Here is a 57671-nt window from a genome sequence, read left to right as displayed (position 1 = left end):
TCCGCTGAGGCCGCCACGTCCCAGACCTTGAAGACGGAAAAGATCGACAGATCGCTGTCCAGCCGCGCGCCCGTGTCGGGTGCCGAATAGCGCGCGACGGCAGTGCGGTCGGCGGGATCATCGGCGTTGGCGTTCCATGTCAGGAATTTGGTTTCGATCGGGTTGTCGGCAAAGCTGCCGTCGGGCTGGCGCATCTCTTCGCACAGCGCTTCAAAGCTGCCCAGTTCCTCTTTGCGGGCGCAATAGTCAGAGACGCTCATCGGATCCAGCGACGGGCAGGCGCGCCCCCGGTTCAGCGGCGTGATCGGACCGGTATCGCCCTGTGCCCCGCCCAGCAGGGCGGTGCGCGGCACCCAGCCGCAAAAGTTCTGACCCTCTTCGGCAAGGATCAGCACAAGGTCGTCCGTGCGGGCAAAGCATTTGACCGGCGTAAACGGCGGGATCACCGAGTCTGTCATCGGTTGCGGCGCAAGGCGTCCGGATTTGATCTGCTGGGCACGGACCGTGACGCTGTTGCCGCTGCGCGGATAGGCAGAGATCTTTTCGTATAGATCGGTCTGGCAAGTGCCAGAGGGGCTGACGAAACTGTCGGCTTGTTGGGCGGTCGCGGCCAGGGGGAGCGCAATCAGCGCCGAGACGGCAGAAACAAGGGGGAACAGGCGGATCATTGCAGGTCTCCGAAGAGATAAGGGGCGAGAGTTTCGAGGGCGTGAAACAGTTCCAACTGGTTCGCGACATCGGGGGTCAGAACCCAGTGGGCCAGACCGCTGCCATCGTCGGGACAGCGCGTGGCCAGCCGTTCGGCGGCTGCGGCAAATGTTTCGGTCCCCGTTGGGTTGATCAGCGCCGCCTGTACCGGCTTTGACAGATTGAAAGTGGCCTGCTGGCTGAGGAAATCGATCACCAGAGATCCGCGCCGACTGCGGTCCGGCAAGGCGGGGGGCGTGGCACAGTAGTCGGTGCCTGCGTCCAGTCCGCTGCGCCCGAGAATGACAAAACGGGGCGGGGCGGCGGTGGACCCAGCGAGCGCCTTCAGTTCGTTCTCCAGGTTCAGCGGACCAACCTCACCTGGGTTCAAGGTCTTTGCGGCGCGCAGCGCACTGTCGGCGGTCAGGGGTTCGGGCGGCAGAAATCCCTTGTCCACACCTCCAGCCGCCTGCAACAGGAACAGATCCTCGACCCGCCGGGCAAAGACGGCCTGTGCGGAACTGGCAAGGATGCTCAGCGCCGACATCATGTCGCGCCCGCCACGGTCATGGGTCCAACCCGGATACAGGTCCGGACGCAGCGGCATGCCGTTTGTGTCCTCCAGTCCGGTGGCGTTGTAGAGCAGGACAAAGACCGGCCGCGCGGTGCTGGTCAGCGCCGCATCGGCAAAAATCACGCGACCGTCCTCGGTCACGGAGACAGGCAGGTCAGACGTGTCGGACACGTCCGCCAGTGGCAGGTCGGTTTCGGGGAAACGTCCGCCCCAGGACAGGCTGCAACTGGAGGGTTGCGGCCGGGCGTCGGCGTAGGGCCTGACCTCTGCCGGGGCGAACAGGCGCAGACTCAACTCTCGCAGCGGCATCGTCATGACGGGGGCCGTGCTGTCGCTGGACAGGGTGAACCGGCCATAGACCTCTTCGCCGTCGGGGCCGACGATCGCGCTTTTCAGGTCGATCTCCAGTGGCAGGCGGAGCGAGGGGTGATCAGGATGGGAAATCTCGACCTCGGGGACGCAGTTGGCGACGATGGCGCTGCCAGGCGGGTCCGCCAGCAGCAGGTCGACCCCGGCCAGCAGGCGGGGCGGCGGAGGGGGCGGCGCACGCAGGACAAGGCGATAGCCGCGCTCTGCCACCTCGATGGCATAGGCCTGCAATCCTGCGTCCAGCACGCCGAAGCCGATCAGTTGTGCAACCGCAGCCTCGCGGCCCTCTGCTCCGCTGTGCAGGGCCTCCAGCGCGGCGTGAATGGCGCGCTTGTCCTCCGGGCTGTGGCCTTCGGCGCGCTCTGCGAGTCGGACGCTGTCCAGTAGGATCACCTCACCCTCGGGGCCGATCAACGTGACTGAAAGCCTTTCATCCACAAAGACAGCGGGATCGTCGTTCGGTTTTGGCACGGTTGTGCCGGTTGCGATCACCGGGTCAGGGGCAGGATCAGGATCACGGACAAGGTCGGGCACCGGAGGCGCAATCGGCTGCACCGGGCCGCTGGCGGCCAGAAGCCGGGCCTTGAAGTCGCTCAGATAGGCCTCGCACCCGGTGTCGCAGGTCACGGCAACCAGTTGCCGCCCCTTGCCCTGCCGCAGGTCAAGCGCCATCCACGCCCACTCGCCCTTGGTGAGCGTCTCTTCCTTTTGGCTGGCGATGTAGGGCGCAACGCTGAAATCGGCAAAGGCATCGGCTTGGGGTGTCAACGTGCCGGCGCCGCCGCGCAGATCCGGGTGGATCAGCAGGGGGCCGACGCTCATCCGGGCATTTGTTTCGGTGATTGAGGGGCCTTCGAGAAAGGCCAGGCCGAACACTCCCGTGTTGAAGGCAAAGACCGACACCGGCATCGGTTTGCCGTCGCGGCGCGGCAGTTCCTCCAGGCTCTTGTCGGTCCGCAGGATGCCGGTGACCTCTATGCAGCCTTCGTGCCGGAACGCGCCGGTGGTGTTGAAATCCACCGGGTCACGCTGGCGTTCTGCCTGATGCCCGAAAAAGCCGGAAAATGCCGGAGCCGCTTCGGGGGACGGCGGCGCGAGGGGATCGAACAGCGGGGTCTCGTCCCGCAACAGGCGCATGGCGGACAGACCGCCTGTCAGACGGCTTTCGGCATAGGCGACCAGCACCGCGTCACAGACCGGCGGTTCCTGGGCGTGCAGCGCGCCCCCGGACAGACCCAGCCAAAAGAGGATCGCAAACCTCGGATGTTTCATGACCTCTGTTTCTCCTCGCGGTGCAGTGCGCCCGTCCCAGCGTCACACGCCTTGCAGTTTCTGTCCAATGTCACGGTGGCTGCGCCACCAGTGTACCACCACCAGCAGACCGATCGTCAGCACCAGCCCATAGGCCAACCCAACGGCCTGTGCGGTCTGGACAACCGACCAGTCCAGCCAGTCGGGGGCCAGATCCCAGACCCGCGCAATGCGTGCCGCCAGCAGTTGATGGCTGACCACCAGAACGAAACCGGCCGCGATGGTGGCGACCAGAGTGATCACCAGCAGTTCCAGCAGCATCAGGAACACGATGTGGCCCAGCCGATAGCCCACGGCGCGCATGATGCTGAGAAAGCGTTCATTCGAGACGATGAAGGCCTGCACCGACAGGGCAACCGCAATGGCGATGGAGATGGACATGGCCGTCATGACGGCAAACAGCAGGTTGCGGCTGCCCAGCGCAATGCTCAGCAACCGCCGCACCTGCGCCAGCGCGTCATCGTTCAGTTTGTACCCAGGGCCGTGGATCTGGTCATATAGCTCGGGCCGGTCGGCACATGCGTCGATGGTGCAGAACAGCTTTTCCGCATAATCCGCATCGAAATACAGCGCCGCGCTGTCAAAAGGCGGCCAGCTGTTGCCCCAGTGATTGGGGCGGACGTCGGGGGATTTCATCAGCCGTAGATAGGCGTCGTTGGTCATCGCGATTTCGGCGCTCAGCACGGATGATCCGGGAATTTCGGCGATCAGCCCGGCAATGCGCACCGGCTTGAGCAACCTTTCGGTGCCGAAACAGAACTGGTCCGGCACAGGATCGCCCGGGTCTATGCCGAAGCGACGCTTTAGGAAATCCGGGGTGACAAAGGCGGCATCGCGCAGGTCGGGCTTGTCGACGGACCCGATGGCTTTGGGCGGCCCGTCTGCGGACCTGACCGGCAGGCCGCGGAACAGCGGCTCTGCGTGGTCAAAGACCACAAGCACCGCATTGCCCGCGCGGTTGCGCGCCCCGTCACAGTCCACTTGCAGGTCCGCCGCGCGCACGCTCAGCTCCAGCCGCCTGCCAAAGACCTGCGGCGGTCGCGCGCCGTCCGCGATTTCTGGCGCAAACCGGGCGGCAAGATCGCTTTCGATCTGTCGCACCGCGCGCAGCGACAGCAGGTCCTCGGCCGTGCTGTCCACGTCTCCGAACCGTTCCAACGTGTAGTGTGACACCTCTGGTCGCGACAGATCGCGGGCGAATTTCGCATCCAGAACCGCGGTCCCGAACAGCGTGGCATAGGCCGCAAGGATACCCAGCAGGATGATCAGCGCAAAGGTCGGGCGGGTGAACTGGAACGGTCCGCCCCAGACCCGCCGCGACATGCGCCGCAGCCAGCCCGGCGGGTTCAGGTCTGCGGGCTGGCGCGGGAATAGCTCTGCCAAGACAAAGCGCCAGATAAACCGCACAGTTCCGAACAGGTTGAACCGCGCAGGTGTGGGCGTTTCCCTTGGAGCGCCGTTGGCGTTGCGCCGCTCTGCGCGCGCAGGGTTCAGAACAAGACCGTTCCGGTCGAACAAGCGGTCGTCAAGCGCGGGCAGATCCGCCCCCTGCGCCTTGAGTCCATCCAGCGCCGCGCGTCGTGCCGCGATGTCGTGGACCGGGGGCAACGTCAGCGGCGCGCCGTCCCGCGACAGCACGCGGCCCTTGTCGACGCACAGCACGGCATCGGCAATCTCTAGCGCCAGGGGTTCGTCATGTGTGACCCAGATCACCGTCGCGCCGCTGTCCAGCGCCCAGCCGCGCAAGTGCTCCATGATCCGTCGCGCGGTTGCGGCGTCCAGGCTGCTGGTCGGTTCATCGCAAAAGATCACGCGCGGGTCGGCGGCCAGGGCGCGGGCCACGGCGATACGCTGCTGCTGGCCACCGGACAGGTCTGACACGCGCATGTCGCGCAGGCCACGGGCCTTGTCGTCCGGGCCAAGCAGTCCGAATTCTGTCATCAGCCCTGCAAAGCGCGCGGCGTCCAGCCGAGGCCGGGTCAGGGCGCGCGCCATATCGACATTCAGCCCGACCGACAGGCTCTTCATCAGGTAGGATTCCTGAAAGACAAAACTGACCGTGCCCGGTTTTGGTCGCGCCCCAGCCAGCAGATCGGCGCTGTCCTCGCCGCCCGGCAACAGGCGCAATTGTGACCCGTCGGCCCCGGCGGACACCAGGTTGGGGGCCTTGAGACCGCTCAGCACACTCAAAAGCGTCGATTTGCCAGAGCCTGACCGCCCTATGACGGCCACGATGCCGGGGCCGGTGATGTCCAGTGAGTCGATGTAGATGCCGCTGAAACCGGGCTGATCCCGGCCCTGCGCCGTGCGATAGACCATGCCGGTCTGTCTGCAAATCGCTACGCGGTTTGGCACCTGAAACCTGTTTGTTTGAAATGACCTGCACATGACTAAACCGTGTTCAGGTCGGGCGTGCAAGGGCGCAGGCCCGGCGGAGCGACCCCAGAGGGCAGGGCGGCACAGCCGACCGCCTCGCGGGTGCATGGCGCACAGGCGCAGCGACAACGGCAAATCCGCGATGGTTTCGAACCCGGCGCACTGGGCGCTGGACGGCGTCCGAAATCGGTGCATAGTGTTGCCAGACGGATCGCCGCTCAGGTCCGGTCAACGCCCCTTGCGGGCCACTTGTCGGCGCTCTTGCTTGGGCGCGGCAAGAAAAGCGCGTGTATTCCCCGTTCAGCCATGTACTTCTTTGCAGGTTTGGCCTATAGGTGCGGGTCTTGTGCCGTCGCGGCGCTGTCTCCGGCACATGCTGCCGCTTTTCCATGGAATTTCCCTACTATGATCTCTTCCCTGTCCGAGGCGCTCGCTGAGCGTGGTTTCGACAAATTGACCCCTGTTCAAGAGGCCGTGATTGCGCCGGAACTGGCGGCGTCGGACCTGCTGGTCTCGGCGCAGACCGGATCGGGCAAGACCGTGGGCTTTGGCCTTGCCATCGCACCCACCCTGCTGGGCGATGCGACATCGTTTGACCGCGCGGCAGAGCCGCTGGCGCTGGTCATCGCGCCAACCCGTGAACTGGCCTTTCAGGTCAAACAGGAACTGGCGTGGCTGTATGCCCGCACCGGCGCGGTGGTCACCTCCTGCGTTGGCGGCATGGACATGCGCGACGAACGGCGCGCCCTGTCGCGCGGCGCGCATATCGTTGTCGGCACCCCCGGCCGCCTCAAGGACCACATCCTGCGCGGATCGCTGGATCTCAGCGGGCTGAAGGCGGCGGTGCTGGACGAAGCGGATGAGATGCTGGATCTCGGGTTTCATGAGGATCTGGAATATATTCTGGGGGAATCCCCGGAAGAGCGGCGCACGCTGCTGTTCTCGGCCACCGTGCCGCCGACCATCGTCAAGCTGGCCGAGCAGTATCAGCGTGACGCGCAGCGGATCAGCACGCTCACCGGCACCACGCAGCACGCGGATATTGCCTATCAGGCGATCCGTGTCGCGGCGTCGGACAGCGAACATGCGATTTTCAACTTGCTGCGCTTTCACCATGATCAAAGCGCCATCGTCTTTGCCAACACCCGCGCGGCGGTGAACCATCTGTCGGCGCGGCTGGGCAACCGGGGGCTGGCCACGGTCAGCCTGTCGGGGGAACTCAGCCAGACGGAACGCACCCATGCGTTGCAGGCGATGCGCGACGGGCGCGCGCGGGTTTGCGTGGCCACCGATGTGGCCGCGCGCGGCATCGACCTGCCGAACCTGAACCTTGTGATCCACGCCGACCTGCCCAGCAACACCGAAAGCCTGCTGCACCGCTCTGGCCGCACGGGCCGCGCCGGGCGCAAGGGGATCTCGGCGCTGATCGTGCCGGTACGGGCCGCCAAAAAGGCAGAGCGCCTGCTGAAATGGGCCAAGATCAACGCCGAATGGGTCGAGGCGCCTTCGCCCGAGGACATCCAGCGTCAGGACGAAGACCGGTTATTGAACGATCCCGCGTGGGATGAGCCGGTGACAGAGCACCAGAGCGCCTTTGCGGCCAAGCTGCTGGACCGTCACAGCCCCGAAGTGATCGCCGCCGCCTATCTGCGCCTGTACCAGTCGCGCCATGCCGCCGCTGAGGAACTGTTGCCGGCGGATGCGAAACCGGCACGCTCTGCCGAGCGCAGCTTTGGCCCCAGCCGCTGGATTTCATTGTCGGTTGGTCGCGGCGACCGGGCAGAGGCGCGCTGGCTGTTGCCCTTGCTGTGCCGGGCCGGTGATCTGGACAAGAACGACATCGGCGCGATCCGCGTGCAGGACAGTGAGACCTACGTGGAATTGCTGGCCGCCAAGGTCGACGGCTTTCTGTCGGGACTGGGCGCGGATGCCACGCTGGAAGACGGGATTACCGTGCGCGCCATGGACAAGGCCCCGGATCTGACGCCGCAGCGTCGCGGACCCAAACCCGATGGTGCGGGGCCGCGTCCCAAGCGCGATTTCGGCAGCGATGACAAGCCGCGCAAGCCCCGTCCGCCGCGCGACGGGGATGCCGCACCGGCGCCGCGCAGGGAACGGGCTGAGGCCCCGGACCGTCCCAGACCGGCAGCCCGGCCCAGCCAAGGTGACAAGCCGACGTATGGTGACAAGCCGAAATATGGCGAAAAACCCAGGTACGGGGACAAGCCGAAATCCGGAGACAAGCCCAAGTATGAGGGCAAACCGAGATCTGAGGGTAAGCCCAAGTACGAAGGCAAACCCAAATACGAGGGCAAGCCCCGGCAAGAGGCAGGCTCATCCGCACCGGGGCAATCGCGCTCTCGGGATCAGGACGCGAGCGGACCGGCCAAGTTCAAGGCCAGACCCAGCCCCGCCGGAAAGCCTGGCCATAAATCCACTGGCCCCAAGCCCTTTGGCGCCAAGCCAAAGGGACCGGGCAAGGGCAAACCAGCCGGCGCCGGGGATGCAAGCAACACCTCCAAGCGGTTCACGCCAAAGAAACCGGGCAAACCGGCGGGCAAACCGCGCGAGGGTGGCTTTGACACGCCGCGGCGCGGCAAACGCTGAACCAGTCCGCCATCGACCCGCCGCGTCGGGGCGATGGCGCGCCCTGACGGGCTAAAAGGTGCCGCCTGCCATTGGGTGAGGCGGCGCAAATCCGCGTTTCGGCTCTTGCAAGCGGCGTGGCATCGCGCGATGCCGTTGCACCAGAGACGACTTTCAGATGACGGATACCAACCCCATGACCGATCACAGCAACCGCAAACACTCTCTTGTCACCCGTGTCGCGCAGGCCCTGCACGTCATCGAACCTGAGACAGGGGCGGTTGTGCCATCGATCCAGCCCGCGGCCACCTATGCGCGGGACGAAAACTATGCGGTGCGCAAACCGTATTGGTATCGCCGCGACGGCAACCAGACGACCAGTCAGGCAGAAGCGATCATTGCCGAGCTGGAAAACGCCAAGGAGTGTTTCCTGTTCGCCTCCGGCATGTCGGCCTGCACCGCCGTGATCGAACAGCTGCCGACCGGCGCGCATGTGGTTGTGCCGCGTGTGATGTACCACGGCGTGCTGTACCAGATTCAGACCTATGCGGCGAAGGGACGGATCAGCGTCAGCTACTACACCGCCGGAAACCTTGATGAACTGGCGGCCGCGGTCAAACCGGGCGAAACTCGGCTGGTCTGGGTCGAGACGCCCAACAACCCCAATTGGGAAGTCACCGACATTGCCGCCGCCGCCGAGATCGCCCATGCCGCCGGGGCCAAGCTGTTGACCGACTGCACCGCGACACCGCCCAACATGACTCGCGCGCTGGATCTGGGGGCGGATTATTCGTTCCATTCGGCGACCAAGTTCCTGAACGGTCATTCGGATTGCACCGCCGGGGCACTGTCGGTCAAGGAGGTCGATCAGGACTGGGAAGACATCTACATGGTGCGCAAACTGCAAGGCACGGTGTTGCAGTCGCATGATGCCTGGCTGCTGATCCGGGGGATGCGCACGCTGTATCTGCGGGTCGAAAAATCCTGCAAGAACGCCATGGCGATTGCCAAACATTTCGAAGGGCACAAGCACATCAGTGCGGTGCTGTATCCGGGCCTGCCCTCTGATCCGGGCCATGAAGTGGCCAAGCGCCAGACCGACGGGCAATTTGGCGGCATGTTGTCGATCCTGATCGACGGGACAGAGCAGAATGCCATCGACGTGGCCCGGTTCTGCGAATTGTTCTACCCCGCGACCTCGCTGGGCGGGGTCGAAAGCCTGATCGAACACCGCAAGACCGTGTCCGGTGAGGGGTTTCCCGTCGACGCGCGCCTGTTGCGCCTGTCCGCCGGGATCGAAGACCCCGACGACCTGATCTATGATCTGGAACAGGCGATTGCTCGGGCGTTTGGCTAGGGACAGAGCGCTGCGCGCGGGATCACCCCTTCATCCGGGTGCCGTCCGGGTCGAACAGCGGTCCCTCAACCACGGTTGCGTCAAACATCTGGCGTGCGATATCGACCTGAACCTTTGTGCCACCGGCAATCCGGTGATGCCCGTGGCCCAGCGCGACGGGCCTGCCAACCCGGTAGCCAAAGGCGCAGGTCGAAGTCTGACCGACAATCTTGCCATCCAGATAGACCGGCTCATGGCCCAGCGGCACTGCCGTTGCATCGTCTAGGATCAATGAAAAGACGCGCGTCCGCGCGCCCTTGGCGCGGGCCTCTGACAGCGCCTCGGCCCCGATGAACCCGCCGGATTTGCGGGTGGCAAAGTCCAGCCCCGCGCTGATCGGCGTGACATCGCTGTCCAGTTCATGCCCCATGGCGCAGAACCCTTTTTCGACCCGCATGGAGGTCTGCGCAAACAACCCCGCAGGCACCGCACCCGCAGCGGTCAACGCCGCGTAGAGGGCGGGTGCGTTTTCGGACAGGCAGGTGATTTCCCAACCCGCCTCTCCGACATAGGACAGGCGTGCGGCGCGCACATGTTTGCCCGCGATATGGGCCGGACCAACCTTGAAATAGCCCAGATCGTTCAACTCTGGCGCGCCGCAGTCGGCCACGATGCGCGCCGCCTCCGGCCCCATCAGGCCCAGAACAGCGTATTTTTCCGTGCTGTCCTCCAGCGTCACGTCAAAGCCGTCCGCATGGCGGCGGAACCATGCCAGATCGCGCTTGATCGCGTTGGTGCCGACAAACAGCCGGTAATGATCCTGCGCGATGCGATGCGCGGTGATATCGCTTTCAAAGGTGCCGCGTGCGTTCAGAACGGCGGTGTAGATCACCGATCCCGGCGCGCGCTGTACCTGACCGGCGCAGGTGTGGCGCAAGAAGGCCTCGGCGTCGGGGCCTGTCACCTCGATCTTGCCAAAGGGCGAGGCATCAAAGATCGCTGCCTTTTCATGCGCGGCCATGACCTCGGCCCGGACGTTTTCGAACCAGTCGGGCCGGTCAAACCGCAATACCGGTTCTGCAGTCTTGCCAAAGTACAGCGGTCGTTCCCAGCCATAGACCTGTCCCATATGCGCGCCAGCGGCACGGTATTCCGCATCCAGCGGCAGGCGGCGCAGGTCGCGCGCGGTCCTTAGCTGTTTGCCGGGGTAGGAAATGTCGTAATGCGTGCCCAGGATCTCTGGCGCGCGGGCCATCAGATGTTCGACCGAATTGAACACGGGGGCAAAGCGTTTGGCATCCGCCTCTGACAGGTCATAGGCGGTGTGACCATGCACGATGGCATGGGCAAGGTTCATGCCCGCGCCGCCCCCGGAGGCCATCCCGACAGAGTTCATGCCGCAGCCCAGAAACAGCCCGCGCGTCTCTGCGGTTTCGCCCAGCATGAAGGTGCCGTCGGGGGTAAAGCTTTCGGGGCCGTTCAGCAGCATCTTGACCTCTGCGGTTTCCAGCGCGGGCAGGCGGTGCAGAGCGTTCATCATCATTGGTTCAAAGTGGTCCCAGTCTTCTGGCAGCAGGCCAAATTCAAAGCTCTCGTTCAGCACGCCCGGCGCGATGGGCTTGCCCATCGGTTCAAAACAGCCGACCAGCAGGCCGCCGCTGTCATCGCGTATGTAGAGATGGTTATCGTGGTCCGACAGGGTCGGAGTATTGCCGACAATGCCGTCAATCGGTTTGGTCAGCAGGTAGAAATGTTCGCAGGCCAGCGCCGGAACCTCGGCCCCCGCCAATGCGCCCATCTCACGCGACCATAGCCCGGTGCACAGCGCCACCGCGTCGCAGGTGATCACGCCCTGTGTCGTCTCAACCCCGGTGATGCGGCCCTGATCGGTCAGGATGCCGGTGACGCCGGTGCGTTCGAACAGCTTGGCACCCCGCGATTTTGCCCCTTTGACCAGTGCGGCGCAGACATCTGAGGGCGACACCCGTCCATCCGACGGGGACCAGACCGCGCCCAGCACGTCCTCGGCATTCATCAGCGGCCAGCGTTCCTTGGCCTCTCCGGGAGAGATCGACCAGGCGTCGATGCCATAGGCATGGGCCAGCGCCTCTTGCCGTTTCACATGGGTCAGGCGGTCCGGGTTGGTGGCGATCGACAGCGATCCCTTTTGGATCCAGCCGGCCGACTGCCCGGTTTCCTGTTCCAGCCCGGAATACAGATCGACCGAATACTGGATCATCCGTGTCAGGTTGCGTGAATTGCGCAGTGCCCGCACCTGTGCGGCGGAATGCCAAGTGGTGCCAGAGGTCAGCGCATTACGTTCCAGCAGGACGGCATCGCTGACCCCCATCTTGGCGAGGTGGTACAGGGTGGAACACCCCATGATGCCACCACCGATGACGACAACCGATGCGTTAGAGGGAAGGTGCTGTGCCATGGAGATGTCCGTTCGGGCTGTCTGCGGGCGCGTTAGGTCGCACTGGGATCTTGCTGGAAAAACGAAATTGGACAATAGGTCAAAATTATAACGAATGTTTTGTCACGCGGAGACCCCGGCACATGGACCCGACCCTGAGAAACCGAACCCTTGCAACGCTGAAGGGGGGTATTCCCGATCTGCCGCGCGGGCTGCGCATGGCGGCGAAATATGTGGTGGACCATCCGTCTGATTTTGGCCTGGACCCGATCCGGGACACCGCGCGCAAGGCCGGTGTCAGCACCTATACGCTGGTTCGACTGGCCGAACGGCTAGGCTTTGCCAGTTTTGACGCCCTGCGCGACCCCTTCCGGCAGGCGCTGGTGTCATCCGCCACGGGGGACAGGCCCGGCTGGGTCGCGAGGGTGCGCGACGCGGGGGGGCTGGGCCGGGTGCAGGCCGAGGCAGCGTTGAACGGCATGGCGATTGTGCAAAGGTCGCTGGAACAGGCAGATCCCGTCCGCATGGCGCGGGTGGTCGACCTGCTGACCGAGGCGCCCAATGTCTTTCTCACCGCCACGCGCGCCAGCTATGGGTTGGCCTATTACCTGCATTATGTGGGCCGGATGGCGTTGCCGTCGCTGCGGCTGATCCCGCGCCACATGGGCAGTCCGGTGGACGAACTGCATTCAGCCCAACCGGGGGATGTGATGATCGCGCTGACCTTTACGCCTTATTCGCGTGAGACCATCGACGCCTGCAAATTCGCCCGCCGCAAGGGTGTCAGGCTGGTCATGATCACCGACAGCGAAATTGTCTCACCCGAGTTTCAGGCAGATGAAACGCTGTTGGCTTCTGTCCTGTCGACGCATCACTTCTGTTGCTACGCCGGTGCAATGGCCCTGATTGAAACGCTGATCGCGATGTTGGTGGCGCGGGGCGGGACCGAGGCAAAAGAGCGAATCACGTCCTATGAAGCGTTGCGGCAAGAGACACAGGCCTATTGGGCAGTACATAAAAAACAATAGTTTTTCAGCGCGCAGCCGGGTTGCGTGGTGGGTGCCGGGTGGGCAGGGTTGACCGTGTAGGGGTTGCCTGTGTTCGCAAGCCGGTCAACGGGCTTGATTTGCACACCCATAGCTTGCATTCTTTTCGCACCCTTCTCCAATAAGGCTTTATCCCATGCTCCGTTCCTGCGTCGCCGCCGCCCTTGTCACCTTGTGGTCCGGTGGGGGCGCGCTTGCGCAGACCGAACCTACGACGCTGCCGCTGCCTTCGGCCTTGCCGCTGCTGGACTACGAGGCGCAACTGTATCCGTTTATCGCCGACCGCACCTTTGCCAAAGAGGGGTGGATTCGCGACAAAAGCTGGCGCGACACCGGGCCCTTTGTGCTGGATACATCGTATGGCGTGCATCCGGCTGTGCGGATCTACTATTCGCCGGAGGTGCTGACATGGCTTGAGGGCGGGCGCACCGGCTCCATTCCGGACGGTGCGATTGTGGTCAAGGAAATGGCCTCACCGCCCGCCGCGCGGTACGTTGAGTATCGTGAGATGCTGGCATTCATGCACCCCGACGATCCCGCCAAGGTAGAGGCAGAGATGCTGGAGTTCCTGCGCACCACCGGCGGGCTGAACTGGACCGTGATGGTCAAGGACAGCGCCCTGTCGCATGGCGGCTGGTTCTTTGCCTCTGTCGGGCAGTCGGCGACGGTGGACAGCTTTGATCCGCCGTTTACGCCGCCCTCGGGGCAGGCGGGCGACGGGATGTGCATGCGTTGCCATGCCTCTGCCGCCGAAGAACTGATCTATTCCAGCCTCGACAACGTCGAAGGCTATCCCGGTGAGCCGCTGATTTTTCGCGTCGACGAAAGCTGGCGCGATATGGAGGGGTTCCCGCCGGGTCCGTTCAACCTGCCCGCCGTCCAGCGCCCCGCCATGGGCGCCAGCGAGGCGAGGTTGATCGAGGATTTCTTTCACAATGAGACGGTACTGGCGAAATCCAACGCCAAGGTCGCGCCGTCCCCGGTAGAGATCAATCCGATCTTTGCGGCCATGTTCCCGCCCACGGGTGGCATCGACGTGCCGCCGGGCAAGGTGCAGACCCTGCCGAGCGAATGGCTGGATCATGTGCCCGCGCGGCCCAATGACACCCAGCATTTCCTGACCTCGGACAATTGCATCGGCTGTCATGGCGGCCTTGGTGGACCGCCTTCCGGCACCACGATGTTCCTGCAAACCGGACCGGACTACGGCGACGGTTTCAACATTTCCGAATACGGGGAATGGCGCTGGTCGCCGATGGGGCTGGCCGGACGCGACCCGATCTTTTTTGCCCAGCTCGAAAGCGAATTTGCCCTGTTGCAGGCGGCGGGCGAGGGCGATCTGACGTCCAATCTGGGAACCACCTGCCTGTCCTGTCATGGCGCGATGGGGCAACGCCAACTGGAGATCGACGCCCATGCCAACCCCGACAAGGGACTGGACCCGAATGATTTCAAGGTCGCCTATACGCTGTTGCACCCCCCCCTGACAGAGGCCGAGGAAAAGGCGCAGAAGGCGGATGGCACCTTTGATTACCACGCCTACGGCAATCTTGCGCGTGAGGGGATTTCCTGCACCGTTTGCCATCACATCGCGCCTCCCGAACAGGCCAAGGGCCAGCCGGCATACAACAAGCTGGACACCTACCTGATGAACGGCACCACCGGCGTCTTTCGCCTGAATGACGCGGACCAGCTGATCGGACCGTTTGACGACGTGCGCGAGAAACCGATGCAGAACGCCATGGGCATCACCCCGGTCAAGGACGACTATATCAAGGACAGTGAGCTGTGCGGCGCGTGCCATACCATCAACCTGCCCAATGTGGACGCGCCCAAGGACAAGCCACTGGAGGGTTACACAGAGGCCGATCAAAAGGTGTTCAACGAGGCGGCCAAAAATGGTGCTGCCTTTTTGAACACGGAATACGGCGTGACCTTTCCGCAGGGGCTGACCGACTTTCAGCACTCGGTAGAGCAGGCGACTTATATCGAGTGGGTCAACAGCATCTACAGTGACAAGGGCACCGCGCAATCCTGTCAGGATTGCCACATGAAGTCAGATTTCCAAAGCGTCGATGGCAGCCTGTCGGTGCCCGCCATCACCACCCAGATTGCCACCATTCAGGACACCAAACTGCCCGATGTGGCCAACCTGTTGCCGCAGGAGGACGTCGATGTGCCCTTCCGCGAAGGGTATCGTCGGCACAGCTTTGTCGGGCTGAACGTGTTCATGGTTGAAATGCTGCGCCAGTTCAGCGCCGAGATGGGGATGAGCCGCACAGACCCGATGACCTATGCCACCAACGGCGCGCAGCTGGCCATCGACACGATGGTCCTGCAGGCCCGCGAAGAGACGGCGGATGTCACGCTGGACCTGACCGAAGGCTATGGCGGGCTGGTGGCCAATGTCGCCGTGACCAACAAGACCGGCCATCGGCTGCCCTCTGGTGTCGGGTTTCGCCGTGCCTTTCTGGAGGTGCGCGCCGTGGGCGCGGATGGCGCGACGCTGTGGTGTTCGGGCTGCACAAACGGCGCGGGTGTGATTGTCGACCCGACCGGAACGCCGCTGAAGACAGAGTTTCTGGACGTTGTGCCAGAGGGGGCGGATATGGCGCTGTTCCAACCGCATTACAGCGTGATCACCGACCAGACCCAGGTGCAGATCTATGAGGAACTGACCCAGAACGCCGAACGCGCCTTTACCACCAGCTTTGTCCACCGGGTCTATCACCCCAAGGACAATCGCTTGACGCCGCATGGCACGCTGACCCCCGGCACGCCCAAGTTCATCGCCAAGTTCGGCGACAGCGAGGTCACGGCCGCCTTTATGAAGGCGACAATGCCAGAGGGGCGCGCGGCCGCCGATCCCGATTTCCAGCCCGGCTCTGACGCATTGGAATACCGGATCACGCTGCCAGCGGCGATCGACCCGGCCAAGGTGACGGTGACTGCGACGCTCTATTCGCAGGCCATTCCGCCCTATTTCCTCAAGCAACGGTTCGAGACGGCCCCGGACGGCCCCGCGACCCAGCGGCTGTATTACCTTGCCAGCAGGCTCAAGACCGAAGGCACGGCCATCGAGAACTGGAAACTGGCAACGGCCGCCGCCTCGGCGACGCTGCAATAAGAGGGGAGAGGCGCTAGGCAGGTGTCCACGTCTGGCCCAGTGCGTCCAGCAGCGCGCGCAGGGCCGGGCGGTCCAGGTGCCGTTCCAACGTCAGAAAACCCAGGCGCGCCGGGACAAAAGCCACGTCGCTGACTGCCAACCCGGTGGTCTGGCGTTCATGCAGGGCAATGGAGTCCCGGCACAGGCTGAGACCGACCCCGGCGCGGACCATTTCCAGCATCGAAGCCTCTTGATCGACCTTGGCGACGACGGTTTGTGTGCAGCCATGACGGGCGAACACCTCTGCCAGCAACCCGTGATGCGATGAGGTGGACGGGGTGCCGATCCATGGCAGCGCGGCCAGCGTTGGCCAGTCGGCATATCCCACGCGTGCCTGCCACCCCGGCGGCGCGATGACCCGGTAGGTAAACTCCGCCAGCGGGATCATATGAACGGCGTCGTCACCAGATTGCAGCAGCACAGCATCCGGCGCGGCAAGAAAGAAGCCCGCGTCGATCTGGCCACGGGTCAGACGCGTCAGCACATCGCCGCTGACCGCATGGCTGAGGTCGGTGATGATGTCGGGATGAGCCGCCCGCAAGCGCCGCAACAGCGGACCCAGCCGGATGAAATCCGGATCCACGATGGTGCCAATCCGCAGCGTGCCGCTGATCTTGCCGCGACACTGTCGGGCGCTGTGGTGAAAGTCGTCCATGGCATTCAGGACATCCTCGGCCTTGGAAAGCAGGGACGCGCCGACGTCGGTCAATTCCAATCCGCTGCTGGTGCGGTTGAACAGGGCCGTGCCAGTATCTTGCGCCAGACGCTTGAGTTGTTGACTGACCGCGGGTTGCGTCAGGTTCAGCACCTCGGCCGCGCGTGACACACTGCCCTCGCGCGCAACGGTAATGAAAGCGAGCAGGACATTGATGTTGGTGTACCGCGTCATATAAAATATTCTTATATGCTTATGTGGAAATTGTCATTGGATATGTCAATTCTCTCTCTATAGCACGGTCGGAAGGCGATGGGAGAGAAATGAATGTCGGATGACATGACGTATCATTATGTCGTGGTGGGGGCCGGGACCGCCGGGTGCCTTCTTGCCAACCGTCTGAGTGCCGATCCCGGGACCAATGTCCTGCTGCTGGAGGCCGGAAAGCGGGACAATTACCCCTGGATTCACATCCCCGTTGGCTATCTCTATTGCATCGGCAATCCGCGCGCCGACTGGATGTACAACACCGAACCGGACAAGGGTCTGAACGGGCGCGCCCTGCGGTATCCGCGGGGCAAGACGCTGGGCGGCTGTTCGTCGATCAACGGCATGATCTACATGCGCGGGCAGGCGCGCGACTACGACAATTGGGCGCGACTGACAGGAGAGGACGCGTGGTCGTGGGACAACAGTCTGACGGATTTCAAACGGCACGAGGATCATTACCGGCTGGATGGCGGTGCCGATCCGCAGACCGGCGACAACAGCCGCTTTTCCGATCTGCATGGAACGGGCGGCGAATGGCGGGTGGAAAAGCAACGCCTGCGCTGGGATGTGCTGGACAGTTTTGCCGATGCCGCCGAACAGATCGGCATTGAGAAGACCACGGATTTCAACACCGGCGACAATGCCGGTGTGGGCTATTTCGACGTCAACCAGCGGTCCGGCTGGCGCTGGAACACCTCCAAGGCGTTCTTGCGCCCGGCCAAGGACCGCCCCAACCTGACCATCTGGACAGAGGCACAGGCCGAACGCCTGACCTTTGCCCGCGACGGAAGTGGCGCGCTGCGCTGCGACGGCGTGGTGGTAAACCGGGCAGGGCGCTCGGTGACGGTCAAGGCGCGCACTGAGGTGGTCTTGTCGGCGGGGGCGGTGAACACCCCGGCCATCCTGCAACTGTCCGGTGTCGGGCCTGCGGACCTGCTGCGCAGTCACGGGATCGAGGTGATCAAAGACACCCCTCAGGTCGGTGAGAACCTGCAAGACCACCTGCAAATCCGCGCCGTGTTCAAGGTGAAGGGGACAAAGACGCTGAACGCGTTGGCCGCAACCCTGTTCGGCAAGGCGATGATCGGGCTGGAATACGCGGTCAAACGCACCGGCCCCATGTCCATGTCGCCCAGCCAGTTGGGGGCCTTTACCCGGTCCGACCCGTCGCGGCCCCATGCCAACCTTGAATACCATGTGCAGCCCCTCAGTCTGGATGCCTTTGGCGAGCCGCTGCACGGCTTTCCGGCGATTACGGTGTCGGTCTGCAACCTGAACCCGACATCGCGGGGGCATATCCGGATCGGATCGAACGATTTCCGCGATGCGCCGAAAATCGCGCCGAATTATCTGGCCACGGATGAGGACCGCCAAGTCGCCGCTGACAGCCTGCGGCAGGTGCGCCAGATCATGGCGCAACCAGCGATGGCGGGCTATCAGCCGGAGGAATTCAAACCCGGCGTGATGTACCAATCGGACGCCGACCTGACAAAGCTGGCGGGCGATATCGCCAGTACGATCTTTCATCCTGTCGGGACAGTACGCATGGGGCGCGCCGACGATGCCGACGCCCCGCTGGACCCGCATCTGAGGATGAAAGGCATTCAGGGTCTGCGCGTTGTCGATGCCGCGGTCATGCCGGAGATCACCAGCGGCAACACCAATGCACCCACCCTGATGATCGCCGAAAAGGCCGCCGCATGGATGTTGGCCGGTCAGTAGCGTCAGGCCGTCATCAACAGCCTGGCCTCATGGCGTTTGAGTGTCGGCGCCACGGTGGGCACGACGTGGTTGTGGCTTTGCATTTCGGGAAAGACCGCCAGCAGTTCGGCGCGCGCATCAGGCGCGAGGTTGTTCAGCGCGCAAGGGCCGGGGTACAGGCTTTCGGTTGGGACATCCTCTGACAGGATGATCTCATGCCGGTCAAAAAGCAGATGCACATAGGTGATGAAATCGACATCTTCGTGGACCACGTTTGTCCCGTTCACGAAATCCTGTGCCGCGATCAAAGCACCGCCAAGCCCGAACAACAGCATCACACGCCAGTCGCTGACCAATATGCGATGTTGCGGCGATACGATCAGGTCGCGGGTGTTCCCGATGGCCCCGGCGTGAAACCGGATTGGCCTGTTGTGGTCATGTATCCGGTAACGCCGTTGACCGACCCAGCGCACAGTGGCCTTGCGTCCGTTGATTGTTGTGACCCGGTGTCCCGGCCTGATCTGTTCCGCTGGTCGTGGGCCGTCCGGCGTCTGGATCAGGGTGCCTGCCGCAAAACAGACAGGCTCCACATAGTCGTCAGCCGCATAGCTGGGGCCTTCCTGGGCCGAGACGACGGTCAGCGGCACGCCAACCGGCGGCCAATCGCCCGGATCACCGATAAAGGCGATCCCTTCGACCGTGGCGTAGGAGGGAGAGCTGTCGCGAACGTTGAAGGCGATCAGTGTGTATGTGTTTGTGCCGTCGGACACGTCAAAGGAATACTCTGCCTCGACGATGCTGCCATTGCCGTAAGAGACGCCATTGACCGTCTGGGCGCCGTTCAACTGTTGCCCGGTGTCGTTGTCTGCGAAGCTCGTGTCACCATCGTTGACCGAAATCGGCGACCAGTTGGTCGAGTCAAGCGTCAGCGTGCGCCCCACCAGATGCGAGCCATCACCCTGCGTGACACCATCAAGCTGACCGCCGCCGCTGAGGGTGACGTCGTTCTCGCCCAAAACCCAGATGTTGTAGGTCGGCATGAGCCCCTGAATGCCCCATTAACAATTTAGACCAGACTAAAGCGAAATTTGGGCGAAATTTGGGCCAAATTTCAGACTTCCGAAATTGAGACAAAAATCCCTTCGGAAATTTGCCAGATGCCGCGATGCCGGGCCTATGAATTGTCGGCGTTTGTCACCAAAAGGTTGAGTCCGCCTCTATCGTTCCCGGTAAGCGGACAAAGGGGGCGTGATGCGGGGCCTGCTGTGGCTCCTGTGCATAACATCCCCGCGAGCTTTGCCTCGAGGGTTGCTTTCCCGCGCGCAACTTTGTCATGTGTTCCTTTGACTGCCCGCGCCTGTCCATGCCTGCCAGGTTCCGTTGTATACCTTGGGCGCGTGCGACTCTGTTTTATTCCTTTGAGAGCGTATTGGCGCTTTCCGGGACAACGCGAGAGGAAAATCGTGCGACCCAAGACCCTTGTCCGGATGACCGCCATTGCGGCCCTGTCCACCGCTACTTTTCAAAGCGCCCCGGCTCTGGCCGATGCGGGCAGCCTGCTTGATCCCCAAACCCGTGCGCTGCAAATGCTCCAGTATGAAGAGGACCGCACCAAGACGATTCTCGAATTGCAGCCTTTCCGCACGACGCAGACCGCGCGCGGCGCCGACGACACCAGTTTTGAACTTGTCACCCTGAACCCGGGGATCAATTCCTGGTTTCTTTTGACGGTAAGCTCCGAGGGGTTTTGGTCGACGACGCGCAAGTTCCATCTGGAACTGGCCGATCCCGAGCACAGCACATTGACGTTGGTCGCCGGGGCCGAGCCTGAACTGGTCATCGCCGGCGAGGCAACGGAATTCCGCTGCACCCCGTGGTCCGGCAGCAGCCCGGAACTGGACGATGCGCAGTATCGCGGATTGCCGTTTGCGCCGATCTGCGATGAGCGGATCTTTTTGCGCAACCGCGTCAAAGGCAATTCGACCAACCGTGAGGCGGTGGCCGATTTCCTGCGCGACAACGTCGTCTTTGGCGAAAGCCTGGTCAACATGATCAAGGGCTCCTTCTACGAAGATGCCTTCATGAATTCCGGTCCCGTGATCGAAGGCGCGGATGCCGGTGAAACTGTCAAGGCGCTTGGCAAGGCGCAACTGGACAATGCGCCGGTATTCCGCACCAGTTTCAACTTTGATCTCGACGGCGCCGAAGGCGGCCGCGTCGAGGCGGGCAGCTGGTACGCGATCAGCGATATTCCCGGTGTCTACGCCAGCGCCATGCAGCCCGGCATGATCTCACGCGATATCCTCAACCGTCCGGGGGAAACCAACGGTCTGGACGGCGTGGAACGCGGCGCAGATGTCTATCTGATTGCCTACGATCTGGAACAATTCGAATTGGGCTATGAGCTTGGCACCGATCACCCGCGCGTCGACTGGTCGCCGCGGCCTTCGGGGGCGGGACGCAACTACCGGATTCCCGGCCCTGACGGGATCGACGACTCTGATCCGCTTGTGCGGTCGGGGATGCTCAGCCCGGCCAAGACCGAGCGCGTTGTCGGCACCTTTGCATCCGGGTTCAAGCGCAGCCATGGCGCGTGGCGACTGACGGACAAGGCCTATACCAACTATGGCCACCACTACGGCTTTATCAGCGAAGGCGTGATCTTTTCCAAGCTTCAGCCCGATCTGGCCACCATCCTTGTGCTGGATGATGGCACCATCGACATGCGCACCTGGACCGAGGCCGACAACAAGCTGTTGCCGCGCATCCGCTATGCCCGTCAGAACGGTGTTGCGGTGATCGAACCGGATCCCGCAACCGGGATCGGTGTGCCCGGCAGCCAGATCCGCAGCTGGATGGGTGGCAACTGGTCCGGCGATGCCGACGCCAAGCTGCGCACCCTGCGCGGCGGCGCCTGTATGAAAACCGCCGGGGGACGTCAGTTCCTGATGTACGGCTATTTCTCGACGGCGACACCCTCGGGGATGGCGCGGACCTTTCAGGCCTATGGCTGCGACTATGCCATGTTGCTGGACATGAACTCGCAGGAACACACCTATGCGGCAGTTTACACGCATGAAAATGGCGACGTGGTGCCGCATCACCTGGTGCGCGGCATGGCCGCGATCGACTCCAAGCGCCGCGATGGCACGCCGATCCCGCGTTTTGTGGGCTTTCCGGACAACCGCGATTTCATCTATCTGCTGAGGAAATGAGGCATCCCATGGTGACGTTTCGCAAACTTCTGGGCACGGCGTTGGCAGTTGCGCTGGCGGGGGGCTTTGGCCCGTCCGAAGGTGTGGCGCAGACGCTGCAACAGAACAACGATCTGATGTTCCGACAGATGCAGGAGGCGCGCGGTGTCACGGACGCCGAACTGGGGCGCATCCGTGAGATCTTTGCCGGATCGCGCTGGATCGGGCAGGGCAATCCGTCGATCACACGCCACCCGCTGACGCCGCAACAGGCGCAGGCCCGGCTGCCTGCCCCGGCGCTGGAGTTCTATCGCGACAAGAGCTTTGAAAAGATCTGCGGTGAGAAATACATGGCGCCGCTCTATGATCCGGCGACGCAGAAACCGTCGGATGCCAAGGTCTGCGCCGACATGTTCGAATACCCCAACGTGCCGCTGGCCTACCCGGTGACATGGGTCCGCGCGCGCGAAGCGGCACTTTTGTGCGCGGCAGAGGGCAAACGGATCGGGGACGCCCATGAATGGGAGGGCGCCTCACACGGAGCGCTGACCCCGCCGGACTATTTCTTTGGCATGAGCGTACAGGCCGCGCGCGCGGCGCATAACCGCAAGTATGAGCCAAGTGCCCGCTACAGCATCGGCCCGACATGGAAACGGGGCGTCTGCGCCACCAACAGCACCAAATCCGCCAGCTGCAACGGCGGCAGCTTTACCGGCTGCGGATCAAACACCTATCCGGTGGGCAGCTTTCCCGCCTGCAAGAGCCCGCTGGGGGTCTATGACCTGGACGGCAACGCGGCGGAACACATGAACCTGCCGCTGGCTGCCGATCAGATGGCCAGCCGGGGCAGCACCAAACTGGGTGTCACGGAAATGAAGGGCAGCTGGTTCATCTGGGACAAGGTTCGCGCCCATACCCACTGGAGCCGCTGGAGGGCGCCCTATTGGCACGGCACCCGAGTCATGGCGGGGAACAGCCATCACAACTATCATCTCGGGTTCCGCTGCTTCAAAGACGTCAACTGACGGCAGGCAAAGAGACACCAAAGAAAAACGCCGCCCGGTAGCTGGCCGGGCGGCGTTTTTTTGTGTGCTGGCTCTGGGGTCGCCGACCGCCGCACCCCGCAGAGGGATCGGTGAATGCCACAGCCGGAGGCGGTCAGGCGACGTCAGGTTTCACGCGCGCAGCCGTTCAGACAGGATGAACCCGCAGCACAAGATGATCAGTTGGCGCTGGCGACGCGCAGTTGCGCGGCCCGGATCGGACCCTCGTCGCTGACCAGATCGGCATAGTCCGGGTCGGCCATCAGATCGGTCAGCCGCACCGGACGTCCGTTCAGATAGGCGGTCTGGCTGATAAGACGAACCCCATGGCTATAATCCGCATAGGTCGCGCCGTGCACGGTGCTGAGTGGCTGGATCGCCTTGCCGTTGGTGCGATGCCAGCCATAGATGGCCACGCGTCCACGGTTCTTGTTCAGGCGGTTGCTCAGCACAAGATCCTTCTTGTGGCCCGCGATAAGCTGACCGGCGACCGATGCACCGCGCACCTGGGTTTCGACAGTTGTGTTGTGGCGCATCAGGTAGTCGGTCGAGGACATCTGCGGTCCCGGCGTCATCGGGCTGGGGGCCACACGCTTGTCAGAGGCGCGATAGATCTGGTCGACCATGCGGCGCGTCGGCAACATCATGTCAAACCGGCCAGCCAGCTGCATCGCGGCGGGCAGGCCCATGGGCACGCGGACAAAGTCGCGGTCGCTGCCGACGGCGAGGTAATCTGGCGTTACGCAAAAGGTGATCTTGACCCCTGCGCCATCGCGGGCGCGGCCGGACACCTCGACGGGCACCAGATCCTGCAAGAACGAGGGCATGTTGCCTGCCATCATTTCACTGGCGACGCGCCGGTCACGATCTGTGCCGCTGACGCGCATCAAGCCGGACATGACCGCCTTGCCGCCTTTGGCAGAGCCTTTGCGGTTCGGCATCGCGCGGGTCAAGCGGGTGTTGCACACGGCCCCTGCGACGGGCCGTTCGACGCTGCGCGGCAGAGAGGCAAGCGTGGTCTCGGGGATCGCGGTCTCTGGCACATCGGCGATACGGGGGTCGGGCAGTTTCAATCCCTCCGGACGGGCCACCGGACGCAAGGAGACGGCCAGTTGGACGCCTTCGGGCGACTCCGGCAGGTCAAATTCGGGGCGGATGCGGGGGCGGACGGTCGCAAGTGCGGCCACGCGCGGCATGAGCGAGGATTTCAGAACTTCGGGGTGCGGGTCGGGCGAAACGATTGCCGGCGCAGAGGCCAGCGCCTGCGGCACCGGCGGCACGCCGGTTTGCGGCAAGGCATCGGCACCCGGCACGGACAGACCCGACGGCGCGGCGCGCATCAGATCCGGCGCGCTGGCATGGACACGTTGCACCGGCAGTTGGTGTGGCGGCGTCCAGGTCTGAGCGCGGGGCAGACGGCGAACGACGCTTTCCACGATCACCCGGTCGGGTACATGGACAGGGGTCAGCCGACTGACCGTGACCGGCGTCACCGCACCGGTGGACAGGTCTTGCTCTGGCGTCCAGAGCAGAACCGTCACGGCGGCAGCGGCGTTCACTGCGGCAAAGCCCAGCGCGCCTGCGATGAACCGCGGCTTGCGTGCCAGACCAGCAAGTCCGGAAAACCCGCTCTTGCGGTTTTCGGGAGTTTCGAATTCAGAGGTGTTTGCCTGCATCATGCGCTGCCTCGTAGACGCCAAGTGTTAAGCGAACAATGACGTTGCGCGCCCGCATACCCGTCTTGGGCGGTAACTCGCCAACGCGGCCCATGGGCCGCCTGTGGCTGCAACGCCGCAAGTACGGTCATGCACCAGTGCATTCGCTGATAGCGTTTGATCTCATCCAATTGGAATGAAAGGGTAACTGTGTATTTAAGTCAATTTGCTTCGGCAATCGGTGGCGGTTTTCCGCAAGGGCATGCAGCGGGGCAACATCTCGCGGGCGTTCTGTGGAGAAACGACTAAAAGTTGAAAGGAACGCGTGGATGACCCGTTTGAGAAAAGATCTGGCCAGGGCGATTCTTGCCTCTGGGTTGCTGTCGCTGGCCACGCAGGCCGGGGCCGCAGGCGCGCAAGAGGCCGCCGCGACCTGCCGCGATCTGGCCGGACCTGCGACCGCTGAGGCGCCGGTCAGCAAACAGGCGGTGTCGGATTACTTTCGGGCGCTGCGGTCGGCGCGGGCCGCGTGTGAGCGCGCGGTGATCGGGGCCGACCCGGACCCGGAGGCGCTTTTCAACGTGGCGGTGCTGATGCAGGCGGATGCTGAACACGCGCTGGCGTTGGAGACGTTTGAACTGGCCGCTGAAGCGGGGATTGCTGCGGCCCGGACCAAGGTGGGTGACTATTACAATTTTGGCGCCGACGGCGTGACACCTGACATCAAACGGGCCATGGCCGAATATCGCGCCGCGTCAGAGGCAGGCGATCTGCCGGCGCAGGCGACGTTGGCAATGATGAGCGGGATCGGGCGCGGGACGGCACGCGATTTCCGGCAGATGATCACCCTGCTGGAGCAGTCCGCTGGCTCGGGCTATCATTTCGCCCAGCTTCGGCTGGCTGCCATCTACATGGACCCCAGCAGTATCCCGCGCAGCCTGGCCGATGAACTGGGCCTGCCGGACGTGGTCAAGGCGGCTGAGATGCTGGAAAAGGCCTCGGCTCAGGGCAATGAGGATGCGGCGCGGGCGTTGCAGACCCTGTATTCCGAGGATGGTCCGGTGACCGATCCGGCGCAGCGGGCAGCGTTGATCCGACGGTCGGCGCAGGGCGGCGATGCGGCGGCGATCAATGCGCTGGGGTTTCTGTATGAACGCGGCGAGGGCGTGGAGTATGACCCTGAACAGGCGGCGTCGTTCTATGTTCAGGCCTTGGAGACCGGCAAGGTTTCGGTCAATGACATCCGCGGCACCGTGTCGGGCCGGGCCGTGCAATGGGATCGGGAGACGGCGCTGGCGTTCCAGAGGATCTTGCAGGAACGTGGCCTGTATGAGGGCGCTTTGGACGCCAAGATCGGCCCCGGCACCTTGGGTGCAGCGCGGGGGTTGGCACCGTAGTGTCCACGCGTGGACAAACAGGCGCCTGAATAAAATCAATGGCTTACAGAGGCGTTTTTACCTCTGGTTAACACAGGCCCGGCGTTCCAATGGGGGTGCCGGGCCTTTTGCTGGGGAGGACGCACCCCATGTTGATGCGCGTAGCATGCGCCCACAAGGGCCTGTCCTGCGCCGCTTTGCCGTCAGTACAGATGGGTCGCGCCCAGGATCTCGTAGTAGGTTGTCTTTGATCCCACCGGGCGGTCGTTCCATGTCGCGCAGGGCTCAAGACCGTGTTCCAGAACGTAGCCCTGTCGCCCATGCCGGTTCAGCACCTCGATCCCCGAAAGTCCATTCAGCGGCTTGTCCATGGCAAAGCCAAGACACAGGCCGGACGTCAGCACGGACATATAGATCTCTTCGGTGATTCTGTTCTGGGGCAGAACCACGGTCAGAACTCCGCCGTCGATGACCACGCTTTGCGGTTGCCACATCTCCAAAAGATCGCTGGCGCTGGTCCGTTGGTCGGCCATTGCGGACGTCGCCAGCACGGCCAGCGTTGCCACGATTTTCATGCTCTTCATCACGATCGACCTTTTGCCTTGAATTCGAAATGCGAACCGCCCGCGCCGCTAGCCCAACAGGCGGATGCCCCGGTCGATGCCTTCGAGGGTCATCGGCACCATGCGGTCCTCGAACACCTCGCGGATCATCTGGATCGACTGGGTGTACTGCCAGTGCTGTTCCGGCACCGGGTTGATCCAGAGGTGATCGTGCCACTGGTCGCGGGCGCGTTGCAGCCAGACCTGACCGGCCTCGGCGTTCCAGTGTTCATTCGCCCCGCCGGGATAAGCCACCTCATAGGGCGACATGGAGGCGTCCCCGACAAAGATGCACTTGTAGTCGGAGCCGTAGGTGTTCAGCACCTCCCATGTGGGGGTCTGCTGATCATAGCGGCGGGCGTTGTCGCGCCAGACGCCCTCATAGAGGCAGTTGTGAAAGTAGAAATGTTCGAGATGTTTGAACTCTGACCGGGCGGCGGAAAACAATTCCTCGACCACGCGAATGAACGGGTCCATCGAGCCGCCGACATCAAAGAACAGCAGCACCTTGACCGCGTTGTGCCGCTCTGGCCGGGTCTGCACGTCCAGATAGCCGTGTTCGGCGGTGGCGCGGATGGTGCCGTTCAGGTCCAGTTCCTCTGCCGCGCCCTGACGGACCCAGCGGCGCAACCGTTTCAGCGCGACCTTGATGTTGCGGGTGCCCAGTTCGACGCTGTCGTCGAGGTTGCGGAATTCGCGTTTGTCCCAGACCTTGACCGCGCGTTTGTGGCGGCTCTTGTCCTGACCGATGCGGATGCCTTCGGGGTTGTAGCCATACGCACCAAAAGGCGAGGTGCCGGCGGTGCCGATCCATTTGTTGCCGCCCTGGTGGCGGCCTTCTTGCTCTTTGAGCCGCTCCTTGAGCGTCTCCATCAGCTTGTCAAAGCCGCCAAGCGCCTCGATCTGGGCGCGTTCCTCTTCTGTCAGGTGCTTTTCGGCCTGCTTGCGCAGCCAGTCCTCGGGCAGGTCGACCGCCTGCAGAACCTGTTCGGGGGTGATCTGGTCCAGCCCCTTGAACGAGGCGGCAAAGGCGCGGTCAAAGCGGTCAAGGTGGCGCTCATCCTTGACCATCGCGCTGCGGGCCAGAAAATAGAACGCCTCGACGTCATAGGTGGCCAGCCCGGCGCGCAGACCTTCGAGAAAGGTCAGGTATTCGCGCAGGGTGACGGGCACGCCAGCGGAGCGGAGGGTTTCGAAGAAGGGGACAAACATGGCGCGACGCTAGGCGAGCAGTGGCCCGAGGGCAACCGGACAGGGGATCAGCTGAGCGCTTTCTCGATGGCGATGGTCACGAGGAACCCCAGCAGGCCAAACGCGATGGCATAGACTGTCGCGTACTGGGCGATATCCGCCCAGTTGCCCTTGCGCCGTTTGGCGGTGGTGCCGCCGATGATGGCGCCCAACAGCGCCCCCAGGATCACGATCATAACGTCCCTTGTCCCTGCCTTGCCGGGTTGAGCGCGCCGATTTCGCGCAGCTTGGCCCGCACCGCCCAGTCCGAGCCGAAGCCGTATCTTGCCCAGCCGAGCGAGTCCACCCGGACGTTGCGGCCCTCTGTGACGCGGCCTGACAGTTCCATTGCCTCGGCCCGCAGCATCAAAAGGGTGGCCAGCAGGGCGGCGTTTTCGTGCCGCGCGGCGGTGTCCAGATGCGGGGTCAGGATGGCCAGCGCGCTTTGCGGATCGCCGGCGCTGATCGCGTATGCGGACAGTTGCGAGGCGACATAGGCGCGGTGCAGGGCGGTGTCCGGGCTGCGTCCGAAATAGCGTTGTGCGAGGATGAACTGCGCCTGGGCGGATTGCGGGTCGGTGGCCTGCAACAGCCGTCCCATGGCGTAGTGGGAAAAGGCGCGGCGGTGATCGGTCCAGCCCATGGCCGAGGCGACCTGTAGCGCCTCGATCGCGGCAGTGCGGCGCTGTGCCGGGTTCGCGCCGGGGCCAAGTGCTGTTTGTACGGCGTCGATCCAGACCCGAGGGGTTTTGGCCAGTCGTTTGGGGGCGATGGCCTGACCGCGCGGATTGATCCGCGACAGGATCGTGGGCAGCCGGTCTGCGACCTCGCGCCGGGACATGCCGTTGCGCAGCGCGGGATCATAGTAGGCGCGCAGGATCAGCATGTCATAGCCGGTCAGCACCGTATGCACGTTGTCGTCGTTAAAGACGCTGTCGGGCAGGCGGTAGAGGTCATTCAGCGGGCCGATGGCCTGGGCGAGTTCCTCATGCAGGCAATCGCGGACCTCTTGCGGCGAGGAATCATTGGGTAGGAAGATCGCCAGCCGCTTGCGCTCTTGCAGGGAGGTCCAGCTGACCTCGCGTGAGCGGCGCTTGCTGCGGTACTCGGCCAGCGAGGAGACGTTGGGCACCACGAAACAGGCGGCCTGCGGCAGGGCATTGCGGATCTCGGCCCGGCTGACCGCCTGCACGGTGATATTGGCGGCAGGGGCATCGGTGAGGGCAATGTCGATCCCGGCCTCTGTGCGCAGGCGGTGGACGAGACGGCGCAGATCAGGGACCAGCGACGACGGCGGCGCGCCGGTGACGCGCACGGTGATTGGTGTCTCAAAGCGGGTCAGGACGGGCAGGGGGCGCCCGGATTCCAGCGTAAAGGCAAGGTCAAGGAAATCGCGAGCAATGTCAGAGTTCGAGGCCACAGGGGCCTGCGGGCGCGGCACTGCAAAGCTTTTCATCGGGGGCAGGGCGCTGGAGCCGTCAACACCTGCGGCGCGGGTTGCTGCGGTATCGGACGGAGAGACCGGCATACAGGCGCCCAGCATGAGATAGAGCGGAACCAGCAGGCGACGTGTTGTGCGCATCAGACCCTCTGGTACTTGATAAAGGGTGTGAGCGTGCCGATCCGGTCATACAAGCGGCGCGCGGTCGTGTTGAAATGCTGTGTGTTCCAGTAGACCGACGGCGCGCCGTGGGCATCGGCGGCGGCATAGACCCCTTCCATCAAGGCGCGTCCGACGCCGGTGCCGCGGGATTCGGGGGTGGCGTAGAGATCCTGCAGGTAGCAGACCTCTTCGATTTTCCAGCCGTGGCGGTGAAACAGGTAATGGGTCAGGCCGACAAGCTGTCCGTCGCTTTCGGCCACCAGTGCATTGTGGTCACGCGGATCGTCGCCCAGCAGGCGCGCGAAGGTGGACGCGTATACCGGCTCTGGAACAGAGGACTCGTAGAACGCCAGATAGGCCGTCCAGAGCTCTCGCCACGCCGGTTCGTCCGCAGCGCGCAGGGGGCGCACCGTGAGAGCCGTATGTTGGGACACGTTCGAAGCCTGCCTGCTTATTGTTTCTCTTGGGTGCCTTAAGACATCCTTAAGTAATCTGTCCTCTGTTGGGTCACTATATGGCAAAAGCAGGGTTTCTGCCCAGCGCTATGGGCGCCTGTGGATAATTTTTTCCCGAAATCGGGAATATCGGGGCAAAGCCATTGTTTTTTCGGTGTTTTGGTCACGCCGAGTGGGACTGTTCTGCCACAGGTGCGGGTCGGAGTTTGCGCCGGAGGGCGGGCTTGGCGCGCCGGATCAGGCCAGCCAGGCCAGCGAAATCAGCGACAGGATGCTGGTCCAGATGATCACCGGGGCGATGGTATCGGTGCGAACCCGGTAGAGCAGCGCCAAGGCAAAGGCCATCGCGCCCGACGGCCCGGCGGCGGTCAGCGTGAACAGGGTTTGCCAGTCGGTCGGCGGGGCCACCACCCAGACGGCCCCGGCCACCAGCGCCGGAAAGGCCAGCAGCTTGAGCGCGGCAACCATGCCGATCAGGGGGGTGGGAATCAGCGCATGGCTGGACAGGATCACACCCAGCGCAAACAGTGTCAGTGGCGCGGCCCCGGCCCCGGCAAAACCCATCGCGGTGAGCAGCGGTTCGGGAACGGTCAGGCCCAGCAGGTTGACGATCAGCCCCAGCGCAATGGCGATCAGGACCGGGTTTGAGGCAATGCGTTTCATCGCCGGCCCCGGACCGGCCCCGCGATTGGCCATCAGGTCGGTGGAGACGATAAAGAATGCAAAGGTGATCGCCGAGTCCCAGGCGACGATGGCGGTGACGGGCAGAGCGGCGGCCTCGCCGTAGATCAGGAAACTGATCGGCCAGATATATAGCAGCGTGTTGACAAAGATCACCGCCATGGCCAGCAGCCACGCCTCTACCAGCTCTCGTTTGAACAGCACTCGGCAGACCGTAAAGGCCAGCGCAAACAGGAGAACTTGCGCGCCCGCATAGGCGGCCAATGCCTCGAACCGGAAGGCTGACCAGTCCAGCGCCGAGATCAGCGGGAAGATCAGCGCCGGTTGCAGGATCAAAAAGGCGACACGGTTGACGGCCCCAGCCTCATCCCGGCTGACCTTGCCGGAGCGGCCCAGCAGAAAGCCAAGCGCCAGCATGGAGAACACCGGCAGAATGTCATGAGTGAGGATCTGGAGCATGGCGTTTCAAACCATGCGGCCGCGCGCGCCACAAGCCCCCGAATGGCAGGAGGCCTGTTGGGGGGCGTGTCATAGGGGCGGGCCAATTTCCGAAACGGGGTGTAGAGGGTCCACGTCTGCGTGGACCCTCTACATCCGTCTTCGAGGGCTGTTTGAAGGGCATGGCGCAGCGGACACCGGATGTTGCGGACAGCCTGACTGTGCCTTGCGCCGCAAACCCGGTGCCCGTCTGTGGGATCTCAGCGCTGCCGTCGCGCCATGAAGGCGAGGCGTTCGAACAGGTGCACATCCTGTTCGTTTTTCAGCAGCGCGCCGTGCAGCCGGGGCAGGGCGCTGGCGCCGTCGCGCTTGAGGTCTTCGGCATCCAGATCCTCGGCCAGCAGCAGCTTGAGCCAGTCCAGCACCTCGGAGGTCGAGGGCTTTTTCTTCAGGCCCGGCTGGTCGCGCAATTCGTAGAACTGGGTCAGCGCAGTGGTCAGCAGCGCCGGTTTGATGCCGGGGTGATGCACCTCGACGATCTGGCGCAGCGTCTCCGTGTCGGGGAATTTGATGTAGTGAAAGAAACAGCGGCGCAAAAAGGCGTCGGGCAGTTCCTTTTCATTGTTCGAGGTGATGATGACGATGGGGCGATGTTTGGCGCGCACCGTCTTGCCGGTCTCGTAGACGTGGAATTCCATCTTGTCGAGTTCCTGCAACAGGTCGTTGGGGAACTCGATGTCGGCCTTGTCGATCTCGTCGATCAGCAGCACCACCTTGCCGTCGGCGTCGAAGGCCTGCCACAGCTTGCCCTTGCGGATGTAATTGGCCACGTCGTTGACGCGTTCGTCGCCCAGCTGGCTGTCGCGCAACCGGCTGACGGCGTCATATTCATACAGGCCCTGCTGCGCCTTGGTGGTGGATTTCACCGCCCATTCCATCATCGGCAGGTTCAGCGCGTGCGCCACCTGGCGCGCCAGTTCGGTCTTGCCGGTGCCGGGTTCGCCTTTGACCAGCAGCGGCCGTTCCAGTGTTACGGCCGCGTTGACCGCCATGGTCAGATCATCCGTGGCGACATAGTCCTTGGTGCCTTCGAACCGCATGGCAGGAACCCCTTCATTGCTTGTTTGTGTCCGAGGGGTAGTGACGGAGGCAACGATTTGCAAGCGCCGCCCGGCGGCGTTACACGGGGCGCAAGAAGCGTCTTTCCGGCGACAATCCTTGGATTGTCCCGGTCCGGCAGAGTTGTGCCACCGATTGGCCCCGACACGGCCCTGTGGCTGCCGCAAATCGGACCCGGAAAGGCGCTAATGTGACGTGACAAGCGTGTCTGGTTGGTTTAATGGCTGCCCGCAGGGGTGCCAGATATCTGAGGAAATTCATGATGACAGATATTGGCGTTGACGAGGGAGCGGAGATGAAACCTGAAAATTTTCTGCCCGATGACTACCGTCCTGCCGAAGATGAACCTTTCATGAACGAACGGCAGACGGAGTACTTTCGACGCAAGCTTTTGGCCTGGAAGGCCGAGTTGATGTCTGACAGCCGCGATACGATCGAGGCGTTGCAGGAAGGCACGCGGAACATTCCCGATGTGACCGACCGGGCCAGCGAAGAAACCGATCGCGCGCTTGAACTGCGGACGCGCGACGGCCAGCGCAAACTGGTCAACAAGATTGACCAGGCGCTGCGTCGCATCGACGAGGGCGAATACGGCTATTGCGAAGTGACCGGCGAGCCAATCAGCCTGAAACGGCTGGACGCCCGTCCGATCGCCACCATGAGCCTTGAGGCGCAAGAGCGCCATGAGCGCCGCGAGAAAGTCCACCGCGACGATTGAGCCGCACTGTTCCATGCCAATGAACAACGCCGGGGCCTTGCCTCGGCGTTTTTCGTTTGTCATGGGGACGCTATGGATTTGTCGGGTCTCAACATCACCATCATCGGCGCCGGGATCGGCGGGTTGGTGGCGTCGCTTGCGCTGCGGGCGCGGGGCGCGGATGTGCGCATCCTGGAGCAGGCCGAGGCGATCCGTGAGGTGGGGGCCGGCATCCAGATCAGCCCGAACGGGCTGCGGGTGCTGCAGGCATTGGATCTGGGCGAGGGCTTTCGCAGGATCTCGGTTCGGGGACAGGCGGTGTCGTTGCGCAATATGCGCGGCGGTGAGGTGCTGCGGATGGATCTGGGCGGTTTGCCCGAAGACCACAGCTATCGTTTTGTGCATCGCGCCGATTTCGTCGAGTTGCTGGCGGCGCGGGCGCGGGCGGTGGGTGTGCGGGTCCGTCTGTTGCAGAACGTCCGGGATGTGACGCCGGGGCCAGTGCCACGGATCACGCTGTGCAATGGCGATGCCACCGAAAGCGATCTGGTCATTGGCGCGGACGGGCTGCATTCGGTGCTGCGTCCGGTGCTGAACGGCGCGGCAAAGCCGTTCTTTACCGGGCAAGTGGCCTGGCGGGCCGTGGTCCCCAACAAGGTGGGCCACCCGGCAGAGGCGCGGGTCCATATGGGTCCGGGGCGCCACATGGTCAGCTATCCGCTGCGCGGCGGCGACGTGGTGAACGTTGTTGCCGTGCAAGAGCGCGCCGACTGGGCCGCCGAGGGTTGGAGCCATCGGGATGATCCTGCCAACCTGCGCGCCGCCTTTGCCGGGTTCGGCGGCGTGGTGCCGGGACTGCTGTCGGCGGTGGACACCCCCGGCCTCTGGGGGTTGTTCCGGCATCCGGTGGCGCGGAACTGGCAGGGCGAGGGCGTGGCGCTGTTGGGCGATGCGGCGCACCCTACGCTGCCGTTTCTGGCGCAGGGCGCGAACATGGCGCTGGAGGATGCCTGGGTGCTGGCGGATGCACTGGCCGGGGCGCGGGACATGGCCGAGGGGCTGGCCGCCTATCAGCAGCGGCGGCGCGACCGCGTGGTCAAGGTGATCGACGCGGCCAGCGGCAACGCGTGGAAATACCACCTGCGCAACCCGCTGGTGCGCAGCGTCGCGCATTTGGGGCTGGGCGTGGTCGGGCGGCTGGCTCCGGGCGCGATGATGCGCAGTTTCGACTGGCTGTACGGGCATGATGTGACCGCCTGACCTCTTCGACCATTGAAGGGGCAGACACCGCGCGCCTACATGCTAGACATCAGGCACACAGAGTGGGGGGCTTTCATGGATACGGTTGACGCTATTCCCGAAACTGCGCTGGCGTGGCATCAGTCCGGCGAAGGTGCCGTGCTGGCGACGGTGGTGCAGACATGGGGCTCTGCCCCGCGCCGCGTGGGCAGCCAGTTGGCAATCTCTGGCACCGGCCAGATCGAGGGGTCGGTGTCCGGTGGCTGTGTCGAGGGCGCGGTGATTGTCGAGGCGCTGGAGGCGCTGGAGACGGGCGAGCTGCGCGAGCTGGAATTTGGCGTCTCTGACGACGATGCCTTTGCCGTGGGTCTGGCCTGTGGCGGCACCATCCGGGTTCTGGTGGAACCCGTGGGCGCGGTGATGCCCGAACTGCTGCTGGCGGATCTGGTCGCCGCGCGCGCGGCGCGCGAGCCGGTGGCCTATGTGGTCGATCTGGACCGCAGCGACCGCTGGCTGGACCGCACCGGGTTTCAGGACCGCTTCCGCATGGATCGGTCGGGGTTTGAGCCGGACAGCCGCGTCTTTGTGGGCATCCACAACCCGCCTCTGCGGCTGGTGGTGGTGGGGGCGGTGCATATCGCGCAGGCGCTGCTGCCGATGGCGCGCATCGCGGGATATGACCCGGCGGTGATCGACCCGCGTGAGGCCTTTGCCTCACCCACGCGGTTCCCTGACACGCAATTGCTGCACGACTGGCCGGATGAGGCGGTCGAAAAGCTGGGTCTGGACACGCGCACCGCGCTGGTGCTGCTGACACACGACCCCAAACTGGACGATCCGGCGCTGGAAAAGGCGCTGCGGTCGGGGTGTTTCTATATCGGCGCGCTGGGGTCGACGCGGACCCATGCGAAACGGGTTGCGCGGTTGAGCGAGGCGGGATTCACCGAGGATGAGATCGGGCGCATTTTTGCGCCGATCGGCTTGGACATCGGGGCGGCCAGCCCGGCAGAGATTGCGGTATCGGTGATTGCGCAGATGACGCAGGTGCTGCGGCAGGGCGACAGTCGATGAAGTTCGGCACCCTCCCGCTGGAACAGGCCGAGGGCGCGGTGCTGGCGCATTCGGTCGCGCTGGACAAGGGGCGGCTGCGCAAGGGCCGTGTCCTGAGCGCCGAGGATGTGGAGACCCTGCGCGGGGCCGGTCTGACCGAGGTGATCGCCGCGCGGCTGGAGGCGGGCGATCTGGGCGAGGATGTCGCCGCCGCGCGGTTGGCGCAGGCGCTGGTGCCTGATCCGACACGCGCGGGCCTGCGGATTGGCAAAGCCGCCACGGGCCGGGTGAACCTGCACGCCGAGGCCCCCGGCGTGATCGAGGTGCTGGCCGACCGCATTCACGCGCTGAACGCGCTGCATCCGATGATCACCGTGGCGACCGTGCGTGAATGGCAGCGGGTGGCGGCGGGCAGCATGGTGGCGACGGTCAAGATCATCTCTTATGCCGTGCCAGAGGCGGCGCTGGAGGCGGCCTGCCTTGCGGCGCAATCGGCGCTGCGGTTGCGGCCCGTGGTCTGCCAGAGCGCGCAACTGATCCAGACCACGGTCGATGGCAAGGACAGTGGCGACAAGGGGCAGGCGGTGACGCAGGACCGACTGGACCGGCTGGGCGTCAGCCTTGGCCCGCAACAGGTGGTGCCGCACCGGGCAGAGCCGCTGACCAAGGCGATAGCTGAGACGCAGGCGGATATAGTCCTGATCCTGACCGGCTCTGCCACCTCTGATCTGTATGACGTGGCGCCAGAGGCGGTGCGGCAGGCAGGCGGCAGCGTGACCCATTTCGGGATGCCGGTCGATCCGGGCAACCTGTTGTTTTTCGGCACGCTTCAGGGCCGTCCGGTGATCGGCCTGCCGGGCTGTGCGCGCGCGCCTGCGTTGAACGGGGCCGATTTTGTGCTGGAGCGGCTGCTGTGCGGCGTGCCCGTCACGTCGCAGGATATCGCGGGTATGGGGGTGGGCGGCCTGCTCAAGGAAATCCCCGCGCGTGGGCGGCTGCGCGAGGCATAGAGTTCAGGCAGGCGCGTCGGCGATCAGGTCGATCAAGGCGGATCGGCCGCTGTGGCCCGCGCCCTCATCCAGATCCTTTTCGTAGCTGTCCAGCCGCAGGATCGTCAGGTCGGAAAAGGCGTCGCGCAACAGTGTTTCGGTATACATGAAATCCGGGTTGCCCGGACCGCCGGTGCCATAGTCCACCTGCTTTGGCGTATAGCCGTGCACCATCAGCCGCCCACCGGGGGCCAGCGCGCGGCGCAGCCCGGCAAAGATGCGGGTGCGCAATTCTGGCGGGGCGAACTGGATGAACACGCCAACCACAAGGTCATAGGGGGCCGCGTCCCAATCCCAGTCCTCGATCGTGGACTGGGTGAATGTCGGCGCAACGCCCGCGTCGCTGGCCAGCTTGCCAGCCTTGGCAATCGAATTGGGGGAGACATCAAAGGCCGTCACATCGCAGCCCTGTTGTGCCAGCCAGACGCTGTTGCGGCCTTCGCCGTCCGCCACGCAGAGCGTGCGTGCGCCCCGGGGAATCAGACCGGCATGGGCGGTCAGAAATCCTGACGGAGAGGTGCCAAAAACATAGTCGTTTGTCGCGTAACGCTGATCCCAAGTCATCGTAGCGGCCTGTCAAAACCTGTTCGGAAAGGAAAAAGCCCGCCTGAAGCGGCGGGCTTGGACTGGATCACTGAAACGATCACAGAAAGGGTCACTTGGCGGTCGGGCCGATCATCATGACCATCTGGCGGCCTTCCATTCTCGGCATGTTCTCGACCTTGCCGATTTCCTTGACGTCTTCGGCAACCCGTTCAAGCAACTCGCGGCCCAGGTTCTGGTGCGCCATCTCGCGGCCGCGGAACCGCAGCGTGACCTTTACCTTGTCGCCGTTCTCAAGGAACTTGAACACGTTGCGCATCTTGACCTCGTAGTCGTGAATGTCCGTGTTGGGACGGAATTTCACTTCTTTGACTTCGATGATCTTCTGCTTTTTGCGCGCCTCGGCCTCGCGTTTCTGGGTCTCGTACTTGAACTTGCCGAAATCCATGATCTTGCAAACCGGCGGCGCGGCGTTGGGAGAAATCTCCACAAGATCGAGTCCGGCCTGTTCGGCCATCTCCATCGCGCGTGCGGGTGTGACAACGCCGACGTTTTCGCCTTCGGCGCCGATCAGACGAATTTCAGGGGCCCGGATGCGATCATTGACGCGGGGGCCTGTGTCGCGCGTTGGCGGCGCGTTGTGCGGTCTGCGGGCTATTGGAATGCTCCATTTGCGGTTTTTTTCAAGTTGGCAAGGTAAACTTGCCTTCATGGGCTTTCAAGCGGCAAATCTGTGCTTGTGCGCGCTCATTCCCGTGTTTCCCCCTTGCGATCACCGTTTGCCGGGCGCAAACCGAATGATGGAGGCCCCGCGCAGCATCGCATGGGGCGAAATGCGATGGAGGTTCCCATGCGAAACCTGATCCTCGTGATCGTGGCGGCTGCGGCCGCAGTGGGCGGTTATTTGTGGTACACGGGCCAGACGCCCGAAGAGGCGGCCCCGGTCGCAAGCGAAACCGTGGACAAGGCCAAGGACGCGGTCAAGGACGCCACTGAAACCACGACCGATGTGGCCAAAGACGCCGTTGATGCGACGGTTGACGCCGCCAAGGATGCCGGTGAGACGGCCGTTGATGCTGCCAAGGACGCTGTCGACACCACGGTTGACGCGGCCAAGGACGCAGCGGACGCAACCGTCGACGCGGCAGAAACGGCGCTGGCTGACGCCGCCAAGGATGTGGCCGAGGGCAAGGCGAAACTGGGCGATGCATTGTCCGATGCCGTCGATACCACGGTGGACACGGCGAAGGACGCGGTCGACGCCACTGTGGACACGGCCAAGGATGCCATCGACGGCACCGTGGATACCGCCAAGGATGCGACGGACGCGGTGGACACTGCATTGACCGCAGATCCGGCTGCCGATGTTGCCGATGCGGTGGACCCGGTGGTGGAGCCGGCCGAAACCGCAGAGCCGGTTCTGGAACCCGCCGAGGTCGCCGACCCCGTGGTCGAGCCTGTCGAGACCGCAGAGCCTGTTGAAACGGCCGAACCTGCAGCGGAGCCTGTTGAAGCGGCCGAACCTGCGGCAGAGCCGGTCGAAACGGCCGAACCTGCAGCGGAGCCTGTTGAAGCGGCCGAACCTGCGGCAGAGCCGGTCGAAACGGCCGAACCTGTAGCGGAGCCTGTTGAAACCGCTGAACCTGCGGCAGAGCCTGTTGAAACCGCAGAACCCGCCGCCGCACCCGCGGATGCCGCGGAGCCGAAAATCGAAGAGCTGCTGACGGTCGAAGGTTTCGACTACGACAAGGTCGCCGAGTACATCGACGATTCCGAGTTGAACGCGATTGCCAAGACCGGTGCCAAGGCGCTGCTGGAGCAGGCCAAGAACAGCCCGGACGCACTGCAGGGCATTCTGGACAGCCTGAAAGAGACACTGGGCCTGTAAGTCCCGGATCACTTGGTCAGAAACGAAAGCCCCCGCCGGATCGGCGGGGGCTTTTTCATGTCCTGCAGTTCAGCCAGTGACGGGCGGATCAGTCGAGGAAGGCTTTTTCCACGACGTAATGCTTGGGGTCGGAATTGGCGCCTTCGACGAGGCCATACCCTTCGAGCATCTCTTTCAGTTCGAGGTTGAAGGCGAGGTTGCCGCAGATCATCGCGCGATCCGTCTCGGGTGTCAGGACCGGCACACCCAGATCCGAAAACGCCTCACCCGAGCGCATCAGGTCAGTAATCCGGCCCATTTTCGGGCTCTCTTCGCGGGTGGTGGTGGGGTAATAGCGGATCTTGCTCCAGAACCCGTCGCCAATCACCTCGGTCAGCAGCTCATCGGTTTTCAGCGATTCGATGATGTCGCGGCCATAGGTCAGTTCCCCGACCTCGCGGCAGGTGTGGGTGATGATGATCTCGTCGTAATCCTCATAGGTCTGCGGTTCGCGCAGCAGGGACGAAAACGGCGCAAAGCCGGTGCCGGTGGCGAAGAGCCACAGCCGCTTGCCCGGCAACAACGCGTCATGCACCAGCGTGCCTACGGGTTTCGGGCGCAGGATGATCTGGTCGCCGACCGCGATGTGTTGCAGACGTGCGGTCAGTGGGCCGTCGGGCACCTTGATCGAATAGAATTCCAGTTCCTCATCCCAGGACGGGGAGGCGATGGAATAGGCGCGCAGCAGCGGTTTCTGCTTGCCGGTCTTGGGGTCGGGATCGCCCATCAGGCCAATCATCACAAACTCGCCCGACCGGAACCGCAGCGACGCGGGCCGGGTACAGCGGAAGGAAAACAGCCGGTCGGTGTAATGGGTGACCTGGGTGACGGTCTGGGTGTCCGGCACCGCAATCTTGCGCGGCGCGGGGGGCTGTGTGGGGGTCTGTGCAGCGGTGGCGTCGGTCACGGGTGTCATCTCTGTCATTGCGTCTTTGCCGGTTGTCTTAACCGACACCTCATATCTAGCTTTGATCTGTGTCAGGTGAAACGCGGCCCATGGGCGCGGGGTGCGCCCATGGGCCGGTCATGGGCCGGTGCGGCGCGCAGGCGTGGTCAGGCGGTGCCGCGCACGCGGGCCTGATAGTCATGCGCCTGCCAATCGGCGCGAAAGATCCATTGATCCTGCGGCTGGCGCGCAGCCAGTGCCTCGTCGATTTCGACCTCGTCGAATCCTGCGCGGCGCACCATGGCATATTGATCGGCGATCACATGACCGCGTGCCCGCAACCGTCCCTTGTAGCCGCGCAGCCGCAACAGGCGCGCCAGCGTGAATCCGCGCCCGTCCGCAAAACCGGGAAAGTCGATGCGGATCATCCGCACGGTCTGATCAAACTCCAGCGTGGCCGGGTCGGTGTCAGATGGCAGGTCCAGCGCGATGGGCGCATCGAACCCCTCGGTCCAGTCTTCGGCGTGAAAGCCGGTGTCGCGCACGATGACGCTCATGCCTGTTCTCCTTGTCTGGTGCCGCCACTGAGAGGGGATGTGGCGGTGTCTCTGACGGGGCGTCCATTGACGAAATGGATGCCGCATTCTTCCTTGTCCTGCCCGCGCCAGCGGCCCGAGCGGGGGTCTTCGCCCGGTGCCACCTTGGATGTACACGGCGAACAGCCGATGGACGGATAGCCCTGCGCCACCAGCGGATGGCGGGGCAGGCGGTTTTCTTCCATGTAGGCGCGCACGTCGTCCGGCGTCCAATGCGCCAGCGGGTTCAGCTTGATCCGGCCGGTGTCTTCCTCGACCTCAAAGAAATCGAGCGCGGCGCGAGTGCCGGACTGATAGCGTTTGCGCCCGGTGATCCAGCCGTCATAGCCGTCCAGCGCCGCGTTCAGCGGTTCTGTCTTGCGCAGCGCGCAGCAGGCGTCGGTGTCCGACAGGCGCAGCGCGCCGTAGGGGTCGCGCTTGTCCAGATCGGCGCGGTCGGCCTTGATGATGCGCAGGTTTTCCAGCCGCAGCCGTTCCGCCACCTCTTGCTGATAGGTCAGCGTCTCGGCGAACAGCAGCCGGGTGTCGATGAACAGCACCGGCGTCTTGCGGTCGACCATCGCCACAAGATGCAACAGCGCCACCGATTCCGCCCCGAACGACGACACCATCGCCAGGTCGCCCGCGTCCGGATCGCGCAACGCGCCCTCCAGCACCGAGGTGGCGCTGTGGTGGCGATAGCGCGCGTTGAGGTCGGCAACGCGGGCGCGCAGGTCTGACTGGTTCAGATCACGCGGCATTGGCCTTGCGCTCCTGCGGACCGTAAAGCGCCTCCTTGAACGGGTCCATGCCAAGGCGGCGGAACGCCTGAAGAAAGGTCTCTTCGGGGGCGTCGCGGTGGGTCAGGTAGGCATCGACGATGCGCTCAATCGCGGGCACGATTTCCTCGGCAGGAAAGCCGGGGCCGGTGCGTTGGCCCAGCGCCGCGTTTTCGGTGTGGTCGCCGCCCAGCGTGATCTGATAGTTTTCCACGCCCGCGCGGTCCAGACCAAGGATGCCGATATGACCGACATGGTGGTGGCCGCAGGCGTTGATGCAGCCCGAAATCTTGATCTTGAGATCGCCGATCTCATGCTCGTTCTTCAGGTCGTCAAAGCGGGTGGCAATCTCTTGTGCGATCGGGATCGAGCGGGCAGTCGCGAGGGCGCAGTAATCCATGCCGGGGCAGGCGATGATATCGCTGATCTTGCCGATATTGGCGGTGGCCAGCCCGTGCGATTTCAGCCGGGCGTGGATGACCGGCAGGTCGTCGCGGTGGACATGGGGCAGGATGACGTTCTGCTCATGGCTGATGCGCAGCTCGTCATAGCCAAAGTCCTGCGCGATGTCGGCAATCACACGCATCTGGTCGGCACTGGCGTCACCCGGCGTTTCGCCATGTGCCTTGAGGCTGATCTGAACGATGACATGGCCGTCGGCGCGGTGGTCGGCGAGGTTGGTATCGGCCCAGGAGCGGAACACCGGGTCGCTGTTGTAGGCGCGTTCAAAGGCCGAAACAGGGCGTTTTGTGAACGAAGGCGCCGCAAACTGGGCCTTTATCGCATCATAAAGGGCCAAATCTGCACCATTGAACGCCGCCTTCGTCTCGGCAAAGCGGTCCTCGACCAGACGTCGGATTTCGTCGATGCCGTGCTCATGTACGGTGATCTTGATACGCGATTTGTATTTGTTGTCGCGGCGGCCCAGCAGGTTCCAGACCGACACAGTGGCCTCGACAAAGGGCAGCAGGTCGGCCTGCGGCACAAACTCGGCCAGCACCTTTCCGATCATCGGTGTGCGGCCAAGGCCGCCACCGACCAGCACCTGATAGCCGATCTCACCGTCGCGTTCGACGATGCGGATGCCGATGTCATGCGCGGCGGTCACGGCGCGGTCGTTGGGAGCGCCGGTCACCGCGATCTTGAACTTGCGCGGCAGGAACTGGAATTCCGGGTGGTCGGTGGACCACTGGCGCAACAGCTCTGACACCGGGCGCGGGTCGGCGATCTCATCCGCCGCAGCCCCGGCAAAGTGGTCGGCGGTCACGTTGCGGATGGTGTTGCCGCTGGTCTGGATGGCGTGCATCTGCACCTCTGCCAGCGCGTCCAGCATGTCCGGCACATCGCGCAGATCGGGCCAGTTGTACTGGATGTTCTGGCGCGTGGTGAAGTGGCCGTACCCCTTGTCCCAGCGTTCGGCGATATAGGCCAACTGGCGCATCTGGCCGCTGTTGAGCGTGCCGTAGGGGATGGCGACGCGCAGCATGTAGGCGTGCAGTTGCAGGTACAGGCCGTTCATCAGGCGCAGCGGCTTGAACTCATCCTCGGTCAGGGAGCCGTCGATGCGGCGTTCCACCTGGGACCGGAACTGGCGGTTACGCTCTGCCACAAAGGCGGCGTCGAAGTCGGAATAGCTGTACATGGTCGTCTCCTTGGCGCGGCGGACGCGCGTGGGGTCGGAAAGGTTCAGAGCTCGGCCTGTTTGCCGTGAGCGTAGTTGGACGGGCCCTTGCGGCGGAACGCCTCGCGGAAATGCGTCGGTTGCGGTCCGTCTGTGCCGGGCTTCATGTCGGCAAGGTAGACGCCGACCACTTCGGCGTGCCGGGCGCTGGCCTCGACAAGGCGCACCTGGGCATGGGCCTCATCTGTCAGCAGTTCCGCCTCGCGCAGGTCCGGGCTCCAACGGTCATCGTCGGTCAGATAGACAACGTCGCCAGCGAGGAGGGCATTTGCGGTGACGACTTTGGGAGTGAAGCTGCGGGCCATTGGAGTGCCTCCTGGTCAGATGTGGTCACGGGCAGGCCATCGCGCGGAGCGAGGCCGAAAAGCATGAGGGCAGGGCCATTGAGATCGGCCTCACCAAGGTCGGTGGACAGGCGGTCAAGCGTGGTGCCCAGCACCCGCTGATCGGGGCGTGAGGCGTTTTCGACCACGGTGACAGGCGTGTCGGGGGCCGCGCCATGCATCAGTAGGCGGCCTTGCAGGAAATGTGCGGCGCGTTTGGCCATGTAGATGGCGGCGACCTCTCCGGGGCGGGCAAGGCTGCGCCAGTCGTGATCGGCAAACCCTTGCATGTCGTGGCCGGTCAGGATGCGCGCGCTGGCGTTGCGGCCGCGTTTGGTCAGCGACTGGCCGATGCCGGCGACGGCGGCGGATGCGGCGGTGATACCGGGCACGACGTCATAGGACAGACCGGCCTCCAGCACGGCCTCGACCTCTTCGTCCAGACGGCCAAAGACGGTGCAGTCGCCACCTTTGAGGCGGACGACCTGCGCGCCTTCCAGCCCGTGCTGGACCACCAGCGCGTTGATGTCTTCCTGTTTGGCGGAGGGTCCAAAGCCGGTCTTGCCGACGTCGATCATGGTCGCCTCGCGACGCGCCAGTTCAAGGATCGGCTGCGGCACCAGCCGGTCGTGGATCACGACGTCGGCGGCATCCAGCGCCTTGCGCGCCTTGAGCGTCAGCAGGTCCGGGTCGCCGGGGCCTGCGCCAACAAAAGAGATGTGGCCGGGACGCTCGGGGCGGGTCAGGTGACGGGCCAGCAGATCATCCAGCGCCTGATCGACGGCATCTGTGCCCTGCGTGATCGCGCGGGGACCGGCGTTGAAATAGTAGTCCTGCCAGAAATCCCGACGCGCCCGACCAAAAGGCAGCGCCTCGGCCAACTTTCGGAACCCCTTGCCGATGCGCGCCAGTGTGCCCAGCGTCGCGGGCAGGCGCTCCTCAAGGTCAGCTTTGATGGCGCGGGCCAGCACGGGGGCGGCGCCCTCTGTGCCGATGGCGATGGTCACCGGATCGCGGTCGACAATGGCGGGGGTGATGAACTGGCTGTCTTCGAGGTTATCGACGACATTGACCAATGCGCCCTCGGCGCGTGCCAGCGTGGCGGTACGACCGTCTTCGGCGTCATCCTCGTTGGCGGCATAAAACAGCGCGGCGGACTGGATGTCGCCGTCCACAAGGGCGCGCGGCACCAGTGTCAGCGCGCCGGTGGCGGCCCAGCGGATGATCTGGTGGTCGGCGCGTGTCGCGTATACGGCGATGTCGGCCTCGGTCTTGAACAGCAGGCGCAGTTTGGCCAGAGCCGCCGCGCCACCGCCGGAGACAACCACCCGCCGCCCGGCGAGGTTGAGGAAGATCGGGAAGTGCTGCACGAGAGATCTCCTTGCTTCTGGCTGTATATATAGGAAATTGTCCCGCTATTTGGCTATGGGGCTGGCAAAACAAGGAAGAATGTTCTAGTTTTGGCGACAGGTGGGGCGTTTGTCCCATGACCGGCCACAGGAGAGAACAGCCGTGAAGATCGATGCCACCGACCGGAAAATCCTTGCGGAACTGCAGCGCGATGCGGGGCAGTCCCTGGATGAGATCGCCAAGAAGGTGGGGTCGTCCAAGACCCCGGTCTGGAACCGGATTCGCAAGCTGCGCGAGGGCGGTGTGCTGGGCCAGCAGACCGTGGTTCTGGATGCGGAAAAGCTGGGGTTCGAGGCCTGTTTCTTTGTCCTGATCCGCACGTCTGAGCATGAGGTAGAGTGGCAGGCAAAGTTCCTCAAGGCGCTGAGGGAACGGCCAGAAGTGCAAGAGGCGCACCGTCTGGCGGGCGACATCGACTATATCCTCAAGGTGCGGGTCAAGAACGCGCGCGCCTATGATGCGTTTTATCAGGCGCTGATTTCAGAAGTGAAGGTGCACAATGTCACCGCCCTGCTGTCGATGGAAGAGATCAAGGCGACAACGGCGCTGCCGTTGTGACGGGATGAACCAAACGCGATCGTGCCCCGGGCTGGGTTTGTAGAGCTGGGTTTGTAAACCGGCACCAGCGCGCCCAAGGGTGGCCCCCTATCCCGCGCGAACCTCCAGCCGCTCCAGCCCGTGGAAATGATAGAGATTGGCGAACTGTGGCGGCGCGGCCAGCCGCAGGTGCGGCAGGCGTTCGAACAGGATCGGAAGGCCGATTTGCAGTTCCAGCCGGGCCAGCGGCGCACCGACGCAAAAATGCAGCCCCGCGCCGAAACTGGTGTTGGCACTGATGGGGCGCGCAGGATCGAACCGCGCCGGATCCGCCCAGACCGCAGGGTCGCGGTTGGCGGCGGCCAGCATCAACGCCACCTGATCGCCGCGTTCAAAGGTGTGGCCGAAAACCTCAACCTCTTCATAGGCGTAGCGGGTGAACATATGCAGCGGCGGGTCAAACCGCAGGATTTCCTCGACCACCGGCTCTGCCGTGTCGGCGGTGATGGATGTGCCAGTTTCCAACAGCGTCTTGATGCCGTTGCCCATGGTGTGGACCGTCGCCTCATGACCGGCGTTCAGCAGCAGGATGCAGGTGGTGATCAGCTCTGGCGTCGATAGTTTCTCACCCGCTTCTTCGGCGGCAATCAGATGGGTGATCAGATCGTCGGCGGGGTGCTTGCGTCGGGTTTCGATGTAATCGCTGAGGAAGGCGGAAAACTCTTGCGCGGCCTGAGCGGCACCCTCTTCGATGGCGCGGTCGCGGCGGGCCTGGTAGATCGCGACCATGGCGTTGGACCAGGCCAGCAGTTGATCAGCGTGGCTTTCCGGCACCCCGAGCAGGCGGCAGATGACGATGACGGGCAGCGGCGCGCAAAAGGCGGGCAACAGGTCGACGGGACCATCGGGAAAGCTGTCAACCAGTTCATGCGACAGTTGCGCGATTTCGGGGGCCAACGCCTTGATCCGGCGGGTGGTGAAGGCGCGCAGCACAAGGCCGCGCAGGCGGGTGTGGCGCGGCGGTTCCAGCTCGAGCATGGAATGCGCCTCGACCGCGTAGAAAGGGGCCAGGTGCGGGGCGATGTCCGGTGCCATTTCAGGCGGGATCTCGCGGCCAAAGCGGCGGTCGCGCAGCAGGGCACTGACCGCCCGGTGCGACACCGCGCAAGGCATTGCATACTCTTGCCAAAACGCAAGATCGCCGCCCGTGCGCATCGTCTCGTAGAACGGATAGGGGTCCTGAACGAACTGCGGGGCGGTCGGGTCTTGGGAAAATGCCATCATGGGGGATGCTTGGCGCGTCTTGTCCGCCATGGCAAGGGGGCGCTATGACTGGGTTCCATGAAGGACAGAGCGTCAACACGGATCCTGATCGTCGGCTGCTTTCTGGCCGCGGTGGCGGTGCTGGGCTGGGTGGTCTGGGCCACCAGCCACGCCGAGGCCCTGCGCCAGGTACACGCGCGCGGGCAGTCAGACCTTGCATTGGCGGCGGATCGGCTGATGACGGGGTTGCAACGGTATCGGTCGCTGGCGGTGACGCTGGTGGAACACCCGGTCTTGAGCGCGTTGCATCGCGGTGGCTCGCGCGTAGAGGCCGAGGCGCTGTTGTTGCGCAACGCTGACCGGACCGGCGCGCTGACCGCGCTGTATGCCGACCGCGAGGGGCGGGTGCTGGCCGCCGCCCACGGCGAGGCCCCCGCCGATCTGATGGCCCAGCCCTGGTTCCTGCGCGCTGCGAACGGGGCGCTGGGGGCCGAGACCACGGGATCGGCCCACGTCTTGGCAGGCGGGCCTATGTCTACGCCGCGCCGCATTTCGGGGCCAATGGCCGGGTTCAGGGGGTGCTTGTTCTGGCGGTGGACATCGAGGCCCTGGAACGGGAATGGAGCGGATCACGCCCGGTTGTGTTCTTCACCGATGACCTCAACCAGGTTTTTGTCACCAACAGGTCGGAACTGCTGTCCTGGCAACGCACGCCCGAGGCGCTGATCGGACCGGGGGGGAAATTGGCGCCGCTGGCCGTGCGACATGTTGCGGGTTTCGAAATCTGGGAGGTGGCGCTCAGCGCCTATGTCCCGCGTCGCGCCCTGCATCTGACGCAGGCGCTGCCGGTGATCGGTCTGACGGGAGAGGCGTTGATGGATGTCGCCCCGGCGCGGCGGCTGGCGTGGCTGCAGACCATGGCCGTAACGGTGCTGTGCCTGTTCTTTGGCTCGCTGTTGTTTCTGGCGACAGAGCGGCGGCGGACGCTCAGCCTTGCCAACGTGCGGCTGGAGGAACGGGTTGCGGCGCGCACACAGGATCTGGAGCAGGCCAATGGCGCGCTGCGCCGCGAAGTGGCCGAACGCGAAGAGGCAGAGGCCGCGCTGCGCCGTGCGCAAGCGGAATTGGTCGAGGCGGGCAAGCTGAGCGCCCTGGGCCAGATGTCGGCTGGGATCAGCCATGAGCTGAACCAGCCGCTGATGGCGATCGGACAGTTTGCCGAAAACGGCGCGGCGTTCATGGACAAGGGACACCCGGACAAGGCGCGCGCCAATCTTGACCGGATCGCAGGGCTGGCGGCGCGGGCGGCGCGGATCATCAAGAACCTGCGCGCCTTTGCCCGCAACGAGGCCGAACCGATGGGCAAGGTCGATGTGGTCGCGGTGCTGACCTCGGCGGTGGAACTGACAGAGGCGCGGTTGCTCGGCGAAGGTGTGGTTCTGGCGTGGCAACCATCGGATTGGCCCGGTCCCGTTTGGGTCAACGGCGGTGAGGTGCGGCTGGGGCAGGTCTTTGTCAATCTGATCAACAACGCCGCCGACGCCATGGCCGGGCAGGCCGACAAGGCGATCTGGATCTCGCTGGTTCTGGGCGAACGGCTGGAGGTGCGGGTGCAGGACAGTGGACCGGGCATCGCCGACCCCGAAAAGGTGTTCGAGCCGTTCTATTCCACCAAGCAGGTGGGCGAGGGTATGGGGCTGGGCCTGTCGATTTCCTACGGATTGATCGAAAGTTTTGGCGGGCGCATTCGCGGCGCCAACACGGACACGGGTGCGCTGTTTTCCGTCGAACTGGACTATTGGCAAGAGGAAATGGCGGCATGAGCGGAAATACCACCCGCCCCGGTCTGAAGCCGGGGCCGCTTACTTTCATGAGGCACACATGGCGGTAACACGGGTTCTGCTGGTGGATGACGACGCAGCGGTGCGCGAGGCGCTGGGGCAGACGCTGGAACTGGCGGATTTCGACGCGCTGACGGCGGGGTCGTTTGTCGAGGCCAAGGATCACATCGGACCGGGGTTCGACGGGATCATTGTCTCGGACATCCGCATGCCGGGGCGCGACGGGTTTCACCTGTTGGAATACGCACGCGGTCAGGATCCTGATCTGCCGGTGATCTTGCTGACCGGCGAGGGGGATATTCCGATGGCGGTGCGGGCGGTGTCGCAAGGGGCCTTCGACTTTCTGGAGAAGCCATGCAGCCCGGCGGATTTCACCGCTGTCGTGGAGCGCGCCTTGCGGACGCGGGCGCTGGTTCTGGAAAACCGTCGTCTGAAACAAGAGCTGGAAACCGGCGACCCGGCGGCGCGGCTGATCTTTGGTGTCTCGCCGCTGGCGGAACGGTTGCGCGCCCGCGTCCGCATGGCAGCGCGTGCCGGAACAGAGGCATTGGTCACCGGACCGCCGGGGTCAGGGATTTCCAAGGTTGCGGAGGTCATCCACCTGTCTTCGCCCCGCGCCAAAGGCCCGTTCGAGAAACGCGCCGCCGCCGGTTTGGACCGGGGTGAGTTGCAGGCACTCTGGCGCCGCTGCGCTGGGGGGACATTGTTTCTGGACGGGATCGGCGGGCTGAGCCAGGACACCCAGTTGGCGCTGATCGACCTGATGGAACAGGGCGGCGCGGTGCTGATCGGCGGCAGTTCACTAGACCTTGCCGCCGTTGCCGAAAGTGGCGACATGTCCAGCGATCTCTACTACCGGCTGGAGGTCTGTCAGGTCCGCATCCCGGCATTGGCGGAACGCCCGGAGGATATTTCGGTGCTGTTTCGACACTACGTCGCGCAGGCCGCCGAGCAAGCCGGGCTGACGCCACCGGACGTGACCGAAGAGGTGATTACGGGGCTATTGGCGCAGGACTGGCCAGGCAACGCCCGGGCGCTGATGAGCGCGGCGATGCGGTTTGTGCTGGGGCTGGGCGACGTTTCGGTGCCGGACAGCAGTCTTGGGCTGAACGAACGACTGGCGCAGGTGGAACGATCGCTGTTGATCGAGGCGCTGCGCAAGGCCGAAGGACAGGCGCGGCTGGCGGCAGAGGCGCTGAAACTGCCGCGCAAGACGTTTTACGACAAGTTGGCGAAATACGGACTAAAGCCGGAAACCTATCGCGGCTGACCCATTGCGGCCACGCGCGTCATTGCGTCGACCTTGCCCCGCAGAATTCGCATCAGGGCTGCCTTGTCGGTGCGGTCCGTGCCGGAGCCAAGGTTCCACAGATAGTCAAAACCGGTGTCCTGCGCGCCCGAGGCGGGCTGATCACGGTTTCCAGCTCTTGGCCAGTTGCGTTTCTGGTGTCTTCGCGACTTGCAGACAGGCGATGATCTGGTCGAATCGGTCGGGGGACGGGCTCATAACCTGAAGGTCGTTGGTTCAAATCCAACTCCCGAGACCAAAAAATCTAACCATATCAAATGGTTAGAATCCGACCAAAACACTTGTGTATGGACTCTGCAAAAACGAGTCAACGCTGAGTCAACGTTTTGCGAGTCCCTCTGAAATCCAAGGGGCTTTTTGCGTTTGGGTACGTCCAGCAGCGCGCTGCATCCGCCACGGTTGAAACCATCGCTCCAATCCAGTATATGACTCAGTCATACCATAGAGGTGCGCATGACCGTCAAAACCACTCTCAGCTTCACTGACCGTCACCACCAGTTCCTGTCGGAAAAGGTGGGGCAAGGCGTATTCGCGACCCAGAGCGCCGCAGTCGCGGCCGCGCTGGAACAGATGATGCAGGACGAACAGGAACGCGACGTGGCCCTTGGGGCCCTCGCGCACGAGATTCGCGCCCGGATGGAAACACCACGCGAGGCCTTCATAGACCATGACGACGCCTTCGCCGCCGCCCGCCGCACAATCGGGGTGGCCCGCGGCGCGTGAACTACCGCATTCGCTACCACCCTCTTGTCGCGCGTGACCTTAATGCCATCGTGCAGTGGATCCTCGACTATGCGGGGCCTGACGCGGCCACCAACAAACTTGCAGAGATCGAGGCGGCCATCGCCACGCTGAAGACCACGCCGCACAAGGGCAGTCTCCGCGATGAAATTGCTCCTGGCCTGCGTGCTATTCCGGCAGGCCGGAAAGCCGTCATTGCCTTCGTTGTTGACGATGATGCAACCGAAGTGCTTGTCTACGCTGTTACCTATGGCGGCGCAGACTGGGCCATGCGCAGCAGCGCGCGCAGCCGGTAACGACGCAAGTTTCGGCTGGTGGAGATTCAGTCTCGGCGGTTATTCTACAAGCAGCTGCCGCAGATGATCGGTCCGCACCTGGCGTCCGGATTACCACAATGCATCGAGCAAAGGGACTTGAATTCTTTGCAGTTGCAATCCCGTTCATGTCCGAAACATCTTTCCCGCCTATGGGTGCACTAGAGCGTCCCGCCCTTAATCTGCGACATATCCCTTCCAGTTCTGCGCGGCCGGTGTCGGCCATTGCAGCGCTTGGGCCGATAGCTTCGGCTCGCCCCGGCTGTTGATCTTGCCGCGCAGCCGGTCCATCTGATCGTCCGCCACCGGCGTCTGCCATTGTGCCGCCTGCGCTGGCAGGGGTGGCATCCCGCCCGAACCATAGCTCTGGCCCGGTCCACCCTTGGCCCCGTCCGTCGCCTTGGGCGTCGACCAGGTCGTGACGCCCAACGCCAGTGCCTCGGCTTTGCGGGTGAAGTCGCTGTTGCCTGCCGGGTTGTAGCTGGCGGTGCCGGGATGCAGGCTCATAGGTGTGGGCCAGGATGAAGATGCGGAGCCGCTGATGCGGCGCGCCGACTTCTGCCGCGCTGAACAGGCCCGCCGCAGGCGTATAGCCCATTGCCCAAAGCTCTCGCAGCACGGATTCAAGGCCAAGGCTGACGTGGCCGGGGACGTTTTCGAGGAAGACCCATGCAGGATGGCATTCGGCGATGACGCGGGCGACGTCTGGCCAGAGGTGGCGGGGATCATCTGCACCACCGCGCTTTCCGGCCGCGCTGAAGGGCTGGCAGGGATATCCGGCGAGGACGATGTCGAAGGCACCGTGAAAGGGGCTGACATCGAAGGTTCGCAGATCGTCCCATATTGGGGCCGGGGCAAAATATCCGGCGCTTTGGGCTGCGATGAGGACGGCGCGGGGCCAGTCCTCCCATTCGACAAAGGCGCGGGTGTGATATCCGGGCTCGGCGAGCATGAGGCCCATATCCAAGCCTCCGCCGCCTGCGCAGAGGGACAATCCGTGCCGGGGACGTGACACCATGCCATTCACATCACCCCTCGGTCAGCCCAGATGTCCCGACAGATCCATGTCCACAAAAATCGGTTGGTGGTCAGAGCCTACCGCATCATCGCCAATCTGCATTGCCTGCACGCAGGCGATCAGATCGGCGGTGACAAAACAATGATCGATCCGCGTAGGTGCGCGCCCTTCGCGTGGCAGGGTATTGCCTGCCTCCTCGGCATGGCCCGCCAGTGCCCAGGCATCCGCAAGGCCTGTGGCGCGCAGCGTTCGCCCGTGCATTTTGGATAGATCGCCGACGACCCGCGTGTATTCAGGCCCACCCGGGGCAAAGTTCATGTCGCCCATGATGATGGCGCTGCGCGGCTGAGGCGGCGCGGGGCGGTCCATCCAGTCGTCGGTTTTCAGCTGGCCGCCCCAGCAGGCGCCCCGCTCTTGCCCGCGACACATGAGATCCACCATGTAATCCACTTGGGGCATGCGGGTCCCTGTCGAAACATGGTCCAGATGCACCGAGCAAAAGCGCATCGGCCCCTGCGGATGGCCGATCACGCATTCCACCAGCGTGCGTTGCAGGTGAAAGATCCGCGCGAGCGCGAGCTTGGGCAGGGTATGGTTGATCACCGACAGGATCGGCCACCGCGACAACACCATATTGCCAAACTGGCGACGGCAATGGTCGGGCTTGGCCGCGCCAAGGGTTGAGGCATCGACGTCAATTCCGGGGCCATAGACCCAATGCATGTGATCCAGCCGTGCGGCGATCTCTGAAACCTGATCCACCATACCGCGGCCTGCGTTGTTGCGCTCGACCTCTTGCAGGGCGATCAGATCAGGGCTGCCCAGTTCGGACAGGATGCGATCAAGGTCAAAGCGGTCGTCCTTGCCCTTACCATACTGGATGTTGTAGCTGGCCAACCGAGTGATCATTGCGCCACCTCCAGCGAGGCACGTCGGCGCATCGGCTCCAGCGTGTCCAGCCGCGCGCCAGTGGCGCCGTCAAAGATGTGCACATGGACCGGATCAGCGGTCAGCCCAACCTCTTGGCCCGGCTGAAAACTGTGCTTGTCGGCGGACAGGACCGTGAGCGTCAGATCCTCGAACTGAAAGTGGTAAAGGCGGCCCGATCCCAATTCCTCTGCAAATTCAAAATGCCCGGTGATAGCCCCTGCTCCCGGCGCGACCATGCTGAGGTTTTCGGGGCGCAGGCCGATCTGCACCAACTTGCCATCCAAAGCCTTGGCACGCTCTGCCGCAATGTCGATGCGCCCGTCATTTCCCAGCCGGATCGCTGCCACGCCTGCCTCGACAGTTCCGGCAAGGAAATTCATTGAAGGCGAGCCGATGAAACCCGCCACATAGACCGAAGCCGGGTGGTCATAGACCTCTTCCGGAGTTCCGATCTGTTCAATCGTGCCCTTGTTCATGATCACCATGCGGTCGGCCAGCGTCATGCCCTCGTGTTGGTCATGGGTTACAAAAACCGAAGTCGCGCCGATACGGTTGTGAATCCGGCGGATTTCATGGCGCATCTGCACGCGCAGCTTGGCATCCAGGTTCGAGAGCGGTTCGTCGAATAGAAACACCTCTGGTTCACGAATGATGGCGCGCGCCATGGCGACGCGCTGACGCTGGCCGCCTGACAGTTGCCCCGGCTTGCGGTCCAGAAACTCGTCCAACCCGACTGACCGCGCCACCTCTGCCACCTTTGCGTCACGCTCTGCTCGCTTCATGCGCGCCACCTTCAGCGCATAGCCGATGTTGCCCGCCACGCTCATATGCGGATAGAGCGCGTAATTTTGGAAAACCATCGCACAGCCCCGCTCACGCGGTTCCAGATCATTGACCACCTTGCCCCCGATGGCGATCTCGCCGCTTGAAATCGCCTCCAGCCCTGCGATCATACGCAGCAGCGTGGACTTACCGCATCCCGAGGGCCCAATGATCACAACAAATTCGCCGTCATAAATGGCAAGGTCAACGCCGTGCACGACCTCGTCCTTGCCATAGGATTTGCGCACATCGCGAATGGAAATTTCAGCCATGTCGGCCCCCTATTTATCCGTGTTGATGAGGCCGCGCACAAACCAGCGCTGCATCAGAATGACGACCGCAACCGGCGGCAGCATGACGATCAGCGTACCCGCCATGGCCCAGTGCCAGTTGGGAATATCACCGCCAGTAGTGTTCATGTTTGGCACAAGGCGGCTGAGTTCGACCGCCGCGACACCGTAGGCCGGGTCGGTGATGATCAGCAGCGGCCAGAGATACTGGTTCCAGCCCACCACAAACATGATCGTCGCCAAGGCGGCCATGTTGGTCACGCTCAGCGGGATCAGGATTTCGCGCAAGAAGCGCAGCGGCCCTGCCCCGTCCATCTTGGCGGCCTCGACCAGTTCATCGGGGATGGTCAGAAAGAACTGACGGTACAGAAACGTCCCCGTAGCCGTGGCCACCAGCGGCATGATCAGCCCGGTGTAGCTGTTCAGAAGGTTCCAGTTCAGCGCGACCTCGACCCCGGTGGTGGCGTTGATCAGCCAGCTGATCCCAGTGACGTCCAGGATCGACTGAAACGGCGAAAGCGCGTTCGCCGCCACCGCATAGGTCGGCACGATGCGGACCTCAAGCGGCAGCATCAGCGTGATGAAGACCATCCAGAAGATCGGCATCCGCAGGCGGTGGTCAAAGAACACGATGCCAAAGGCAGTCAGCGCCGCCAGCACCAGCTTGCCCACCACGACGCCGGTGGCAAGGATCAGGGTGTTGGTGAATTTCGTTGCAAACTCTGCCTCAACCCATGCGGCCTTGAGGTTCACGATCAACTGGTCGCCGGGCAACAGCTTGGCCGGGATCGCCATCACATCCGGCAGGGTCTGCGAGGCTGCGACGATGACCAGATAGATCGGCACCACAAGAATGGCGAGACCGGTGAACAGGATCGTATGGGTAACGATATTGAGGATGGGGGTGCGTTCGATCATGATTGGACCCTCAGCTATAATGGACGCGACGTTCGACGTATTTGAACTGAAAGAAGGTCAGCGCGACGACCAGCAGCATCAGGATTATCGACTGCGCCGCCGCCCCAGAATAGTCGAGCCCGCGAAAGCCATCCTCATAGATCTTGTAGACCATCAGGTTGGTCGCCCGCGCTGGACCGCCCGAGGTCATGGTGCTGACGATGCCGAAACTGTCGGTAAAGCTATCGGTGAGGTTGATGATCACAAGAAAGAACACGGTCGGCGTGATCAGCGGCAGTTGAATGTCCCACATTCGGCGCATCACGCGGGCGCCGTCCATGGCGCTGGCCTCTGTCAGCGAGCGGGGAATGGATTGCAGCCCGGCCAGAAAGAAGATGAAGCTGTAAGACACCTGCTTCCACGCGCCAGCGATTATCACCATTGTCAGCGCATGATCCCCATTCATGACCGGGTTCCAGAAATCTGGAAAGGCGTAATTCAAATAGCTCGCAACACCAGCTGATGGGTTGAAGATAAAGCGAAACGCAAGGCCAATCGCCGGAGCCGCTACCGCATAGGGCCAGATTAAGCCGATGCGAACGCCCTTATAGCCACGCAACTGACGGTCCGCAAACAAGGCAAGGATCAGCGCCATACCCATGGCCAGCGCCGTGGTGCAAACCGCATAGACAACAGAGACCCAGACCGAATGCCAATAGCGGTCATCAGACAGAAGATAGCGGAAATTTTCGAATCCGACCCATTCGTTGCCACCGCCCCAAGGCTGTTCGAGCGTAAACGCCCAATACAATGCCTGACTGGTCGGCCAGTAGAAAAAGATGAAGATGATCAGCAACTGTGGCGTAACGACCAAGGCGGCCACCCAGTTGTTCTTGAAATATGCGCGTCTCATCGCCCGCCTGTCCCATGGTTCAACAAAAGGGGTCCCCCGCCTTGCGGCGGGGGACAGGTTTCAAAGCGATGCCTATGGCAGTTGCTTGCCGCGATAAGTGCGGGCGAACTTGTTAAGAACGTCGTTAGAGCGTGCGACAGCCGTATCCAGCGCCTCTTGCATGGTCTTGTTGCCCTGCAGGGCGGCCTGCACTTCGTTGCTCCATTCGCTGCGTGCCTGAATGAAGCAGCCCAGCCGAATGCCGCGGGTCAGCGGGCCCGGCTCTGTATATGTCAGCGATTTCAGCGCGATCTCGCGACCTTTGTAGGGGGCATTGTCGTAAAAGCCCTTGGCCATCAGTGCGTCAAAACCGGTCTTGGTGACAGGAATATAGCCAGTGTTGGTCGACCAGTATTCTTCGCTTTCGGGCGTTGCGAGGAACTTCAGATATTCAGCCGCGCCGCGATATTCGTCATCAGACTTGCCGGAGAGAACCCACAAAGATGCGCCGCCCACGACCGTGTTCTTGCGCTCGGTGCCCTCATAAACCGGGATCATCGCCACGTCCCAGTCAAAGGCACCGTCCACGAGCTTGCCAACCGTTGCATGCCCTGCGATCGAGCCGAGGTAGAACGAACATTCGCCCTTTGCAAAGCTGTCACGTGAATTCAAACCGCCTTGCGTGGTGCGGATTTCCAGCAGGTTTTCGTCATACCAGCGCTTGATGTTTTCCATGTGCTTGACGTGCAACGTGGTGTTATAAAGATACTCGCTGTCCAACCCGTCATAGCCGTTGTTGTTGCTTGCGATTGGAATGCCATGGGCCATCGAGAACTGCTCCAGGTCGATCCAGGGCTCTGGCGAATAGGCATAGGCGCAGTCCTGCCCCGCCGCTTTGAGTGCTTTTATTGCAGTCTCGAACGCTTCCCACGTCGCCGGCGGCGTGTCGATCCCTGCTTCCTTCAGGTCGGCCACGTTGAAATACATCATCGGGGTCGAGCTGTTAAAGGGCATAGAGAACAGTTCGCCTTTGGACGAAGAGTAATAATTGGAAATACCCGGAAAGTAGTTCGCCCAGTCGATCTCTATGTTGAAATCGGCCATCATCTTGGACACGGCATAAAACTCGCCCGACATCATCAGATCAGCGGTGCCAGCATCATAGGCCTGTACGATGGTCGGATGCTGTTTGGCACGAAAAGCCGCAATCGTGTTCTGCACTGCGTTGGCATAGCCATCCTGACCGACGCAGGTGATTTCATACTAGGTCTGGCTTTCGTTGAAACGGTCGCAGGTCGCCTGCACGGCGTTCCCCAACTGACCGCTCAGTCCATACCAATATTCAAATTTGATCTTGTCTTGGGCGGAAGCGGCACCCGCCAGTGTGGCAAGCGCCAGCACCGACGTGCTGAAAGCAGAAAATTTCATGAGGTTTCTCCAGTTTGTTCCAAGCAGCGTATTGCGCCAGTGACCCATAATCAGATTATGTAAAATCCATTAGAATGATATGTGAAGATTTCTCTAAACATTTGTAAATATTGATATTTTCAGGAAATTTGTGTTGAATTTGCAAGGTCTGCGAAGAGGCTGGTTCCCTCGCAGGTTAGGGCGATTACCGCCTTGATCTGTTAGCCACGATGCAATTGCATCCCGGCCGATCTCTTCGGTCCCTGCGCCGTTATGCCCCGGCTTGAAGGACCACACTGGCGTCAAGGTAATTGTCGAAATGCACCAGAGTCTGCTGATCATCCGACAGCACCACGGCCATCTGCGCCGGTCCGTCCAGCCGGACCGGGTCGGCGTCTGGGCCCAGAGGGATGGTCACATTGTAGTGCCCGCCCGCCAGCGTGGTGAAGGGAACGCCCTGCCACATCGCGGTCGAGGTGTAATGCACATGTCCGGCGATCACCTGACGGATCTGGTCATGGGTTTTTAGAACGGCAACAAACTCCGGACCGTTTTCCAGAATGATCCGGTCCACCTTGGTGCGCAGCGGGTTCGCGTGGTGATGCAGGATCACCGTCACTGGCACATCGTGCGCTTCGGCCAGACGCGTCGACAGCCAGTTAAGCTGGACAGGCTCCAGCCGCCCGCCATGCTGCCCTGTGACGGCAGAATCGAGCAAGATCACCCGCTGGCCCTTAGCGTCGATCACCTTGTCGACACAGCCTGTGTCTGCCGCGTATTCAGCACCGAAGACCTCCAGAAACGTGTCGCGGTTATCATGGTTGCCGATAGTGATATGCAGCGGTACCGACAGATCGGCCAGACAATCCTTGAGCCGCTCATAAGCCTCGGCATCGCCCAGATCGGCCAGATCACCCGCCAGCACGCAGAAATCCGCATCCGCATGGCGCGCGTTGATGGCCGCCACGCCCGCGCGCAGCCGTTCAGTGGTGTCCAGACCATGCGACAGCACGCCCTCTTTTACAAGATGCAGGTCACTGAGGACGGCTTTGTTGCGCAAAGTCGGTAACGTCCGGAGTTCCCCTTTCCCCGGACGCAATTATCCCACAGGCTCTGTGACGGGTATGCCGAGCGCGGTGTAGCCGTTGAGCACGGCGGCGCGGATCTGAAGTTCGGCGACCTGACGATCGAAGTCGCGCGCCATGAGGCTCTGCCCCAGCAGCTTCACGCAATGCATCTTCGTCTCGGCGCGGCTTCGTCGGTGGTATCCGCTCCATTTTCTCCAGATGGCGCGGCCAAGGTATTTCGAAGCGCGCAGCGCCTCGTTCCGAGCGATAGCCCCTGCAGTCGATGGCTTCCACG

51 protein-coding genes and 2 pseudogenes (1 of these 53 running past the window's edge) are annotated in these 57671 nt (G+C 63.3%); 20 read left to right on the top strand and 33 right to left on the bottom strand.

The window, feature by feature from the left end; all coding sequences use genetic code 11:
- The 3 genes in view from CHB90_RS09535 to CHB90_RS09525 are tightly spaced (at most 42 nt apart) and all read right to left on the bottom strand, a layout consistent with a single transcriptional unit that may run on beyond the window.
- Nucleotides 1–668, bottom strand: partial view of a vWA domain-containing protein gene (locus tag CHB90_RS09535; protein WP_089277638.1) — the 5' end (the start) only. The gene continues 1798 nt to the left of window position 1, outside the view; 668 of the gene's 2466 nt are visible here — the first part of the coding sequence; its start codon is at nt 666–668; the stop codon falls past the left edge of the window.
- Complete coding sequence (locus tag CHB90_RS09530; protein ID WP_089277637.1) at nt 665–2902, bottom strand: hypothetical protein; 2238 nt, start codon at nt 2900–2902, stop codon at nt 665–667. The genes CHB90_RS09535 and CHB90_RS09530 overlap by 4 nt, the downstream gene beginning before the upstream one ends.
- 42 nt (nt 2903–2944) lie before the next feature.
- Nucleotides 2945–5260, bottom strand: coding sequence for an ABC transporter ATP-binding protein/permease (locus CHB90_RS09525; RefSeq protein ID WP_170941020.1), 2316 nt, complete (start codon nt 5258–5260; stop codon nt 2945–2947).
- Nucleotides 5261–5722: 462 nt separating this feature from the next.
- On the opposite strand from CHB90_RS09525, the gene CHB90_RS09520 reads away from it, so the two are divergent.
- Nucleotides 5723–7924 carry a DEAD/DEAH box helicase gene (locus tag CHB90_RS09520; protein ID WP_089277635.1) on the top strand — a complete coding sequence of 734 codons (2202 nt, stop codon included), beginning with the start codon at nt 5723–5725 and terminating at the stop codon, nt 7922–7924.
- A gap of 175 nt (nt 7925–8099) precedes the next feature.
- Entirely contained in the window at nt 8100–9260 is a 1161-nt protein-coding gene (locus tag CHB90_RS09515) for a trans-sulfuration enzyme family protein (RefSeq protein WP_089277679.1), read from the top strand.
- Between the two features lie 22 nt (nt 9261–9282).
- On the opposite strand, the gene CHB90_RS09510 is transcribed toward CHB90_RS09515, so the two are convergent.
- Nucleotides 9283–11676 (bottom strand): GcvT family protein, encoded by a 2394-nt coding sequence (locus CHB90_RS09510; RefSeq protein WP_089277634.1) that lies wholly within the window; start codon nt 11674–11676, stop codon nt 9283–9285.
- Between the two features lie 122 nt (nt 11677–11798).
- On the opposite strand from CHB90_RS09510, the gene CHB90_RS09505 reads away from it, so the two are divergent.
- Entirely contained in the window at nt 11799–12683 is an 885-nt protein-coding gene (locus tag CHB90_RS09505) for a MurR/RpiR family transcriptional regulator (protein ID WP_089277633.1), read from the top strand.
- 154 nt (nt 12684–12837) lie between these two features.
- Nucleotides 12838–15828 carry a hypothetical protein gene (locus CHB90_RS09500; protein WP_089277632.1) on the top strand — a complete coding sequence of 997 codons (2991 nt, stop codon included), beginning with the start codon at nt 12838–12840 and terminating at the stop codon, nt 15826–15828.
- A gap of 13 nt (nt 15829–15841) precedes the next feature.
- Here CHB90_RS09500 and CHB90_RS09495 read toward each other — a convergent pair whose 3' ends face one another.
- Entirely contained in the window at nt 15842–16756 is a 915-nt protein-coding gene (locus CHB90_RS09495) for a LysR family transcriptional regulator (RefSeq protein WP_089277631.1), read from the bottom strand.
- A 93-nt stretch (nt 16757–16849) separates the two neighbouring features.
- Between CHB90_RS09495 and CHB90_RS09490 the strand changes: the two genes are divergently transcribed.
- Nucleotides 16850–18514, top strand: coding sequence for a GMC family oxidoreductase (locus CHB90_RS09490; RefSeq protein WP_089277630.1), 1665 nt, complete (start codon nt 16850–16852; stop codon nt 18512–18514).
- Nucleotides 18515–18516: 2 nt separating this feature from the next.
- Here CHB90_RS09490 and CHB90_RS09485 read toward each other — a convergent pair whose 3' ends face one another.
- The gene (locus CHB90_RS09485; protein ID WP_089277629.1) at nt 18517–19533 is read right to left on the bottom strand and encodes a Hint domain-containing protein; all 1017 of its coding nucleotides are present in this window, start codon (nt 19531–19533) and stop codon (nt 18517–18519) included.
- A 423-nt stretch (nt 19534–19956) separates the two neighbouring features.
- Between CHB90_RS09485 and CHB90_RS09480 the strand changes: the two genes are divergently transcribed.
- Both CHB90_RS09480 and CHB90_RS09475 read left to right on the top strand, forming a co-directional pair.
- Nucleotides 19957–21708, top strand: coding sequence for a hypothetical protein (locus tag CHB90_RS09480; protein WP_141135837.1), 1752 nt, complete (start codon nt 19957–19959; stop codon nt 21706–21708).
- 8 nt (nt 21709–21716) lie between these two features.
- On the top strand, nt 21717–22712 hold the full coding sequence (locus CHB90_RS09475; protein WP_141135836.1) for an SUMF1/EgtB/PvdO family nonheme iron enzyme: 996 nt from the start codon (nt 21717–21719) through the stop codon (nt 22710–22712).
- Nucleotides 22713–22909: 197 nt separating this feature from the next.
- Here CHB90_RS09475 and CHB90_RS09470 read toward each other — a convergent pair whose 3' ends face one another.
- Nucleotides 22910–24409 carry a hypothetical protein gene (locus CHB90_RS09470; protein WP_089277627.1) on the bottom strand — a complete coding sequence of 500 codons (1500 nt, stop codon included), beginning with the start codon at nt 24407–24409 and terminating at the stop codon, nt 22910–22912.
- A 305-nt stretch (nt 24410–24714) separates the two neighbouring features.
- Between CHB90_RS09470 and CHB90_RS09465 the strand changes: the two genes are divergently transcribed.
- Nucleotides 24715–25782 carry a tetratricopeptide repeat protein gene (locus CHB90_RS09465; protein WP_089277626.1) on the top strand — a complete coding sequence of 356 codons (1068 nt, stop codon included), beginning with the start codon at nt 24715–24717 and terminating at the stop codon, nt 25780–25782.
- 182 nt (nt 25783–25964) lie between these two features.
- On the opposite strand, the gene CHB90_RS09460 is transcribed toward CHB90_RS09465, so the two are convergent.
- The 7 genes from CHB90_RS09460 to CHB90_RS09430 all read right to left on the bottom strand — a co-directional run bounded on the left by CHB90_RS09460 (nt 25965) and on the right by CHB90_RS09430 (nt 31870).
- Entirely contained in the window at nt 25965–26345 is a 381-nt protein-coding gene (locus CHB90_RS09460) for a hypothetical protein (protein WP_089277625.1), read from the bottom strand.
- Between the two features lie 48 nt (nt 26346–26393).
- On the bottom strand, nt 26394–27575 hold the full coding sequence (locus tag CHB90_RS09455; protein WP_089277624.1) for a vWA domain-containing protein: 1182 nt from the start codon (nt 27573–27575) through the stop codon (nt 26394–26396).
- A gap of 47 nt (nt 27576–27622) precedes the next feature.
- Entirely contained in the window at nt 27623–27790 is a 168-nt protein-coding gene (locus CHB90_RS09450) for an apolipoprotein acyltransferase (RefSeq protein ID WP_089277623.1), read from the bottom strand.
- Complete coding sequence (locus tag CHB90_RS09445; protein WP_089277622.1) at nt 27787–29175, bottom strand: DUF2927 domain-containing protein; 1389 nt, start codon at nt 29173–29175, stop codon at nt 27787–27789. The genes CHB90_RS09450 and CHB90_RS09445 overlap by 4 nt, the downstream gene beginning before the upstream one ends.
- Nucleotides 29175–29630 (bottom strand): GNAT family N-acetyltransferase, encoded by a 456-nt coding sequence (locus CHB90_RS09440; protein ID WP_089277621.1) that lies wholly within the window; start codon nt 29628–29630, stop codon nt 29175–29177. Before CHB90_RS09440 ends, CHB90_RS09445 begins: the two co-directional genes overlap by 1 nt.
- Nucleotides 29631–29888: 258 nt before the next feature.
- A complete protein-coding gene (locus CHB90_RS09435) occupies nt 29889–30791 on the bottom strand; it encodes an AEC family transporter (RefSeq protein ID WP_089277620.1) in 903 nt (300 codons plus the stop codon).
- Nucleotides 30792–31030: 239 nt separating this feature from the next.
- The gene (locus tag CHB90_RS09430; protein ID WP_089277619.1) at nt 31031–31870 is read right to left on the bottom strand and encodes an AAA family ATPase; all 840 of its coding nucleotides are present in this window, start codon (nt 31868–31870) and stop codon (nt 31031–31033) included.
- Nucleotides 31871–32184: 314 nt separating this feature from the next.
- Here CHB90_RS09430 and dksA point away from each other — a divergent pair, with 314 nt between their 5' ends.
- The 4 genes from dksA to CHB90_RS09410 all read left to right on the top strand — a co-directional run bounded on the left by dksA (nt 32185) and on the right by CHB90_RS09410 (nt 35885).
- Nucleotides 32185–32607: an RNA polymerase-binding protein DksA gene (gene dksA / locus CHB90_RS09425; protein ID WP_089277677.1), complete on the top strand. Its 423-nt coding sequence runs from the start codon at nt 32185–32187 to the stop codon at nt 32605–32607.
- Between the two features lie 72 nt (nt 32608–32679).
- On the top strand, nt 32680–33846 hold the full coding sequence (locus CHB90_RS09420) for an FAD-dependent monooxygenase (protein WP_089277618.1): 1167 nt from the start codon (nt 32680–32682) through the stop codon (nt 33844–33846).
- A 75-nt stretch (nt 33847–33921) separates the two neighbouring features.
- Nucleotides 33922–34896, top strand: a complete 975-nt coding sequence (locus CHB90_RS09415; RefSeq protein WP_089277617.1) for an XdhC family protein — start codon at nt 33922–33924, stop codon at nt 34894–34896.
- Complete coding sequence (locus CHB90_RS09410; protein ID WP_089277616.1) at nt 34893–35885, top strand: molybdopterin-binding protein; 993 nt, start codon at nt 34893–34895, stop codon at nt 35883–35885. Before CHB90_RS09415 ends, CHB90_RS09410 begins: the two co-directional genes overlap by 4 nt.
- Nucleotides 35886–35888: 3 nt before the next feature.
- Here the strand turns inward: CHB90_RS09410 and CHB90_RS09405 are convergent, their stop codons facing one another.
- Together CHB90_RS09405 and infC are read right to left on the bottom strand one after the other, a co-directional pair.
- Entirely contained in the window at nt 35889–36488 is a 600-nt protein-coding gene (locus CHB90_RS09405; RefSeq protein WP_089277615.1) for a class I SAM-dependent methyltransferase, read from the bottom strand.
- A gap of 91 nt (nt 36489–36579) precedes the next feature.
- Complete coding sequence (infC, locus tag CHB90_RS09400) at nt 36580–37179, bottom strand: translation initiation factor IF-3 (protein WP_089277614.1); 600 nt, start codon at nt 37177–37179, stop codon at nt 36580–36582.
- Between the two features lie 138 nt (nt 37180–37317).
- On the opposite strand from infC, the gene CHB90_RS26140 reads away from it, so the two are divergent.
- Nucleotides 37318–38355, top strand: coding sequence for a hypothetical protein (locus CHB90_RS26140; protein ID WP_141135835.1), 1038 nt, complete (start codon nt 37318–37320; stop codon nt 38353–38355).
- 88 nt (nt 38356–38443) lie between these two features.
- Here CHB90_RS26140 and CHB90_RS09390 read toward each other — a convergent pair whose 3' ends face one another.
- The 6 genes from CHB90_RS09390 to cysG all read right to left on the bottom strand — a co-directional run bounded on the left by CHB90_RS09390 (nt 38444) and on the right by cysG (nt 44008).
- Nucleotides 38444–39319: a ferredoxin--NADP reductase gene (locus tag CHB90_RS09390; protein ID WP_089277613.1), complete on the bottom strand. Its 876-nt coding sequence runs from the start codon at nt 39317–39319 to the stop codon at nt 38444–38446.
- A gap of 128 nt (nt 39320–39447) precedes the next feature.
- A complete protein-coding gene (locus CHB90_RS09385; RefSeq protein ID WP_089277612.1) occupies nt 39448–39837 on the bottom strand; it encodes a DUF934 domain-containing protein in 390 nt (129 codons plus the stop codon).
- Nucleotides 39834–40616 carry a phosphoadenylyl-sulfate reductase gene (locus CHB90_RS09380; RefSeq protein ID WP_170941019.1) on the bottom strand — a complete coding sequence of 261 codons (783 nt, stop codon included), beginning with the start codon at nt 40614–40616 and terminating at the stop codon, nt 39834–39836. The genes CHB90_RS09385 and CHB90_RS09380 overlap by 4 nt, the downstream gene beginning before the upstream one ends.
- Nucleotides 40606–42276 (bottom strand): nitrite/sulfite reductase, encoded by a 1671-nt coding sequence (locus CHB90_RS09375; protein WP_089277611.1) that lies wholly within the window; start codon nt 42274–42276, stop codon nt 40606–40608. Before CHB90_RS09375 ends, CHB90_RS09380 begins: the two co-directional genes overlap by 11 nt.
- A 44-nt stretch (nt 42277–42320) precedes the next feature.
- The gene (locus tag CHB90_RS09370) at nt 42321–42620 is read right to left on the bottom strand and encodes a DUF2849 domain-containing protein (RefSeq protein ID WP_089277610.1); all 300 of its coding nucleotides are present in this window, start codon (nt 42618–42620) and stop codon (nt 42321–42323) included.
- Nucleotides 42551–44008, bottom strand: a complete 1458-nt coding sequence (gene cysG / locus CHB90_RS09365; protein WP_089277609.1) for a siroheme synthase CysG — start codon at nt 44006–44008, stop codon at nt 42551–42553. Before cysG ends, CHB90_RS09370 begins: the two co-directional genes overlap by 70 nt.
- A gap of 142 nt (nt 44009–44150) precedes the next feature.
- Here cysG and CHB90_RS09360 point away from each other — a divergent pair, with 142 nt between their 5' ends.
- Nucleotides 44151–44606 carry an Lrp/AsnC family transcriptional regulator gene (locus CHB90_RS09360; protein ID WP_089277608.1) on the top strand — a complete coding sequence of 152 codons (456 nt, stop codon included), beginning with the start codon at nt 44151–44153 and terminating at the stop codon, nt 44604–44606.
- An 87-nt stretch (nt 44607–44693) separates the two neighbouring features.
- On the opposite strand, the gene CHB90_RS09355 is transcribed toward CHB90_RS09360, so the two are convergent.
- Complete coding sequence (locus CHB90_RS09355; protein WP_089277607.1) at nt 44694–45869, bottom strand: cytochrome P450; 1176 nt, start codon at nt 45867–45869, stop codon at nt 44694–44696.
- A 57-nt stretch (nt 45870–45926) separates the two neighbouring features.
- On the opposite strand from CHB90_RS09355, the gene CHB90_RS27450 reads away from it, so the two are divergent.
- The 6 genes from CHB90_RS27450 to CHB90_RS27665 all read left to right on the top strand — a co-directional run bounded on the left by CHB90_RS27450 (nt 45927) and on the right by CHB90_RS27665 (nt 50322).
- Nucleotides 45927–46574, top strand: a complete 648-nt coding sequence (locus tag CHB90_RS27450; protein WP_342744950.1) for a hypothetical protein — start codon at nt 45927–45929, stop codon at nt 46572–46574.
- 149 nt (nt 46575–46723) lie between these two features.
- On the top strand, nt 46724–47671 hold the full coding sequence (locus CHB90_RS27445) for a sensor histidine kinase (protein WP_342744951.1): 948 nt from the start codon (nt 46724–46726) through the stop codon (nt 47669–47671).
- 58 nt (nt 47672–47729) lie between these two features.
- Nucleotides 47730–48959, top strand: a complete 1230-nt coding sequence (locus CHB90_RS09345; protein WP_089277606.1) for a sigma-54-dependent transcriptional regulator — start codon at nt 47730–47732, stop codon at nt 48957–48959.
- Nucleotides 48960–49451: 492 nt separating this feature from the next.
- Nucleotides 49452–49721 carry a hypothetical protein gene (locus CHB90_RS09340; protein WP_245823209.1) on the top strand — a complete coding sequence of 90 codons (270 nt, stop codon included), beginning with the start codon at nt 49452–49454 and terminating at the stop codon, nt 49719–49721.
- Nucleotides 49718–50035: a type II toxin-antitoxin system RelE/ParE family toxin gene (locus CHB90_RS09335; RefSeq protein ID WP_089277604.1), complete on the top strand. Its 318-nt coding sequence runs from the start codon at nt 49718–49720 to the stop codon at nt 50033–50035. Before CHB90_RS09340 ends, CHB90_RS09335 begins: the two co-directional genes overlap by 4 nt.
- Nucleotides 50002–50322: a 3'-5' exonuclease gene (locus CHB90_RS27665; protein ID WP_483860492.1), complete on the top strand. Its 321-nt coding sequence runs from the start codon at nt 50002–50004 to the stop codon at nt 50320–50322. Before CHB90_RS09335 ends, CHB90_RS27665 begins: the two co-directional genes overlap by 34 nt.
- Here CHB90_RS27665 and CHB90_RS26520 read toward each other — a convergent pair.
- The 10 genes and pseudogenes from CHB90_RS26520 to CHB90_RS09295 form a co-directional block, all read right to left on the bottom strand.
- Nucleotides 50231–50560, bottom strand: coding sequence for a hypothetical protein (locus tag CHB90_RS26520; RefSeq protein WP_245823211.1), 330 nt, complete (start codon nt 50558–50560; stop codon nt 50231–50233). The genes CHB90_RS27665 and CHB90_RS26520 overlap by 92 nt on opposite strands.
- 28 nt (nt 50561–50588) lie before the next feature.
- A pseudogene (locus CHB90_RS26125) lies at nt 50589–51005 on the bottom strand (DNA cytosine methyltransferase); the annotation flags it as partial.
- 87 nt (nt 51006–51092) lie between these two features.
- A complete protein-coding gene (locus CHB90_RS09325) occupies nt 51093–51980 on the bottom strand; it encodes an endonuclease/exonuclease/phosphatase family protein (protein WP_089277602.1) in 888 nt (295 codons plus the stop codon).
- Nucleotides 51977–53095, bottom strand: a complete 1119-nt coding sequence (locus CHB90_RS09320; protein ID WP_089277601.1) for an ABC transporter ATP-binding protein — start codon at nt 53093–53095, stop codon at nt 51977–51979. Before CHB90_RS09320 ends, CHB90_RS09325 begins: the two co-directional genes overlap by 4 nt.
- A gap of 9 nt (nt 53096–53104) precedes the next feature.
- Nucleotides 53105–54031, bottom strand: coding sequence for an ABC transporter permease subunit (locus CHB90_RS09315; protein WP_089277600.1), 927 nt, complete (start codon nt 54029–54031; stop codon nt 53105–53107).
- A gap of 10 nt (nt 54032–54041) precedes the next feature.
- Nucleotides 54042–54923, bottom strand: a complete 882-nt coding sequence (locus CHB90_RS09310; protein ID WP_089277599.1) for a carbohydrate ABC transporter permease — start codon at nt 54921–54923, stop codon at nt 54042–54044.
- Nucleotides 54924–54995: 72 nt separating this feature from the next.
- Nucleotides 54996–56159: an extracellular solute-binding protein gene (locus CHB90_RS09305; protein WP_281256094.1), complete on the bottom strand. Its 1164-nt coding sequence runs from the start codon at nt 56157–56159 to the stop codon at nt 54996–54998.
- Nucleotides 56160–56165: 6 nt separating this feature from the next.
- Nucleotides 56166–56330, bottom strand: coding sequence for a hypothetical protein (locus CHB90_RS26760; RefSeq protein ID WP_212591582.1), 165 nt, complete (start codon nt 56328–56330; stop codon nt 56166–56168).
- 250 nt (nt 56331–56580) lie between these two features.
- Entirely contained in the window at nt 56581–57369 is a 789-nt protein-coding gene (locus CHB90_RS09300; RefSeq protein ID WP_170941018.1) for a phosphodiesterase, read from the bottom strand.
- A 39-nt stretch (nt 57370–57408) separates the two neighbouring features.
- Nucleotides 57409–57671 (bottom strand): annotated as a pseudogene (locus CHB90_RS09295) (IS5/IS1182 family transposase); the annotation flags it as partial.

The organism is Antarctobacter heliothermus (assembly GCF_900188425.1).
GTDB lineage: Bacteria > Pseudomonadota > Alphaproteobacteria > Rhodobacterales > Rhodobacteraceae > Antarctobacter > Antarctobacter heliothermus.
This window is presented reverse-complemented; position numbering and strand designations above follow the sequence as displayed.

Bases quoted from the DNA above. Each gene is read 5' to 3' on its own strand.
- CHB90_RS09385 (WP_089277612.1), bottom strand. From the start codon at position 39,837: ATGAGCGTCATCGTGCGCGACACCGGCTTTCACGCCGAAGACTGGACC.
- dksA (WP_089277677.1), top strand. From the start codon at position 32,185: ATGAAACCTGAAAATTTTCTGCCCGATGACTACCGTCCTGCCGAAGAT.
- CHB90_RS09355 (WP_089277607.1), bottom strand. From the start codon at position 45,869: ATGATGGCATTTTCCCAAGACCCGACCGCCCCGCAGTTCGTTCAGGAC.
- CHB90_RS27450 (WP_342744950.1), top strand. From the start codon at position 45,927: ATGAAGGACAGAGCGTCAACACGGATCCTGATCGTCGGCTGCTTTCTG.
- CHB90_RS09405 (WP_089277615.1), bottom strand. From the start codon at position 36,488: ATGACTTGGGATCAGCGTTACGCGACAAACGACTATGTTTTTGGCACC.
- CHB90_RS09495 (WP_089277631.1), bottom strand. From the start codon at position 16,756: ATGACGCGGTACACCAACATCAATGTCCTGCTCGCTTTCATTACCGTT.
- CHB90_RS09450 (WP_089277623.1), bottom strand. From the start codon at position 27,790: ATGATCGTGATCCTGGGGGCGCTGTTGGGCGCCATCATCGGCGGCACC.
- CHB90_RS09390 (WP_089277613.1), bottom strand. From the start codon at position 39,319: ATGACAGAGATGACACCCGTGACCGACGCCACCGCTGCACAGACCCCC.
- CHB90_RS09520 (WP_089277635.1), top strand. From the start codon at position 5,723: ATGATCTCTTCCCTGTCCGAGGCGCTCGCTGAGCGTGGTTTCGACAAA.
- CHB90_RS09475 (WP_141135836.1), top strand. From the start codon at position 21,717: ATGGTGACGTTTCGCAAACTTCTGGGCACGGCGTTGGCAGTTGCGCTG.
- CHB90_RS09515 (WP_089277679.1), top strand. From the start codon at position 8,100: ATGACCGATCACAGCAACCGCAAACACTCTCTTGTCACCCGTGTCGCG.
- CHB90_RS09505 (WP_089277633.1), top strand. From the start codon at position 11,799: ATGGACCCGACCCTGAGAAACCGAACCCTTGCAACGCTGAAGGGGGGT.
- CHB90_RS09430 (WP_089277619.1), bottom strand. From the start codon at position 31,870: ATGCGGTTCGAAGGCACCAAGGACTATGTCGCCACGGATGATCTGACC.
- CHB90_RS09325 (WP_089277602.1), bottom strand. From the start codon at position 51,980: ATGATCACTCGGTTGGCCAGCTACAACATCCAGTATGGTAAGGGCAAG.
- CHB90_RS09455 (WP_089277624.1), bottom strand. From the start codon at position 27,575: ATGTTTGTCCCCTTCTTCGAAACCCTCCGCTCCGCTGGCGTGCCCGTC.
- CHB90_RS09375 (WP_089277611.1), bottom strand. From the start codon at position 42,276: ATGTACAGCTATTCCGACTTCGACGCCGCCTTTGTGGCAGAGCGTAAC.
- CHB90_RS09490 (WP_089277630.1), top strand. From the start codon at position 16,850: ATGTCGGATGACATGACGTATCATTATGTCGTGGTGGGGGCCGGGACC.
- CHB90_RS09500 (WP_089277632.1), top strand. From the start codon at position 12,838: ATGCTCCGTTCCTGCGTCGCCGCCGCCCTTGTCACCTTGTGGTCCGGT.
- CHB90_RS09320 (WP_089277601.1), bottom strand. From the start codon at position 53,095: ATGGCTGAAATTTCCATTCGCGATGTGCGCAAATCCTATGGCAAGGAC.
- CHB90_RS09530 (WP_089277637.1), bottom strand. From the start codon at position 2,902: ATGAAACATCCGAGGTTTGCGATCCTCTTTTGGCTGGGTCTGTCCGGG.
- CHB90_RS09340 (WP_245823209.1), top strand. From the start codon at position 49,452: ATGACCGTCAAAACCACTCTCAGCTTCACTGACCGTCACCACCAGTTC.
- CHB90_RS09420 (WP_089277618.1), top strand. From the start codon at position 32,680: ATGGATTTGTCGGGTCTCAACATCACCATCATCGGCGCCGGGATCGGC.
- CHB90_RS09415 (WP_089277617.1), top strand. From the start codon at position 33,922: ATGGATACGGTTGACGCTATTCCCGAAACTGCGCTGGCGTGGCATCAG.
- CHB90_RS09470 (WP_089277627.1), bottom strand. From the start codon at position 24,409: ATGATGCAGGCAAACACCTCTGAATTCGAAACTCCCGAAAACCGCAAG.
- CHB90_RS09510 (WP_089277634.1), bottom strand. From the start codon at position 11,676: ATGGCACAGCACCTTCCCTCTAACGCATCGGTTGTCGTCATCGGTGGT.
- CHB90_RS09445 (WP_089277622.1), bottom strand. From the start codon at position 29,175: ATGCGCACAACACGTCGCCTGCTGGTTCCGCTCTATCTCATGCTGGGC.
- CHB90_RS09315 (WP_089277600.1), bottom strand. From the start codon at position 54,031: ATGATCGAACGCACCCCCATCCTCAATATCGTTACCCATACGATCCTG.
- infC (WP_089277614.1), bottom strand. From the start codon at position 37,179: ATGAAGGCAAGTTTACCTTGCCAACTTGAAAAAAACCGCAAATGGAGC.
- CHB90_RS09465 (WP_089277626.1), top strand. From the start codon at position 24,715: ATGACCCGTTTGAGAAAAGATCTGGCCAGGGCGATTCTTGCCTCTGGG.
- CHB90_RS09380 (WP_170941019.1), bottom strand. From the start codon at position 40,616: ATGCCGCGTGATCTGAACCAGTCAGACCTGCGCGCCCGCGTTGCCGAC.
- CHB90_RS27445 (WP_342744951.1), top strand. From the start codon at position 46,724: ATGGATGTCGCCCCGGCGCGGCGGCTGGCGTGGCTGCAGACCATGGCC.
- CHB90_RS09410 (WP_089277616.1), top strand. From the start codon at position 34,893: ATGAAGTTCGGCACCCTCCCGCTGGAACAGGCCGAGGGCGCGGTGCTG.
- CHB90_RS09345 (WP_089277606.1), top strand. From the start codon at position 47,730: ATGGCGGTAACACGGGTTCTGCTGGTGGATGACGACGCAGCGGTGCGC.
- CHB90_RS09310 (WP_089277599.1), bottom strand. From the start codon at position 54,923: ATGAGACGCGCATATTTCAAGAACAACTGGGTGGCCGCCTTGGTCGTT.
- CHB90_RS09435 (WP_089277620.1), bottom strand. From the start codon at position 30,791: ATGCTCCAGATCCTCACTCATGACATTCTGCCGGTGTTCTCCATGCTG.
- CHB90_RS09525 (WP_170941020.1), bottom strand. From the start codon at position 5,260: ATGGTCTATCGCACGGCGCAGGGCCGGGATCAGCCCGGTTTCAGCGGC.
- CHB90_RS09460 (WP_089277625.1), bottom strand. From the start codon at position 26,345: ATGAAGAGCATGAAAATCGTGGCAACGCTGGCCGTGCTGGCGACGTCC.
- CHB90_RS09485 (WP_089277629.1), bottom strand. From the start codon at position 19,533: ATGCCGACCTACAACATCTGGGTTTTGGGCGAGAACGACGTCACCCTC.
- CHB90_RS09370 (WP_089277610.1), bottom strand. From the start codon at position 42,620: ATGGCCCGCAGCTTCACTCCCAAAGTCGTCACCGCAAATGCCCTCCTC.
- CHB90_RS26520 (WP_245823211.1), bottom strand. From the start codon at position 50,560: ATGAGCCTGCATCCCGGCACCGCCAGCTACAACCCGGCAGGCAACAGC.
- CHB90_RS26760 (WP_212591582.1), bottom strand. From the start codon at position 56,330: ATGAAATTTTCTGCTTTCAGCACGTCGGTGCTGGCGCTTGCCACACTG.
- CHB90_RS26140 (WP_141135835.1), top strand. From the start codon at position 37,318: ATGCGAAACCTGATCCTCGTGATCGTGGCGGCTGCGGCCGCAGTGGGC.